The organism is Sorangium sp. So ce295 (genome assembly GCF_051527405.1).
Lineage (GTDB): Bacteria > Myxococcota_A > Polyangia > Polyangiales > Polyangiaceae > Sorangium > Sorangium cellulosum_B.
Genome location: NZ_CP150324.1, coordinates 7106583 through 7161203, shown reverse-complemented (window position 1 = coordinate 7161203; position 54621 = coordinate 7106583). Strand labels below are relative to the sequence as shown.

The window sequence follows — 54621 nt, the reverse complement described above, 5'->3', positions numbered from 1 at the left end:
AAGGCGCTCGCGCGCGTCGTCTGAGCGCGGGGCGCGCGGCTCACTTCGCGCGGGGCCCGCGGCTCACTTCGCCTCCTTGGGCGCCTCCTTCTTCTCGGCCGGCGCGGCGGGCTTGTCGCCCTTGGCCGCCTTGTCGCCCGCGGGCTTGGCCGCCTTGTCGGCCGTGGTCTTCCCGGCCTTGTCGTCCCCGGCCGCGTCCTTCGCCGCGTCGCCGACGCCGAGCAGCTCGATGTCGAAGACCAGCGTCGCCTTGGCCGGGATCTTCGGCGGGCTGCCCGCGTCGCCGTAGCCGAGGCGGGAGGGGATCGTGAGCTTGCGCTTGCCGCCCACCTTCATCCCGGCAACGCCCTGGTCCCAGCCCTTGATGACCTCCGACGCGCCGAGCGTGAACTCGAACGGCTCGCGGCCGACGGAGGAGTCGAACTCGGCGTTGTTCTTCAGCAGGCGCCCCGTGTAGTGGACGCGGACTTTGTCGCCGTCCTTCGCCTCCGGGCCGGTGCCCACGACGGTGTCTTCCTTGATGAGATCGGCGGGCTCCGGCTCGGCGGGCTTCACCGCCGGTATGGCGCTGCCCGGCGGCAGATCCGGCTCGGGGACCTTCTCCTCGCAGCCCGCGACCGGGCCGAGGAGGACAGCGCAGGAGATGGCGATGACGATGTGGAGGGGCTTCATGGCGCCACGTCTTACGCACCCGGCGCTGGGCGATCAACGGTCACCCGACGCGCCCGGGGGCTTCCCGGCCGTCCGGGTTTCCGTTGCAGCGCTCCGGCCCGCGCGGTTAGGGTGCGGCCACCTTGGCTCGCGCGTTCTCCGTCGCTGCCCTGGCGATCGCCGAGGGGGGCGCCAATGCCGTTGGCGCGGTGCGCTTCACCTGCGCCGAGGCGGAGCTCGAGGTCGAGCTGGTCCGGGTCGCCGGCTACGCCGAGGGGTTCGCCCTGGGCGCCGTGGCGGCGCCGGTCCGCTTCGGGGTGCCCTACACGGCGATCCGCGGCCTCTTCCGGCGCGGCAAGGCGCTCTGCGTCGCGCTCGATCCGTCCGCGTGCTCGCCGCACAACTGCTTCGTCCTCGCGCGCTTCGAGGGCGATCTGCCCGGCGTGCCCGGCGTGACCTCGCCGGCGGCGATGGAGGCGATGGAGAGCGCCTACCGCGCGCGCCTCAACGCCCGCATGGCGAGCTGGATCGCGCCGGCGCCGCTCGGCGTGCTCGCGGCCTCCCTGTCCCCCGACTATCTCGCGAGCGGCCCGCTCGGGACCGCGTCGCTCGCGTGCCTCGTCGCGCTCGCGACCTGGCTCGCGCTGCGCTTCGTCGCGCGGCTCGCGACCTGGGGAGGGCCGCCCTCGGACCGCCTGCGCGACGCGCTCGTGGCGGAGATGTCGAGCCGCATGGGCTTCGCGTCGGAGCGGCTCGCGGCCTCGTCCCCCGGCTCGCCGGCCGCGCCCGTGTTCGCGCCCCGCCCGACGCCGCTCGGCGAGCGGCCGGGGCGCGAACCAAGGCGCGGCGTCGAGGAGGGGATCGACGCGCTCCCGCTCCGGGCCCGCGTGCTCGTGCCCGCGGCGCTCGCGGTGATCGGCATCGTGGCGACGATGGCGTTTGTGCAGCGGTTCGCGGCCCCCCGCGATCAGCCGCCGGCCGAGCGGCAGGCGGCGCGCGGCGTCGGGCAGGCGACCCGCGGAGCCACCGCCGCGCTCCTCGCGGGCGAGGTCCGGGAGCGCGCCGAGCCGTCGTTCCCGCACTGCCTCTGCGATCGCGCCGACTCGCCGCTCTGGCGGGCGGGGGTGCCGATCCTCAGCCTGCTCGGATCGACGGGGCCGGACGACGGCGCCGGGGTGATCGCGCCGATTCTGCGGCGGGACCGCGCGGACGACGACGCGGAGAGCGAGGCCGGCGCGGGGCAGGGCGACGCCGCCGGGGAGCAGGGCGACGCCGGGGCGGAGCCGGGCGACGCGGGCCGGGACGGCGGCGTGGCGCGGCCGGCGCGCGGCCGCTACGACTTCGAGCTCGCGGTCGTGAACAACAGCGGCGCGCCCGTCAGCGACTTCCGCGTGCTGCTCACGTTCGCGCGGCGCGATCGCCGCGGCGAGCGCGCCGGCATCACCGAGCGCGGGCTGTTCTGGGAAGGCGCGCTCGGGCCGGGGCGCGCTGTGAAATGGCACGTCGAGGCGCCCGGGACGGAGGTGAAGATCGAGCCGGGCGTGACGGGCATGCTCGACGGCGAGACCGGGGTGGCGTCGCCCGACGCTTTCTTCCAGCTGACGCGCGCGCGCTACCGCGTCGTGCGCATCCACGCGGCGATGATGCTCGCCTGGCTCCGCGACCCGCGCGCCCGCGACGCGCTCGTGGCGCTCCTGCCCGCCGCGCCCGCGGAGGAGGCGATGCTCGGCCGGATCCGGCGCGCGACGGCCGATGTCATCCCGTGCTCGGCCGCGGTCGTCGAGGGGCGGCTGCGCGCGTGCCTCTTCAACGGCGGCGTGAATCCGGTGCGCGGCGTGACGCTGCGCGAGGTCGCTGCGGGCGAGGGCGGCGCGCCGCGCTCCTGGCCCGTCGCGGCGACCCTGCCGGTGCACGAGGGGGTGGAGGTCACGCTGCCCCTCGAGGGGAGCGCGGCGCCCGAGGAGCTCGAGGTGGTCCCGCAGGAGCGATGAGCCGATGATGGGGGGATGAAGAGAGGCTTCAGGGCCGCGCTCGCCCTGGTCGCCCCGCTCGCCGCCGCGCTGGCGCAGCTCGCGGGGGCCCGCGAGGCCGCCGCGTGGGCGCCGCTCGATCTCGAGGTCGTCCCCCGCTGGCGCGAGCTGCCGGCCCGCTACCACATCAACGGGGGGACGATCCCGGGGCCGCTCTCCAGCTTCGCCGCCGCCAGCATCGAGGCCGGCTTCGCGGCCTGGTCGAGCCCCGGATGCACGGCGTGGGAGGTCGAGCTCCTCGGCGACACGGGTGACGGCTACAACTTCGACGACGGCAAGAGCGTGTTCCTCTGGATCAGCGACGGCTGGCCTGGCGAGCTCGGGCAAGCCGACTCGGTGATCGCCGTCACGATGCCGATCTGGGATGCCGACGGTGTCATCGGCGAGGCCGACATGATCTTCAACGACGTCGGCTTCTGCTGGAACGACACGGGTGATGGAGGCTGCATCGATGTGCGATCGATCGCCACGCACGAAGAAGGGCACTTCCTCGGCCTGGGTCACACGAACGTGCGCGGCGCGACGATGCTGGGGTTCTACCCGGGCGGCACGTCGGCGCGCACGCTCGAGGAAGACGACATCGAAGGGGTCTGCGCCCTCTACCCGATCGCCGGGACGAGCGCCGCGAGCTCGGGCGGCGGCTCCGGCGCGGGCGCGACGGCGGCCTCGGGCGGATCGGGCGGATCGGGCGGCGCGGCGTCGGGGGGCGAGGACAGGCCGAAGAGCGGCCATGTGGACGAGGCCGAGGGCGACGCCGGTTGCTCCTGCTCGGGCGCTGGCCAGCCGCCGATCGCTCCCGGCGCCCTGCCGATGACGGCGCTCGGCGCGCTGCTGGCCATCTGGCGCCGGCGGCCGCGCCGGACCCCGCGCGAGCGGCAGCGATCGGGTGGGGTAGGAGAGCGCGCCCCCCGCGTTGTCGCGCGGACGGGTGCGCTTTACAACCCAGCGCAGCCGGGGCAAACGTCCCGCCATGCCCGAGCCGAGCACCGCAGCGTTCGAGGCGGAGGTCGCGCGTGCCCTCCGCTCCCTTGAGGCCGACAGCTCCGTTTCCGCCCTCGATCCGCTCGGCGATCCGGCCGGCGCGGCGCGCGCCCTCTCGGCGGAGGGCGGCGGCGCGCCGCTGATCCTCCGGGCGGCGCCCGAGCTTGGCGCGCTGCGGCGGGAGCAGGATACAGGCTTCGGCCCGGCGCCGCGGGACCCCGTATGGCTCCGGATCGAGCGCGGTGCGAGCGTCCTCCGGCTGGCGCCGCTGAGGCTCGCGGGCGCCCGCCACGCGCGGCCCGAGGCAGGCGGGGCCGGGGAGGGCACGGCCGAGCCTCGCGACGCGGTGGGCGTCCAGGTGATCTCGGAGCGGCGCCCATGCTGCGGCGCCGCCACGTGCACGCGCGAGCGGACCTACGTCGCCGCCTGGCTCGCGCTCGCCGCGCCCGTGCCCGCGCGCGCCACGGCGGCGCGGCGCCTGCTCGTCGCCGAGGCGCAGGATCTCGAGGCCGCGCCGGCGGAGGCGCTCGTCGAGGCGGTGGCGGCGCCGCTCGCGGCCGCGCTGGGCGTCCCGCTGGAGACGGCGCGGGGGACCGAGCCGCCCGGCGCCATCGCGCCGCGGCCCCTCCCGGAGCCTGCCCCGACTCCGCCGCCAGCGCTGCCGGCCGCCGCGCTGTCGCGGTTCGCGATCCGGAGCGAGGGCGAGCTCCTCGTCTTGCGGGATTACGCGAGCCACGGCCCGCGCGGCTCCGCGGCCCGCAACGCGCTCATCGGGGCCGCGCTGCTGCTCGCCGCGCTCGCGTTCTGGATCCAGGTCATGCGGAGCGTCTCCGCGGGGGAGAGCGGCATCGCCATCGGCGTAGGCAGCGCCGCCGCGCTGCTCTCGCTCGCGGGCTACGCTTTCCTGGGCGTCGCCAGGTTCTCGTCCCGTTACGCGGCGCGCTCCGCCCCGGTCGTGTCGTTCGGCCCGGGCCGCTTCGTCGTCGCCCCCTGGGTGAGCCGCACCGGCGCCATCGACCTGCGCCCCGAGGGCCGGCTGGGGGCGGCCATCTCCGCCGGGGAGGTCCGCGACATCCGCGTGCTCCCGCGCGGCGATCGGTTCGCGGTCGAGATCGAGACCGACCACGGGCCCATCGACGCCCTCCTCACCGAGCGCGAGGACGTCGCGCGCTACTGGCGGGACGTGATGGATCGCGCCGTCGCCTCGGTGCGCCACGCCGGCGGCCCCTCCGCCAAGCAGCGCCTCCGGGCGCGCGCCCAGGCGCAGCAGGCCCCGGCGGCGGGCTGAGCCGTCCCTGAGATCTGCGCCTGGCGAGAGGCGAACGACGAGGCTGCGCCTGCTGGCATGTGCCAATCGCGTGCCGGTGTGTGCCAGAGGGCTCGAGCGCGCGGAGCCCCGACCTGGCGTTTTTCGTCATGAGTTCGCGTGTGGATTCGTGCGGGGAATTCGTGTGGCGATGGGACGGCGCGCGGGTTGCTTGGGGCGGCAGTGAAACGTCGACTTCGATACGAAAGGATCTGCCCATGCCTTTACCCTTCCCGGTGCTCGTCCCTTGTAGCGCGTGCGGTTGCCACGCGCGCCCCGGCGAGGACGAGTGCCCGCACTGCGGCGCTGCCATGCGCACGGCGGACGGCGCTGTCCCGCGCACGACGATCGCCATGCTCATGGGCTTGACGGCCGCGTTGCTCCAGCCGCTTGCCTGCGGCGGCGACGTCATCGAGCACCGGGACCAAGGCACCTCCAGCAGCTCGAGCGGGGGGACCGGCGGTGACGTCAACATCGGAGGAGCTTACGGAGGCGGTCCATCGGTCAGCACGAGCACGACAGGGGGCTTCGGCGGCGATCTCGGCGTCGGTGGGGCTTACGGCGGCGGCCTGTCGGTCGGCGGCGCTGGCGGCACGGGCGGCGCGGGCGGGACAGGAGGTGACATCGGCGTCGGTGGGGCGTACGGCGGCGGCTCGTCGGTCGGCGGCACGGGCGGCGCGGGCGGCGCGGGCGGGACAGGAGGTGACATCGGCGTCGGTGGGGCTTACGGCGGCGGCTCGTCGGTCGGCGGCGCTGGCGGCACGGGGGAGTGAGCCGATGATCGAGCCGACCACGGTCCCCGTCCGCGCGCTCATGCCTGCGGACTTCCTGGAGGCGAAGCCGATCTACGCGGTCTGGGAGCTCACGATGAAGTGCGACCAGCCGTGTCAGCACTGCGGTTCGCGCGCCGGCGCCGCGCGTGACGCGGAGCTCTCGACGGAGGAGGTGCTCGAGGTCGCCGCGAGCCTCGCGCGGCTGGGCTGTCGCGAGGTCGCGCTCATCGGAGGCGAGGCGTACCTGCGCGAGGATCTTGCCGAGATCATCTCGTTCCTCGCGCGCAGCGGCATCCGCGTGATCATGCAGACGGGCGGGCGAGCCTTCACCTCCGAGCGGGCGAAGGCGCTCCGCGCCGCGGGGCTCACCGGGCTCGGGGTCTCGGTTGACGGGCCGGCGCACATCCATGACGAGCTGCGCGGCAACGTCGGCAGCCACGCGGCCGCAATCCGCGCGCTCGACAACGCCCGGGCCGCCGGCCTGATCACGACCGCCAACACCCAGATCAACCGCCTCAACGCGCACCTGCTGCGCGAGACGTGCGCCGAGCTGCGCTCGTACGGCATCCAGACCTGGCAGGTGCAGCTCACCGTGCCGATGGGGCGCGCGGCCGATCATCCCGAGTGGATCCTCGAGCCGTGGCGCGTGGTCGAGGTCGTCGACACGCTCGCCGCCATCCAGCGCGAGGCGCTCGAGACGCACGTGGCGGGCGTGCCATTCAACGTGTTCGCGAACAACAACATCGGCTATTTCGGCCCGCACGAGCAGCTCATGCGCTCGAGGCCCGGCGGCGGGGAGGCCCACTGGCGCGGCTGTCGCGGTGGCATCAACCTGGTAGGCATCGAGTCCGACGGCACCGTGAAGGCGTGTCCATCGCTCCCGACCACGCCTTATGCCGGCGGCAACGTGCGCGAGCTCGCTCTCGAGCAGCTCTGGGAGCGCTCGGAGGAGGTCCGGTTCGCCCGCGATCGCGACGCGAGCGAGCTCTGGGGGCACTGCGCCACGTGCTACTACGCAGACGCCTGCCGCGCGGGGTGCTCGTGGACCGCGCACTGCACGCTCGGCAAGCGTGGCAACAACCCGTTCTGCTACCACCGCGTGACGCAGCTCAAGAGGCGGGGCATCCGCGAGCGGCTCGTCATGAAGCAGCGCGCGCCGCACGTGCCGTACGACCATGGCGTCTTCGAGCTCGTCGAGGAGGCCTGGGACGCGCCGGCCCCACCGCCGCCCGAGCCGGTGGTACCGAGGAACGCGCGCCGGCGACTGGCGATGGTTCCAAGAACGTAGGCGCTCGCACGGCTCCACGGGTGCCGGTCGCCCTCAACCCTGGAAACCCTCAACTCCGGACGCCCTCCGGACGCCCTCAACCTCGGTCGATCGGACGCGGACGCCCTCAACCTCGGTCGGTCCCAACCTCGGTCGGACGTCCACCCTCGCCATCGCCCTCAACCCCGGACCCTCAACCCCGGTTGGATCGGACGCCCCAGCCTCGATCGGTTGGACGGGACGCCCTCCGGACGCCCCAACCTCGGTCGGTTGGACGCCCTCCGGACGGACGCCCTCACCCTGACGACCTCAACCCCGGTCGGTCCCAACCTCGGTCGGACGTCCCTCCACAACCTCGGTCGGATGTCCACCATCGCCCTCAACCCGGGACACCCTCAACCCGGGTCGGGTCGGACGCCCCGGACGCCCAACCTCGGTCGGTTGGATGGTCGGTTGGATGGGACGCCCTCAACCCCGTTGCGCGCCGGGCTCAATTCTCCTTGTACGCCGCTCTTTCTCATGTAATGAACTCGTTCAGTGAACGCGTTCACCCAAAGACCCGGCCGGCGCGACGCCCAGAAAGACGCGACGCGCGCCCGGATCCTCGAGGCCGCGCGCGACCACTTCGAGCGCCACGGCTTCGAGGCCGCCAACGTCCGTGCCATCGCCGCGGACGCGGGCGTGGCCGCCGGCACGGTCCTCCTCCACTTCGCCGACAAGCGCGACCTGCTCCACGCCGCGCTGTTCGATGACCTCGCCGCCACCGCGGCCGAGGCCGTCAGCGACGAGGAGCCCGGCTCCCTCGAGCAGCGGCTCCACCGGCTCGGGGCCGCCTTCTTCGCGTACTACGCCCGCCGGCCGGCCCTCTCGAAGACGCTGCTCCGCGACGCCCTGTTCGCCGACCCGCCCTGGCAGGCCCGCTTCACCGAGCAGGTCGCCGCCGTGCACGGCCGCGTCGTCGAGCTCTTCAACGCCGCCCGCGCGCAGGGGGAGGTCGCCGACGACGCCGACCCCGCGCTCTTCGGCGTCGCCTTCTTCTCCTTCTACTACTTCGCGCTGATCGCCTGGGCCCAGGGCGCGCATCCGTCGCCCATCGCTCTGCTCGATCGGCTCGTCGCTCAGCACCTCTGCGGCCTCCGCCCCGCAGCCAACGTCAGGAGGGCTCGATGACGTCATCCATCATGTTCCGCAGTCCAGAGGCGCGCGCGCGCATCGCGGCGTGGTTCGACAGGTTCCACGAGAAGCTCCCGGTCCCGACCCGATCGCGCGAGGTCTCCACCCGCTTCGGCGCCACGCACGTCCTCATCGCCGGCCCCGAGAACGCCCCGCCGCTCGTCTGCCTGCACGGCGCGCTCGCCAGCTCCGCGCACCTCATGCCCGAGCTCGGCCCGCTCCTCGCGCGCTACCGCGTCCACGTCGTCGACGTCATCGGCCAGTCCGTCAAGAGCGCCGACGTCCGCCTGCCGATCGACGGGCCCGCCTACGCGGAGTGGCTCACCGACGTCCTCGACGCGCTCGGCCTCGCCCGCACCCACCTCCTCGGTGTCAGCTGGGGCGGCTTCGCGGCCCTGCGCATGGCCCAGGTCGCGCCCGCCCGCATCGACCGGCTCGTCCTGATCGTGCCGGCGGCTCTGGTGTCGGGCTCCGCGTGGCAAGGCCTCACCCGCATCGCGATCCCGATGGCCCTCTACCGCGCCTTCCCCTCGGAAGAGCGCCTCGCGCGCCTCGTCTCCGGGCTGTTCTCCACGCACGACGACATGTGGTGCTCTTATTTCGGCGACGCCGTGCGCAGCTACCGGCTCGATTTCCGCCCGCCGCCGCTCGCCACCCCCGCGTCCCTCGCCGGGTTCACGCGGCCCGCGCTCGTGTTCGGCGCCGACGACGACGTGAGCTTCCCCGGCGCGAAGCTGCTCGCGCGCGCGAAGGAGCTCCTGCCGCGCGCCGAGACCGAGCTGCTCGAGGGGTGCCGCCACTCGCCCCCCACGGACGACGCCTTCCGCGCGCGGCTCTGCGGGCGGATCGCGCGCTTCCTCGGGAGCGACGCCGCGCGTGACGCCGCCGCCGCCGACGTCGCGCCGCCCCCCGCGCCGCCCGGGATCGCCGCGCCGGTCGCGTGACCCTCCGCCGCGCTCCCGCCGGCGAGCCCCTCCTCAGTGCCCCGACACGTCGTCGACCTGCGCGAACGCCTGGATGAGACGCTCGCGCGCCCGCGCCGACAGCGGCGGCGCCTCGATCGAGCGCACGTTCTCCAGGAGGTGCTCCACGCTGCTCGTCCCCGACAGGATCACGTGCGCCCCGGGCTCGTCCCTGCAGAAGCGGTACGCCGCGTCCGGGAGCGACGAGGCGCCCTCTCCTTCCAGGAGCCGGTCCAGCCCCTCGTCGCCGAGCTCGGGCGACACCTTGCCGCGCGCCGAAAGGTCCGCGAGCAGCTCCCGCAGCCGATCGGGCCGGCTCAGCGCCCGCCGGACCGCGAACATGATCAGCGTCCCGATGTCCTTCGCCCGCGTCAGCGGGAACACCCGCGCTCGCGCCGACTGGTTCAGAAGGTTGAACCCGACCATCACGACGTCCCACACATCGTCGCGGAGCGCCTGCTCGAGCGTCGCGTGCGTCGGATCGGCGGCGAACGCCTCCGTGATGCCGAGGAAGCGGATCTTGCCCTGCTCGCGCAGGCGCAGCAGCACGGGGACGATCCGCTCGCGCAGATCGGCGTACTGATCCGGCAGCACGCCGTGCAGATGGTAGATGTCGACGTGATCCGTGCCGAGCCGCTCAAGGCTCGCATGCAGCGACGACACCACGTCTTCCGGCCGCAGCGGCGCCTCGAGGCGCGTCGTCTTCTTCGTCGAGAGCACCACGCGGTCGCGCGGCACCTCGCGGAGCGCCTTGCCGATGAGCCCCTCGGTCCCGTACGCCTCCGCCGTGTCGATGAAGTTCACGCCGCGCTCGATGGCCGCACGGACGAGCCGGAGCGACTCGGCCTCCCCGATGCGCCCGGACCCGAGCCGGCTGTCGCCGCCCGCGCCCAGGCCGAGCACGCTGACCTCGAGGCCGGTCCGGCCCAGGATGATTCGATTCACGATCGTCCTCTCCCTCGATGAACGGTGATCGTCACGGCGCCCGCGCCGGGCGCGGGCTCACTCCTTCGGGGCGACCTTCCACGACGTGAACCGCCGCTCGACGCGCATGAGCAGGTGATTGAACGTCAGCCCGAGCGCCGTGATGGTCAAGATGCCGACATACATGCTCGGGATCTGGAAATTGTATTGCGCGTAGATGATCAGGTATCCGAGCCCCGCCTTGGCCCCGATCATCTCCGCCGCGACGAGGACGAGCAGCGAGTACGCGCCCGCCAGGCGGATACCCACGAAGATCGTCGGGACCGCGGCCGGCAGGATGACCTTGCGGAACAGCTGGAGCGGCGACAGCCCCATCGTGCGCGCCGACTTGACGAGCAGCGGATCGACCCCGCGCACCCCGCTGATCGTGTTGAGCAGGATCGGCCAGGTGCACGAGTAGATGACGAGCGCGATCTTCGAGGACTCCCCGATCCCGAGGAGCAGCAGGAACACGGGCAGGAGCGCGAGCGCCGCCGTGTTGCGCAGCACCTCGAGCAGCGGATTGAGCGCGTCCGCCACGCCCTTGTACCACCCGATCGCGAGCCCGAGCGGCACGCCCACCGAGATCGCCAGCGTGAAGCCGACGAGAGAGCGCGACAGGCTCGCCTTGATGTGGCTCAGGAGCTGCCCGTTCTGGAGCAGCTGCCACCCTGTCTCCAGCACCTCGGAGAGCGGCGGAAGGAACGCCCCCTCCACGAGGCCCACCCGCGGCGCCGTCTCCCACAGGGCGGCGACCGCGAGGAGGATCCCCGAGCGCGCGAGGGCGCGGCCGAGCCACCGCGCCGCGTCGCCCACGAGCTGCCCTTGCTGCGACTCCTCGGGCAGCGGAATCGATTGCTCCAAACTAGCCATTGACCGCCACCACGCCCGCCACGGGGCGGCTCTCCGCCGCACGCCTCTGCCGCTTGCTCCGCTCCTGCTCCTCGGACTTCAGCACCTCCTCGCGCAGCAGCGTCCAGATCTCGTGCCGCAGCCTGCCGAACTCCGGCGTCGACCGCGCGTCCTCGTAGCCCCGGATCTCCTCCGGGATATCGATGACCCGCTTCACCCGGCCGGGCCGGGACGTCATGATCGCGACCCGCTGCCCGAGGAACACCGCCTCGTCGATGCTGTGCGTGATGAACAGGATCGTCTTGCGCGACCTCTCCCAGATCCGGAGCAGCTCCGCCTGCAGCGATTCGCGCGTCTGCGCGTCCAGCGCCGCGAACGGCTCGTCCATCATCAGCACCTCCGGGTCGTAGGCGAGGCTCCTCGCGATGGCCACCCGCTGCTTCATGCCGCCCGACAGCTCGTGCGGATACCGATCCTCGAAGCCGGAGAGGCTGACCAGATCCAGGTAATCCTGGGCGATCTCCTTTCGCCGGCTCTCCGGGACGCCCTTGGCCTCGAGCCCGAACTCGACGTTCTCGCGCGCCGTCCGCCACGGGAAGAGCGCATACTGCTGGAACACGATCCCTCGATCGAGGGCCGGGCCCGTGATCGGCTTGCCGTCGAGCAGGAGCTTGCCGCTGCTCGGCTTCGACAGCCCGCCGAGCAGATCGATGAGCGTCGACTTGCCGCACCCGCTCGGCCCGACGAGGACCATCAGCTCGCCGGCCCTCACGTCGAGGTTGAGGTCCTCGATGGCCGTGAATCGCGCGCCCTCCTTGGCCCCCGCCGGCCCTTTGACGGCGAATGTCTTGCTCACATTGTGGAACTGGATCTTGTTGCTCATGGCTTCTCCTGCTCCCGAACCTCGACGAGGGCGCCCCTTCACGGACCGCCGTTGAGCACGCCCCGTACCAAGCGTGAGCCGGCTCTCTGGACGCAAATCCGCTATAACAGATGGCGCCCTGCTGCTGGAGCAGCAGGCGCTTGCTCACGGAGTGTTGCTACAGCAACAGTGGATCCGTCCTTACGAACCCAGCGCGCTCTGCAGACTGTCCGACGAAGACGAATGGCAGTTATTTCGACGTGCGCGAACGCCCCGGGTAAATTTCACCCCATGACCGCCGCCACCACGTCATGGGGAGAAGTCGACGCCGAGAAACTCGCGGGCAAGCGCGCACGCCTCTTCGAGCGAGCGCCGCTCGCGATCGTCCAGTACGGCAAGGAGCTCACGATCGAGGACTGGAACGGCGCGGCCGAGCGCCTGCTCGGCCACGCGCGGAAGGAGGCGCTCGGCCAGCGCGTGGACGAGCTCCTGCCGGCGTCCGGCAGCCCCGGCGCGTGGCGGCAGCTCCTCGCGGAGGACGGGGCGGCCCCCCGGGTGTGGAGCCACGTCAAGAAGGACGGCGCCGTGGTGAGCGTCGAGTGGCGCCACGAGCGCATCCTCGACGAGCATGGAGAGATCATCGGCGTCGGCGTGTTCGGGCAGGACGTGACGGAGCGGACCGAGCAGGATCGCCGCCACCATCAGAGAGAGGTGATCCTGCAGGCCATCACGCAGTCGCTCCCGATCATCGTCTGGGCCATCGACCGCGAGGGGATCTTCACGTGCCACGAGGGCAAGGCGCTCGAGGGCATCGGGCTCCAGCAGGGCGCGCACATCGGCAAGAACGTGTTCGACCTCTACGCGAGCAACCCGCACGGGTGCGAGGTGCTGCGGCGGGCGCTCGCGGGCGAAGCGAGCCATTCGGAGTCCCTGACGCACGGGGTGTTCTGGGACAACTGGGAGGTCCCCATGCGCGACGAGCAGGGCGAGGTGTCCTCGGTCGTCGGCTTCACGCTCGATATCAGCAAGCCAAAGAACACAGAGCAGGAGCTCCGGGCCAGGCTGGACCTCATCGAGCGGCAACAGCGGGTCATCCGCGACCTGTCGACTCCCATCATCCAGGTGTGGGACGGCGTGCTGACCCTGCCGATGATCGGCGTGCTCGACAGCGCCAGGACAGCGGAGGTGATGGATACCCTGCTCGACGCGATCGTCCGCACGGGCTCGCGCTTCGCCATCCTCGATCTCACCGGCGTCGAGCTGGTCGACACGAAGACCGCGAGCTACCTCCTCGATCTCGTCGCCGCGATCAGGCTGCTCGGCGCCGAGGGCATCGTCGCGGGCATCCGCTCGAACGTCGCCCAGACCATCGTCAGCCTCGGGCTCGATCTGGCCAACATCACCACCCTCGGGAACCTCCGGGCGGCCCTCCAGTACTGCATCCGTCAGATGGGCAAGGAGCGCGCGGCCGGCGCGGCGCACGCTTCGCTCCACGGCGCCGCGCCGCGGCCCCAGTGACAGCGCCGCGCGGACGACCGCTCCGGCGCGGCGCTCCCTCGGCTCCCCTGCGATCCCTCACCATCGCCGCGCTGGCTCACGGCTTCCGCGGCGTCGGCTTCGCCGTCTCCGCGGCCCCCATCGCCCTGGCCAGCGCGTCGACGACGACGCGGACCGCGGCGCGCGCGGGCGCGGCGTAGACCGCGAAGCTGGCGCGCTTCGAGGCGCCGTACTCCGGCAGCACGCGCCGCAGCGCGCCGCTCTCGAGCTGATCCTGGACGACGTAATCGGGGAGGTTCGCCAGGCCGACGCCGGCGACCGCGGCGTCGCGCAGCGTGATCGTGTCGCTGGAGCGGAACGTGCCGCTCACCGGGACGACGCGCTCGCCCTCGGGGCCCACGAGCGTCCACCGGGCGACAGGCTCGAGGTTGAGCGTGATGCAGTCGTGGTCGGCCAGGTCCTCGAGGCAGCGCGGCGTCCCGTGGCGCCGCAGGTACCGGGGGCTCGCGCAGAGCACGCGCAGGTCGTCGGCGAGCCGCCGCGCGACGAGGGAAGCAGGGGAGATCTCGGCGGCCAGGCGCACCGCCACGTCGATGCGCTCGGCCACCAGATCGACGATGCGGTCGGTGAGGTCGAGATCGATGCGGAGCTCCGGGTACCTCGCGCGACAGGCCAGCACCGCGGGCGCGACGCGGATCGAGCCGAGGACGGTGGGCGCCGAGATGCGCAGCGTCCCGCGCGGCGTCCCGTCGAGATCCGCGACCGCCCGCTGCGCCTCCTCGATGTCCGAGAGGATCCGGTCCGCGCGCTCTGCGTACAGAGTCCCTGCCTCCGTGAGGCTCACGCGGCGCGTGGTGCGCCGGAGGAGCTGCGCGCCGAGGCGCTCCTCCAGCCGCGCGATCTGCTTGCTGACCGACGACGACGTGAGCCCGAGCGCCCTCGCCGCCGCCGAGAAGCTCTGCCGCCGCGCCACCTCCAGGAACGCCCTCATCTCACCGAGGTGACCGCCCGCCGGCTCCATCCCATTCGTTCCTTCCGCGACGCAATCCTCGTCGGCGGGCCAGCATTATCATACGCGCGTCGAAGATCTAGTTTCCTGGAGCGCGAGGCGATCGCCTCGCCGCGAAGGAGGCATTCATGCTCACGCAGGCTCGCGGGCACACGGGCGTCGCGCTGCTGCTCTTCATCCTGGCCGCCACCCTGGTCGCAGATCGGCTCGCGGCGACGCCCCCGGCGCAGGGCGGGTCGACCTCGCCGAGCGCGCGGTACGACCTCGCGCAGATCGACCCGCGGGGGCGCGCGAACGGCGGACCGAGCGCGGCCGGCGCCCCGGCGGGGGCTCAGGCCACGCGATCGATGGCCCCCTCCACGCCCTCCTGCTTGGAGCAGTGCGCACAGCAGTAGAACGCCCCGCCGGCCTCGATGCCGTGCCCCACGATGCGGCAGGCGCAATGGGCGCACACGGGCGCGAGCTTGTGAATCGCGCACTCGAAGCAATCGAAGGTGTAGCTCGTGCCGCTCACCATGATTTGAAATGCCTTGTCGTAGCTGTTGCCGCAGCAGTCACACGTGTTCATGCAAACCTCTCGACGGTTAGGGGATGACGTTGCGCCGCGCGCCGAGCGCGGCCGGCCCTCGCGATCACCCCGGGCTCCTTGGGCGGCTGTCCCGGCGCCGGCGGGTCTTCGATCTCCGGAGAGGGTTCTCCGGGCGCTGGTGGAGGGGGCGGGGGGTCCCGACGCGCCGGCTCGCCAGGATCGGGGTCGCGCCGCGGGGGCTCGCGCGGCGCCGGATCCTGCACCGGCGGACCCCGTCCGGGATCGCCGACGGGCTCGGGGTTGGGCGTTCCTCGGGAGGGGGGCGCATTCACCGGCATGGACGGTTCTTTCCTCGCGCGTCCTTGGCTGACCTCGTGTTGACGCGGTGCAAATAAGGCTGCATGAACCGCGCCACGAGCGCCTCCGAGCGGAGCGGCTCGACAGCGCGACGTGCTGTGCCCGCGCGGTCCTGAACCGCGCTCGCCGCGGCCCTCCACGGCGCGCATTCCTGTCACAGTGAGGCGCGGCTGCATGGCTGGGGCCGGCGCGGCGAGCCGCCCACGCACCTTCACCTCGACGTGCGCTCGCACGGCGAGGCGCCGTCCTCAGCACGCCCGCGCGCCGGATCGGGCTCAGCAGGCGGCCGCGAGCGAGCCGGATGGGCCCGCCCGTCGACCGCCAGCGCTTCACTTCGGGAGGAACTGAAGGATCTGTCCGAGCGCCTTGGTGAGGCTCTCGGCTTCCAGCACGTCGGGCAGCACAAGCACGCCGAGCACGCTGAGGCCGATGCCCATCAGCGAGCCTCCGGCGATCACGCCCGCGCAGATGGCCTCGGTGTTCTCCGCGGCGAGCGCGTACCAGGGCCGCGCGGGCGGCGCGTCCGAGCGCCCGCCCGGCGCCGTCTCGCTGAGCCGTGTCTCCTGCTCGCGCTTCTTGCGCCAGAGCGCGGCGCGCCGCTCGAGCAGCCAGAAGAGGAACGAGCCGAGGAACATCGACCAGATATCGGTGAAGTTCAGGATGAACGCGAGCCCCAGGGCGACCGCGGAGAGGGGGAATCGGTTCTTCGTGACCTGCCTCGTGATCTCGACGAGGATCCCGACGATCGCCCCGACCACCACCGCGGACTTGGCCGTCGGGTGGAGGAAATCGAGCCCCTTCATCAGCACCTCGGCGACGGCCTTCCACGTGAGCGCGCTCGGGACCGGCAGCCGCTCCGTCCCGTAGCGGCCGATGTCGCCCTGGATGAGCACGAAGTACCAGACGGGCACCGAGAGCACGAGCCCCGCGACCGTCCCGAGCACGTGCCCCATCGCCTGGTGGCGCGGCTTGCCGCCGAGCATGTAGCCCGGCTTGATATCCATCAGCAGGTTCGCCGTGTTGCTCGCGACCTCGGCGGTGATCCCGGCCGTCATCAGGTTCGTCGTGATGTTCTTCGGCGCGAGCGCGCCGTAGGTGAGCTGCGTCAGCTTGCCGAGCGCCCCGGTCGGGGTGATCGCCGTGATGCCCGTCGAGTTGACCGCGATGAGCGAGAAGATGAAGACGAGCGGGATCGCGAGCGCCCCGAGCCACCAGGAGATCCCGAACCAGAGCTGCCCGAGCACCACGATCACCGCGCCGACGACGGGTATGCCGATGATCGACAGCTTCACCGGGAGCTCGATGTCCGCGAGCACGTCCGTCGCTCCGCCCTTCTTGGTGAGGCCCTTGAACGCGTCGATGATCACCTTGGGCTTGGAGAAGAAGGCGTAGAGAGAGGACGTCGTCATGCACGCGACGCCGCCCCACAGCGCCCAGAGGGTGATCGCCCCGAACCCGAAATGCCCGTTCTTCGGCAGGATGATCCCGCGCTCGATCAGCAGCGGGGCGAGGATCCAGTAGTTGAGGATGCCGCCGAGGAGGAGCGACACGCCGGTCCGGATGCCCATCAGGCCGCCCGTGGCGACGAAGATGATGCTCGTGTCGAACCGGATGGTGAGCTCGTTCAGGGGGGTGCCGCGGATGGCCGGCGAGAGGCCCCAGCGCTTGAGCAGATCGGCAAAGCCCCCGCCATAGAGGAGCTCGTCGTAGTAATGCGGGATGTTCTTGAGCGCGAAGAGCGCGCGCATCACCTTGTCGTCGCGGAGGAGCTCGAGCGCGGCGCTCAGGAGGCCGCCGCCGAGGAGGAGCTTCGCCTTGAAGAGGCCCTCCTTCTCGTCGCTCTCGTGCAGCGCGTCCATCACGACGCCGGCGGCCATCCCCTCGGGGAAGGGCTGCTGCTCGTCGTTGATGAAGCGCTTCTTCATCGGGAAGGCGAAGAGCACGCCCAGGATGGCGAGGACGAACATCCAGACCATCGCCTGGCCCATCGGGATGATCGTCGTCGTGACCATCGAGTAGGCCGCCAGGCTCGTGAAGAGCGGCGCGTTCATGTATCCGGCCGACGTCGCGATGGACTGCATCGCGTTGTTCTCGAGCACGGTCATGTCGCTGCCGAGGCCGAGCCTGGAGAGCACCTTGAAGAGCCCGAAGGCCAGGATCACGCTCGTGATCCCGACGCCGAGCGACCAGCCGGTGCGCGCGCCGATGTACAGGTTCGTGAGCGACAGGAAGGCGCCGAGGAGCATGCCCGTGATCGCCGAGCGCCACGTCAGCTGGGGCATGTCGCCGCGGTAGACGTTCTTCAGCCACCATGCGTCCTTCTCTTCGAGCGACATGGTGTGAACCTGCTCTGGCGTGAGCTGTTTGATGGCCATTGCGCGGCGACCTCCTCGCACCTTGTACCATGGTGGGCGACGCGCCGCGCATCTCTTCGGCGAGCGCCTACGGCGCAGATCTCGCCGATTTCCCGTTCACGCCATCGCCCCCGCGCCCCGCCGCCGATCCCGGCGAACCCATGCTGCGACGGAATTGCTGGCTCCGTGTCACGAGGCTCGCGCCCGCCGGCGCCGTTCGCGCGCGCGGCCGGAGGCTGCCTCGCCTCCGCGGAGCGCTCCTGTCTTCCTCAACGTCGCACCGGCCTCCGATACCCGCTCTCGGACCTCGCCGCGCAGTGAGCGCATTGGAAGCACGACCCCTCAACGCGCCTCGGGGTGGAGCAGGCGGACCATCGCCTCGGCGACGCCCGCGGCCGACGCGGGGTTTTGCCCCGTCACCAGGCGCTCGGCGACGACGACCTGCTCCTGCCACGGCGCTGCAGGCTGGAAGAGCGCGCCGCGCTCGACGAGCCGATCCTGGAGAAGGAACGGCACCACGGCGTCGAGCTTCACCGCGCGTTCCTCTTCGTTCGTGAACGCGCTCACCGGCTTGCCGGCGACGAGGTACTGTCCGGACGAGAGGCGCACGTTCACGAGCGCCGCGGGCCCGTGGCACACGGCGCCAACGACGCCGCCGCGCTCGTAAATGCTCGCGGCGATACGCGCGAACGCCTCGTTGTCGGGGAAGTCCCACATCGTGCCGTGCCCGCCGGCGAAGAAGATCGCGGCGTAGCGAGACGGGTCGACGCTGGCCGCCGGCATGCTGTCGTGGAGGCGCCCCGCGAGCGCGCCGCCGTCGAGGAACGGAGCGCTGGCCGGTTCGGGCTTGTCGATCCCGTCGAGCGGCACGCGGCCGCCGCGCGTCGAGGCGAAGTCGACGGCGATCCCCGCCTTCGTGAACTCCGCGTACGGGTGCGCGATCTCGGGCAGGTAGGCGCCGGTGCTCTCCCCGGTGGCGCCCTTCTTGTCATGGCTGGTCATGGCGATGAGCACTCGCTGGTTCATCTCGTTCTCCTTGGCTTGTGTTTGGGTCGGGTGAGCGCTGTCGGGCGTTGTGCCGCCCGCGCACCCGGATGAGACGGCGAACAGGGCGGCGAGCAGCGTGGTCAACGCCGCGCGGCGCCCGCTGTGACGATCCGGAGCGGTCATACCCAACACCTAGGCTCTCCGGCGCGAGCCTGGTAGACGACGACAGGGCGAAGCATTTGTACTAGGGTGTTGAGAATGGTCGCGCCTTCGCTCGCCGGCACGCTCCCGAACGTCGAGGCGTTCTGCCGCACCTACGAGACGGGGAGCTTCACCCGCGCGGCGCGCATGCTCGCCGTCACGCCGCAGGCGACGAGCCGGAGCGTCGCGCGCCTCGAGCGCAGGCTCGGCGTGACGCTCTTCCGGCGCACCACCCGGAGCCTCGCGCCGACCGACGAGGCGCGCCGCTATTACGAGCTGTGCACCCAGGCGCTCGCGCTCCTGTCCGCGGGGGAGCGCGAGCTCGCGGGCGAGCGCGCCTCCCCCGAAGGGCGCGTGCGCATCAGCGTCCCGACGACGTATGGCCACCACCGTTTGCTCCCGGCGCTCGGCGTGTTTCGCGAGCGCTACCCCGGCATACGGGTCGACATCCACGTGTCGAACCAGAACGTCGACTTCGTTCGGGAGGGGCACCACCTCGCGATCCGCATGGGAGCGATCGCCGACAGGACGCTCGTCGCCCGCAAGCTCGGCGACTTCGCGCTCGGCGTTTACGCGAGCAGCGGCTACCTGGCCCGCCACGGCGCGCCGCGCTCTCCCCCCGATCTCGCGAAGCACACGTGCATCGCGTTCCAGATGCCGCGCTCGGGTCGGGCGCTCTCGTGGGTCTTCCACCCCGGCCCGACCACGCTCGTCCCCGACGCCCACTACCGGTGCTCGGAGGACGTGCTCGGCATCATCGGCCTCGCGCGCGCCGGCGTCGGGCTCGTGCAGACGTACGACTTCCTCGTCGAGGACGACGTCGCGCGCGGCACGCTGGTACAAGTGCTCGTGCCGTTCCGCGGCGCGAGCCGGCCGTTCTCGCTGATTCACCCGAAAGGCACCGTCCTGTCGCCCGCCGCCCGCGCGCTCAAGGCGTTCGTCATCGAGCGCGAGGCGGCGCGCGTGAAGTGAGAGCACGAGCGCGGCTCGCTGCTTCACCGTCGCCCGCGCCAACCGGGATCGGGCTGTGTTAACCTCGGCTCGAGTCGGCGCCTGTCATCCGATCCGAGAGGACCTCTTCGTGACCACCACGACGTACGCCGTCACCGTCCCCGACTGCGGTCTTGCCGATGTGACCGTCGCTGCCCGCGGCGAGGGGCGGCCGATCCTGCTGCTGCACGGCGGCGCCGGGCCTCAGTCGGTGGACCGCTTCGCCCAGACCCTCGCCAAGCGCGAACGCGCCCGGGTGATCGCGCCCACCCACCCCGGCTTCCGCGGCACCCCCCGACCAGAATGGCTGGACAGCATTCCCGCCCTCGCCCGGCTCTACCGCGCCCTGCTCGATCAGCTCGACCTCACCGAGGTCACCGTCGTCGGCAACTCCATCGGCGGCTGGATCGCCGCCGAGCTCGCGCTGCTTGGCAGCCCCCGAATCCACGGCATCGTCCTCGTCGATGCCGTCGGCATCCACGTCGCCGATCAGCCCGTCGCCGACGTGTTCGGCCTGCCCAAGGGCCAGCTCGCCGAGCGTAGCTACCACGACCCCGCGCCCTTCCGCATCGACGTGTCCCGGCTGAGCGAGGCGCAGCGCGCCGCAATGGAGGCTTCGATCGCCAGCAACTTCGCCGCCCTGCGCATCTACGGCGGCAGCATGACGGACCCGACCCTGCGCTCCCGGCTGTCCGCCATCACCCTTCCCACCCTCATCGTCTGGGGCGACAGTGACCGCATCAGCACGCCCGACTATGGCCGCGCTTACGCGGCGGCCATCCCCGGCGCCCGCTTCGAGCTCCTCGCCGACACTGGCCACCTCCCGCAGATCGAGAATCCCGAAGCGTTGCTCACCCTGGTCTGGAGCTTCGCCGTCACCCACGCCACGAGGAAGCCGGCTGGCCACGGTTAAGCGCGCTTCGGTGACGCGGCCCGACCGTTCCACCGCCCAGGTTCTAGCGGCGCTGCCGCTGCTCGGCGATCGCCGCCGCGGCCTCCGCCTCGGCCTCCGCCTGGACGGCGACGTCGTCCGGCAGCGCCTGAACCGCAGGGAACCGCACGCCGAACACGCCGGCGCCCGCGGCGACCGGCGCCACGCGCTCGCTCGTGGTCCGCGCGTCGAGCTCGACGATCCGGTTCACCGTGCGCTGCATGGCGATGGCGACGAACAGCCAGGTGATCGGACCGGTCAGGAGCTGGATGTACGGGATGACGCTCGCCACACACGCCGCGATGACCAGGCCCCGCGGCACGCCGTCGGGCATGCCCCGCAGGCGGCACTGCAGGTTCACGCGATCACAGAGCCGGAGGCCGTTCCAGAAGATCCAGTAGTAGTTGAAGTACGGGGCGAAGTGCAGGCCGATGGCCTTCCCCACGGAGGGATCGTCGCGCTCTGCCTGCGGCAGCTGGGCGTGCATCGCGTTGAAGCGGATGAACGACACGATTCCGAACGTCACGACGTGCAGCAGCGCCGTGGCCCACACAGGAAACGCCTCGAGCTGATGCCGCGCGAGCGCGACCCGCTCGCCGGCGCCCAGCCCGGCCACGCCGCCGCGATACGTGTTGGAGGCAACAGGCTGCCGGCCGACGCGCTGCGCCAGCAGGGCGTGACGCATGGCCTCGTTCTGTCGGCGCAGGCGCTCGTTCTCGGCCTGAACGTCGTCGAGCTTGCCCGCGAGCGCGTCTCGATCGGAACGGAACACGGGGCAAGTATAGCGCCGCGCCCGGGCCCAGCAGGCCGAAGCGGAGGGCCGAGGGAGTGATCAGGCCCCATGGCCCGCACGAGGCACGAGATGGAGAGCCATCGCGCTCCCGGCGCAGGTCAGATGGGGTGTCAGTCGCTGTCTCGGCCGCTGCCTGAGAATCCGTCTTCCCGGCGCGCGAAGAGGACGTTGAACGTCGTGAGCGTCCCGTAACAGCCCGTGATGTACGCCTGGAGCTGGACCTTCTCCGCGTCGCTCAGCCCCTCGTGCCCGTTGATCTTCTGCTCCAGCACGCGCAGCTTGTCGCGGAGCATCACGATCTTGTGGAAGAACACGTCGAGCGGGATGCGCTTCTCGGCCGTGCCCTCCTTCCCGGGCCGGAGCACGATCTCCCCGCCTTCCCAGCGGCCGCCGATCTCCGCGCGGCCGACGCCGAGCTCCTCGGACAGCACCTCGCGCAGCACACGGCGGAACTCGTCGATATCCATGTCGATGTCGATCTCCCTTGGCAGCGGCGAACGGAAGGGCTGCGGCGCCGCGCTCGGCCGGCGCTCCGGCGACGGGGCGCGCTCGGGCGCCCGCGGCCTGACGCCAGTGCCGCGCGGCTGGCCCGCCGCCCGGGGTGGCGGTGGCGGCGGAGGCGCGCCCTTGGCACGGTAACGGGCGCACGTCGCTGTCGCCTTGATCGGCGGCGGGTACACCTCGAGGGCGCACTCGCCGACGCGGCCGCGCGCTGGATCGTCGTGCGCCCGGGTGAATGCCGCGCAGCTGCCGCACCGACCCGCGTAATCGTTCACTGCGGCGGGACTGTACCAGCTTTGCGGCTGTCGGGGAGCGCCTTGTCGACGCACCGAGGCGCCTGCCAGCGACGCCGCGATCCGGTCCCGGTGCCACGCTCGGTCCCGGTGCCGCGCTCGCCTGTCGCAGCGAGGGCGAGCCCGCCGCGGTTCGGCTACCATGTCTGGCCGTGCGCGCCCCGGCCCTGCTCCCCGCCCTCGTCTCCGCCGCCGCCCTCGCTGCCTGCGCCGCCGAGCCGCCGCCACGCGCGCCGGCGCCTCCAGCCGCCGCGCCGTCGCCGCCCGCCGCGGCGCCCTCGCCCGCTGCCGGGGCGGAGCCGGCGGCCGCGCGGCCGCCGCTCGAGTTCATCCACGACGACGTGCCGCGGGCGCGCGAGAAGGCCCGGACCGAGGGCAAGGCGCTGTTCGTCGATGCGTGGGCGCCGTGGTGCCACACCTGCCTGAGCATGAAGCACTACGTGCTGACCGATCCGTCGCTGCGCCCGTTCGCCGATCGGGTCGTGTTCGCGGACGTCGACACGGATCGACCGGAGAGCGCGCCGTTCCTGGAGCGGCACGAGGTGACCGTGTGGCCGACGTTCTTCGTCCTCGAGCCGGCGGGCGGCGAGGTGATCGGGCTCTGGCGGGGCGCCGCCTCGGTCGAGGAGCTGCGTGAGCTGATCCGCGAGGCGCTTCTTGCGATGGATTCCAAGGCTGCGTCGGCGCTGCCCGCGGACGATCCGAACCGCCTGCTTGTCGAGGCGAAGCGGGCCCACAGCGCGGGGGACCACGCCGCGGCGGTGTCCGCCTACCGGCGCGCCCTGGCCCGGGGCGGCGAGGCCTGGCCGCGGCGCAGCGAGGCGCTGCTCGGCCTCCTGGCGGCGCTCTACCGCAAGAAGGACGCCGCGGCGTGCGCGGAGCTCGGCAGCGCGCACGTCGGCGAGGTGAAGGGCGCGGCGCTGCCCGCCGATTTCGCGAGCGTCCTGCTCTCCTGCGCGGCGGCGCTCCCCGGCGGCAAGGCCCAGCGGGCCGCGCGCGAGGCGGCGGTCGCCCGGCTGCGGTCGATCGTCGCGAGCCCGCCCGCGGACGCGAGCGCGGACGACAGGGCCGACGCGTGGGGCCTGCTCGCCGAGGGGCTCGAGGCGCTCGGCGACGCGGGCGGGGCCCGCGCTGCGAGCGAGTCGAAGCTCGCCGTGCTGGAGCGGGCCGCGAAGGAGGCGAAGACGCCCGAGGCGGCCGCCGCGTACGACTACGGGCGCGCCATGGCGTATATCGCGCTCGGCCGCGGCGAGGAGGCGGTCGCGATGCTGAAGGAGCGCGAGGCGCAGATGCCCGGATCGTACGAGCCGCCCGCGCGGCTCGCGCAGGTGCTCCACGCGACGGGCCGCGACGCCGAGGCGCTCGCCGCGGTGGAGCGCGCCATCGGGCGCGCCTATGGCCCGCGCCGGCTGCGCTACCTGAAGCTCCGGGCCGAGATCCAGCAGCGGCTCGGGCGGGGCGCGGAGCAGATCGCCACGCTGCGCGAGGAGGTGGCCGGCTACGAGGCGCTGCCGAAGGGCCACGCCAGCCAGGCGGCCCTGGACGACGCGCGGCGGCGGCTCGCCGAGGCGGAGAAGGCCCAGCGCGGCGGCGGTGCGAAGAAGCGCTGACGGCGGCGCGCCGAGGCGGAGAAGGTCCAGCGCGGCGGCGGTGTGAAGAAGCGCCGCCCGTCGCTTCCGGCGCCCGCTACGTCTCGGTGCCTACGACAAGGCCCGTCACGCGGAGGCGGTCGCTCGCGTGCTCCTCCGGGAAGATCACGGTGATGTCCATGTCGATGGTGGAGGGCATGGAGGTGCTCCCCGAGGTTCGCACCGTCAGGCTCCCGGTCGCGCTGGTCGCGCTCACGGCGGCGTCAGCTGAGCCCTGGGCGTCCGGCGCGCAGCTGGCCGCCCCCTTGCGCATCAGGATGCGCGACACACGCCACTCCTCCGGGACCGTGACGATGTCGAACCCCACAGGCGACTGCCTGCTCGGCGCCTCGGCGTAGAGCACCACGCAGAGGTCCGCCTCTGGCCGGGCCCTGTAGACGGTGAGGTGATCGAGCCCGCCAGGCCAGTAAGAGGCGGTGTAGCGGCCGACCTCGGGCTCGATGCAGGAGGCGTTCGCCGAGACATCCACCCCGGCCTGCTGCGCAGCGCACGCATTGCAGTAGAACTGGTTGTCGCACCCGCAGACGCCCGGGCAGTCCTCCGGGCACCCCCCGGGCCGAGGGGTGCACCGGCCTGTGGTGTCGAACGTTCCGCACGAGTCGTCGGGGAAGTCGCAGAAGTCCTCCTTGCCGCAGATCCCGCCGCTTCGCCCGCCGCACGCGAGCGGTGTCGCGCCGCTCGAGGTCGAGCTGACGGAGCCCCCAGCACTGCCGGTGCTGCCGCCGTTGCCGGTGCTGCCGCTGTCACCGGTGCTGCCGCCGTTGCCGGTGCTGCCGCTGCCGCTGTCGCCGGTGCTGCCGCCGTTGCCGTTGCCGGTGCTGCCGCTGTCGCCGGTGCTGCCGCCGTTGCCGGTGCTGCCGCTGATGGACGGTATATCGACCGCGCCATCGCAGGCGGCGAGAAGAAGCCCGAAGAGAAGTGAGGATAGGCGCGCGTGGCTCATACGCGCAGTATGGCATGCGCGCCGGCCCGCCAAGAGCAGCCATGCCGTTCGCCGGAGCCGAGCGTGGTCCGCGAAGCTCCTGAAGGAGAACACGGCCAAGATTCCAGAAGACGCCAAGGTGGAATTCCAACCTTGGTGTCTTCTGGCGTTCTCACGGTTTCATCGACTTACCGTCCGCTTCACAGCGTCGGCAGCACGCCGCGGTCCCGGCCGAGCGGGAAGGCCGTCTCGAGGCGGGCGATGTCCTCGCTGCTGAGGCGCAGATCGCCCGCGGCCGCGTTGTCGAGCGCGTGGGCGGCGCTCGCGGCCTTGGGGATCACGAAGACCGGCTGGCGGCGGAGCAGGAAGCGCAGCGCGACCTGCCACGGCGTCGCGCGGTGGGCGGCGGCGACGGACGCGAGCACCCTGCCCGCCGCGCTGTCCGGCGCCGGGAACCGGCCCGAGCCGAACGGGCTGTAGGCGACGACCGCGATGCCGTGCCGCTCGCAGAGCGGCAGCACCCGGTGCTCGATCGACCGCTCGAGCAGGTGATAGAGCACCTGGTTGCAGGCGATCTCGCGCGCTCCGGCGATGGCGATCGCCTTCGACAGCTCCGCCTGGTCGAAGTTGCTGACGCCGAAATACCGGATCTTGCCCCGGTCCCTCAGGTCCTTGAAGGCGCGGAACGTCTCCTCGAGGGGGTGCGGCCCGGGCCAGTGGAGGAGGTAGAGGTCGAGCCGGTCGGTGCGGAGCTGCTCCAGGCTGCGCTCGCACGCCGCGATCGTGCCGGCGTAGCTCGCGTTGCTGGGCAGCACCTTGGAGACAAGGAACACCTCGTCGCGGCGGCCGGCGATCGCCTTGCCGACGAGCGCCTCGACAGCGCCCGAGCCGTACATCTCCGCCGTGTCGATGTGCGTCATGCCCGCGTCGATCCCCCGCCGGATGGCGTCGATGCAGGCCGCCTCATCGTCCATCTCCATCTGCCAGGTGCCCTGTCCGACGACCGGGATCTCGACGCCAGTAGAACCGAGTGCGCGTTGCTCCATGATGATGAACCTCCGCTTTTGTCAGCGGGGCGGCACGCGCCGCCCCCGCCCCGCCGGCAGAGCCGGGCGGGGCCCCACCCCCACGCGGTCCGTGCTGGCCTCCCTTCACGGAGAGCCGCATGGACACAGAGTTTTCTACCTGATCAGCGTTCCAGAGGCGCCCCTCCGCCCCGGGTGGGATCGCTGAATTACCACGAAAAGCAACCCCGAGCGCCTTTACCGGGCTGAGCCCGGCGGTTCGCGACGTCGGTCGCTGGCGCCTTGTCCATAGAAAATTCCTTGCTTGAGGACGTCGCAGACAGACGATGAGCCGCTGTGTAGATTGCGCTGCCCGCGGGCTCCGAGGAGGTGGATCGATGCGTTGCAAGCTGATGGGATCGTTCGTACTGGCCGCCGTGATGTCGTTCGCTGGCGTGAGCCGCGCGCACATCGACCTCACGTCCCCCGCGCCGAGGCACGCGGACGACCAGCAGAAGGTGGCGCCTTGCGGTGCTCGCGGCGATGCGCGGGGCGAGACGGTCACCGTGTTCGAGCCGGGGGAGACCATCACGGTGACGTGGAACGAGACGATCGATCACCCTGGGCATTTCCGGATCATGTTCGACGACGACGGCTTCGACGATTTCCCGGAGCCGGCGAACGAGAACGATCTCTGCGAGCCGGGGGTGGACAAGGGCTGCCTGCTCGACGGCATCGCCGACAAGAAAGGAGGGTCGTATTCGGCGGAGGTCACGCTCCCGGACGTGGAGTGTGACAACTGCACGCTTCAGCTCATCCAGGTCATGACGGACAGGAGGCCTGCCACCCTGTACTACCGTTGTGCGGATCTGGTGCTCAAGTCCTCCGACCCTGGCGCCGCGACGAGCGCCGCGAGCTCTGGCGCCGGCACGGGCGGCGGCGCGACGGGCGCGGGCGGGGACGCGGCGACGAGCGCGAGCAGCAGCGCCGCGGCGGGCGCAGGCGGAGACGCGACGACGGGCGCGGGCACGGGCGGGGGCGCGACGACAGGGGCGGGCGCGGGCACGGGCGGGGGCGCAACGACGGGCGCTGGCGTTGACGAGGGATCTGGCGCGGCGGAGGACGACGGCGGGTGCAACTTCGGCGGCGCGGCGGGCGGGGCTCCGATCTCGGCGGGGCTCGGCGCGCTCGCCGCCCTCGCGCTCGCGGCGCGCGGGCGGGGGCGAGGCCGGCTGGCGCCGCGGCAGGACGCTGCCGGTCGCGGGTCGCGGCGCTCGTGATCGCGGGGCCGGCGCGCCGTCAGGAGCGGCGCGTCGGCCCTTCGGAGAACCTGGCGATCTCGATGATCTCCGCGGCGCGGTCGCTGGCCGGCGGGGCGAGCCAGGGGCCGTCGAACCGCGTGACCAGCGCGGTCACGTTGTCGCGGCCTCCGGCGGCGAGCGCGGCGTCGATCAGGGCGCTGGCGGCCGCCGCGGGGTCGGGGTGGGCGTCGAGCGCGGCGGCGATGTGCCGATCATCGACGAGGTCGCTCAGCCCGTCGGTGCAGAGCAGCAGGGTGTCCTCGCGGCGGAGCTCGACGGCGGAGAGCGCGATCCTGAGGTGTTCGCGGAGCCCGAGCGCCTGGAGCATCACGCCCCTGTGCTCGAAGGTGGCGGCCTCTTCGGGCCGCAGCTTGCCGCTGTCGAGCAGCGACTGGAGGAGGGTCTGGTCGCGGGTGAGCTGGGTGAGGACGCCGCTGCGGAGGAGGTAGGCGCGGCTGTCGCCGACCTGCGCGAGCAGGAGGCGCTCATCGCAGAGCGCGGCCACGGTCACCGTGGTGCCGCTGTTCCGGTGCTGTGAGCTCCGGCGGGCGTTGTCGCGGACGGCGCGCCCGGCCTCGCCGATCGCCTCGAGGAGGCTCCGCTCGAGGGCGTCGCTCGATCGGGGCGCGGAGCGGGTGAGGATGGCGTGGACGATGCGCGCCGCGAGCCGGCTCGCCGCGTCGGGGGACGACGCGCCGCCGGAGCCGTCGTAGACGCCGAGCGACAGGGCGAGCGGCGGCGCGACGGACGCCTGGGCGGCCGCGGGCCCGTGGGCGAGCCCGCGCGCGAGATCGCTGATCAGGAAGGTATCCTCGTTGTGCTCGCGGCTGAGGCCCACGTCGGTCCGGGCCGCCACGGCGATCGCCGCGGCGTGTTCGACGGGGGACTTGCGGTACACGGGCATGCGCGCATCGTACCGCGGGGGCGCTGCCTGAGGGAGGGCGCTCGACGCGCGGCGCGCCTCGTGCCTGAAATGAAGAGAGACCGCATGAGGCTGCTTCCCAACCCCGAGCGCGCGTGGGAGCGCGCCGCGCACGTCCAGACCCTCGCGCGCGCCGAGATCGAGCGGCGGATCCCGCCGTTCACGGGCGAAGCGGAGGTGCTCTCCGGCGGGCACGCCAACGTGAACGTGCGCCTCGGCGCCGAGCGCGTGCTGCGGGTGTACCGCCGAGACGCGGCGGCGGCGCCGAAGGAGGCCAGCCTGCTCGCGCGGGGCTGGAGGTCGTTCCGCGTCCCGGCGGTCCTGTCGGCGGGTGACGATTTCCTCGTCCTCGAGCACGTCCCGCACGTTCCGCTCCAGGACACCGCGACGTGCGGCGCTGCGGTCGGGCGCGCGCTCGCGGAGATTCACGGCGTCAGCTACGACAGCGCGGGTTTCCTGGGGCCGGAGCTCGCCGTCTCCGTGCCGTTCGCCGACTGCATCGGCGCGCTGCGGGGTCATGTGGACGCGGTCCTCGACAGGCTGGCTCCTGCCCTGCGCGGCGAGCTGAGCGAGCGCGTGCGCGCGTTCCTCGACGCGAACACGGAGGCGCTGCGCGCGCTGGCGTCGGCGCCCGTGCTCCTCCACGGCGATTTCAAGGCGTCGAACCTGCACTGGCTGTCGTCGGGCGAGCTCCTCGTGCTCGACTGGGAGTTCGCGTACGCGGGCCCGAGCCTGATGGACGTCGGCCAGCTCCTGCGCTGGAGCCCGGGGCCCGAGTTCGTCGCGGCGTTCGCGGGCGCTTACCGCGAGAGCGCGCCGCTTCCCGAGGGGTTCGAGCGCTGGGCCGCGGCGTTCGACCTGTTCAACCTGGTGGGGCTCCTCGACGGGGCGGAGCCAGAGACGCGCCGGGCGGCCGATGTCTGTGGCCGCATCTCGGAAGTCGTCGAGCGTTGATCAGGGCTGTTCGCTCGATGCGAGAGAACATGTGGAACGGACGACTCCAGCGTGACGCGTCCAGGCACGGGCCACGAGGGCTGAGCCAGCAGCCCTCGTCGGCGAGCGTTGCCTATCCTCTCTGAATCACCCCCTTCTGTCGGGCAGACCGCTGCGGTAACTATGGATCGTGCAGCTTCGCCCCGGCGTCCGTGTTGACCGCTACACCTTGATGGAACCCCTCGGCCGGGGAGGGCAGGGGGCCGTGTGGAAGGTCCACGATCCGCTCGACGGGAGCGTGCGTGCCCTCAAGCTGTTCTTCTTGAGCGGCCTCGAGGGAGGAGCCGCCGAACGCGCCCGGCGCGAGGCAAGAGCCGTCGCCGGCGCCGTCCATCCGACCCTGGTTCCCTGCCGCGCCCTCTTCGAAGCGCCTGCGGACGGGGTCGTGGGCCTGGTCTTCGACTTCGTGCAAGGCCAGTCGCTCGCGGACGCGGCGACGCGTATGTCGCTCGCTCAGCGCGGCGCCGTGCTGGCTCAGATCGCGGCCGCGCTGGCCCATGTGCATGGTCTTGGCCTCTTGCATCGCGATCTGAAGCCCGCCAACGTGCTCATCACCGACGCGTTCTGGGGCGCCGCGGATGCGCCCGGCAGCGTGCGGCTCATCGACTTCGGGATCGCCGCGCCCGTCGGGAACCCTAGGCCGCTGACGGCCACGGGCGCGGTCATCGGCACCGTCGCGTACATGGCGCCCGAGCTGCTCGCGCCTGGGCGCTGGCTCCCGCTGCGCGAGGGGTTTACCCGCGACGTGTTCGCGTTCGGCGTTCTCGCGTGCGAGCTGCTCGGCGGAGCGCACCCGACTGGGCTCTCCGTCGATGCGTCGGTGGAGGCGTTCATTGACGCCTATGTCGCCGCGGAGGAAGGACATCGCCCCTGGCCGCCCCAGGTGCCGGACGCCTTCTGGGCCGAGGTGATCCGCGCGTGCCTCGAGATCCAGCCGCGGCGGCGGCCAAGTCATGGCGCTGCGCTCTTGGAGCGGATCGAGACCGCGGCGCGGGCGAGCCAGAGGCAGCTGGGCGTCGCGTTGCCGCGCGCGAGCGCGACGGACCCGCATCTCGGCCCGACCGAGCTCCAAGTGCAAGCAGGACGAACCTCCTGGCCCGGACCGCGCGCGAGCCACCCGCCCCGCACCACGCCGATGCCGTCACCGCCATCCGCGGCGCTGCGGCCCTCCCTCCCGACGCTCTCACCGGTTGACGGCTCGCGGCAGCCTTCGGCGACGTCCGTCCCCGCGCGGAGCACGCACTCCGTGCGCGCGGAGCCGCCCTCCACGCCTGGCAAGCCGGGTCGAACGGCGCTCCTCCTGGCGGTGGGGTTGGCGCTCGGGGCCGCGGCCTCTGCGGGCGCATCGATGCTCGCGGGTCGACCGGAGTCCGACGCCGGCGAGGTGGCGCAGATGACGCTGCCCGCCGCGCCGGGCGTGGTGTCCGTGCGGCCCGATCCGCTCCTGGTTGCGCCGCCGAAGCAGCCCGAGGTGACGCCGTGCTGCAACAAGCAGGGAGACTGCTTTTCCAAGGGCATGACCTGTCTGCCGGCCCCGTGCGAGGACGTCCCCTTGCCGGATCGTTCGTGGTTGCTGCGGCTCACGGGGGTTGCCCGGCGGCCGGACGGCGAAACGAGGTTCACCGAGGACATGTCCAGGACTCACCCGGCCGCACAAGCATGTGTGCGCCGCCAGTCCACCGGCGAAGAGATCTGCATCCCGTTCACGCAGGACCCCGCAGCGCGAGGTGAGCCCGAACGACTGCAGATCACGACGGCCGAGCTGGTGCGTGGCGAGGTCGTGATCCGGGTGACGGAGGCAAGCGTGCCGCTCTCGGAGGGGCGCGTCGCGGCCAACTACGACTGGCTCAAGAGCAGCGTGCTGTGCCAGGGCTTGCTGCTCTTCGTGGGCGAGAAGGCCAGCGCTTCGGTGCGGGTCGCCGTCGCGTTGGACGCAGAATGAGGACGGGGCGCGGCAGGCTTGCGAGGGAGCCGCTCCGAGGGGGCCGATGATGAGGGCGCGATGACCACCCGGCCGCCGCGCGATGCGCCCACCGACGAGCACCGGCCCCCGACTGGCACACGCCGCGATCGAGGAACGCCAGCGCTGCTCGCCGCCTTTCCTGCCAATATCGCCGTGCCTCTCCCGTCCCCCGGGGTTTACGTCGGACGGGCATGGCTTGCGGCGGCGGGCCTCAACGACACGAAGGTCTCGTCCAACCACCTTCGCCTGACGCGGGCGGGAGGGCGCCCGCAGATCGAGGATGTGGGCTCGCGCAACGGGACATGGCTCGACGGCCATCGGCTCCCAGCGGATGAGCCGGTGCCCATCGAGGATGGGGCCATCTTGCGCGTGGGCGAAACCCTGCTTGTTTATCGCGAGGCGTACGCGGGGCCAGCCGAACCGGAGCCGGCCGTTGGCGGTCTTGCGGGGCCGTGGGGGCTCCGCGCAGCTCGCGCGGAGCTAGACCGGCTGGCCACGCGGCCCGTGCGCAACGTCCTCATCACAGGGGAGAGCGGTACGGGCAAGGAGATGCTTGCCGACGCGGTCGTGCGGGCGCTCAGGCGTTCGAATGGTCCTTTCACGCGCGTCAACGTGGCGGGCATCGCCGCGAGCGTGTTCGAGGGGCAGCTCTTCGGCTGGGAGCGCGGGGCGTTCTCGGGGAGCGGCGCGAGTAACCCTGGGGTGCTGCGAGCGAGCGCTGGAGGAGCGGTGTTCCTCGACGAGATCGGCGAGCTGCCGGTCGAGCTGCAACCCAAGCTGCTGCGTGTCCTCGAGAACCAGGAGGTGCTCGCAGTCGGCGCGAAGGAACCGGTGCACGTGGATATCGCCGTCATCGCGGCGACCAACCGTCCGCTCGAGGAGGCCGTCCAGCAGGGCAGGTTCCGCCTCGACCTGCTGGCGCGGTTTCCGGTGCGCATCTCGCTGCCGCCGCTCCGGGAGCGACCGGAGGATGTGTTCGCGATCCTGCTGGCGCTCTGGGAGCGCGCGTACGGCCCTCTGCAGCTCGGTCGCGTGAGGGTGGACGTGGAGGCGGTGGAGCTCATGATGCTCCACGACTGGCCCGCGAACGTGCGGGGCGTGAACCAGCTGGTCGCGGCGGCAGATCCGGCGGTGGGGCTCAAGCTCTCGATCGTGGAGCAGGTGCTCGGTGTACGCGCATCGACGGCCGCGCCGCCACCGACGACGCGGGAGGCGATCCAGGAGGCGCTCGACGCCTGCGGCGGTAACCAGAGCCAGGCGGCGAAGCGTCTCGGGCTGTCCCGGGCTCAGCTGCTCCGGCGGCTCAAGGCCATTCAATACGAGGCCGGCGAGCGGCCAGCGCGAAAGCGGTAAGCGGCGAGCTGGTCCCGAGAGCGGACGTACGCCGATGCATCGCCGTCGCGCGCGCGGGCACCATCGAAGGCGTCGCGCACGCCCTGGAGCTCCGGTGAGGCCCATTGCGCTGAACGAGCTGGGTGACGCTCATGCTCATGACCTCCTGCTGGGCGCCGCTCTGGAGCACCCGGCATGCCGAGGGCGCGCTGTGCGTTTCGAAGCGCGCAGCCTGCTCCTGCGACGCGAGCGCCCCAGCCCGTCGACTTCCCTCGCACCTGATCGCGATCACCCGCGCGGCCGCGCACCCTGAACGCGATCACCTCGCGGCGCTGGAGCCTGGCTTCGGCAACACGCGCCATCGGGCGTCGTCCTTGCTCCGTTCACGTGGCCGCGCGTGCATGGGCTTTCCGCGAGACGCTGGCCGGCGACTTGCACCTTCGGCCGAAAGCACATGACGACGCCCACCTCGAACGCTTCCACGTCCTCTTCTGTCTCGAGCCGTTGGCAGGTTGTGCTCGCGGCGATCGCGCTCGCCGTCTGGTCGCTCCTGATCGCCGCGCCGGCCGCGCTGCTCTTCTTGGTCCTTTGGGCCGCTGTCCTGGTCGTCGCTGCCGCAGGCCTCCTCGACGCGACCGGGGGAATGGATCCGCAGGGCTTCGCCGCCGCTGTCGATCTGACCGGCAAAGTGATGGTCTTCGCATCCGGGGCGGCCTTTGCAGGCAAGCTCGTCGAATTCAGGCAACGCCGTTCGAACGCTGTCGCGATGTCGTCGGCGACGCATGTTCCGTGGCTCTTCTGGCAATCCTTCGTCGGCCTGGGTTGCGCGTTGCTGATCGTTGATCTCGTCCTGTTGCCGCTCGCGTATGCGGGGGTCGTCGAGGTGCCGAGCTCCATTCGCGGCGCAGGCGTCGTCGGAGGGGCAGCGACGCTCGTTATCCTCACGTCCTGGGCGCTCTTCAACGCATGGTGGAGAGCGATGCGCGCGCTCTGGGCTGGCGCGCGTAGCTCGTCGTTCTTCGCAGGCATCCTGACGGCGTGCGGCCTCATCGCCGGTTTGAGCGCTTATGCTCTCGGGAGTGCTGTCGTGGTCCCTCTGCTCTTCCCCGCTGCGTGAAGGCGCATTGCCGGAATTCGCCCCCTTATCAGGCCTGCGGGCCAGCGGCGACGTCGTGGCGCTCTATGGGTGTCGAGCCCCTCGACGGCGACCGCAGCGCTCGAACCACCTCGGATCCGGGCGCGTGCTGCGCGAGGCGCTCGCCGATCTGGCGGCGATGCCGGAGGACGCCTGGGAGAGGAGCGTCGCCACGCCTCTCCTGGTACATTTCCAGCTCGGGCTCGATGAGCAGGCGACGAGCGAGGAGGACGACGTGAGCGCAGAGATCCGGGCGTGGTTCGAGGATTACCAGCAAAAGCTGCGCAACGAGGGGCGCGACGAGGGGCTGAAGGAAGGGGGGCGCAACCTCCTGCTGCGGCAGCTCCGGGCCCGCTTCGGTGAGCTGCCCGCTGCCGTCGTCGCTCGCATCGACGCAGCCGACGTGGCTGAGCTCGAGCGGTGGGGCGAGCGGGTGCTCGGTGCGCGGACGCTCGACGAGGTGCTCGGCGTCCCGAGCTGAAGGGCCGAGGAGGGCCCGCCGCGCCTGGCCGCCGGCAGCGCGGCCGCCCAGGGACGGCAGCGATGCGCCGGCGTCCCGGCGTCGCCGACCACCCCGTCGCTTTCTGCGCAGAAGACGCCCGCTCAGGGCAGGCCGGCAGGCGTCAGGACGACACCTTCACCCAGGCAGGCCGCTCGCTGATCCGCTTCCACCACGCCGCGACGTTCGGCCGATCGGTGATGAGCTCCCCGAGCTTCGACACAACGAGACACTGGAGGTACGGCATCCACGAGATGTCGGCCAGCGAGTAGCTCGATCCCGCGAGGTACTCGTGGCCGGCCAGCGCCTTCTCGACCACGTCGAGCGCCTTCGAGACCTCGGCCTTGGACGCATCGACGATCGCCTCGTCGCCCGGCTTGCCCTGCATCGGCAGGAAGACCCGCTGGAGGACGATCTTGACCGCCGGGGTGCCGAAGTACGATTGCTCCACGCTGAGCCACTGATCCATGAGCGCCCTGGCCCTGAGCTCGGTCGGCGTCAGCGAAGCTCCCGGAAGCTTGTGATCGAGGTAACGCATGATCGCCCTCGACTCGTAGAGCGTGAAGTCCTCGTCCTCGAGCACGGGGATCACGCCGAACGGGTGGCGCGCGAGGTGCTCGGGCTGCTTGTGCGCGCCCTTCGTCAGGTCGACGAGCACGAACTGCGCCTCCTGGCCCTTCTCGGCGAGCACCGTCAGGACCTTGCGCGTACACGTGCTCATGGGATGTCCGTAGATCTTCATCGCGTCTCCTTAGACCTGTGTTCCGTCGCGAGGCGCCGACCGGCGGCTGCCTCCATGGCGCGCTAGCCTAAACGGATTTCTCCGACCGCGATCGCCCAGATGACGCGGGCCGACCGCGGCGCGCGATCAGCCCTCGCGCCGCCGATCCTCCTGCCACTCGGCGTCGCGGGCCGCGGCGAAGACAGGGAGGCGCGCGATCCATCGCTCGCCGGCGTTCGGGCGCTCGAGCGCGATGCGCAGGGCCGCGATCAGCTCGAGCGGCGCGGCGTCGAGGCCCTGCTCCTTCGCAGCCCATCCCAGGCCGGCGAGGACGGCGTTGGCGACCTCGTATCCAGGGCGGTGCATCGGCGCCGTGGGCACGGACGCGGGCGCGGCGAAGTGGCGCTCGCACGCGGCGGCGTCGAGGGAGCCCCAGGCCGCGCACACGATCGGGCGGACGGCGTGGATCGAGCAGGCGCCGCGCTCGTCGAGCAGCGGGCAGGGGACGCCGGCCTCGGCGCGTTCCAGGCGGGAGAGCCCGCGCGTCGCCGCGTCGGCGGCGCGGACGCGCTCCTCCAGCGCGGCGAGCTCCGCCTGGCTCCGCGTGGCGCGCAGGTGGGCCGCGATGCGGAGCACCTCCGGCGCCAGCACGAGCACCTTGCTGACGCAGCAGGTCGCGCAGCCGGCCCTGCAGGCGATGGGCCGATCGGGCGGCTCGGCGGCGACCGACGCCCCCTGCAGCGCCTCGGCCCGCGCGAGCGCCGAGGCCGCGGCCGACACCGCGCCGGCCTCGGTGCGCGCGGCGAGCGACAGCGCGAGCGCGGCGCGCTCCCCGTCGGCGATCCCCTCGAGGACGGCGGGGGTGTACCGCGTCGCGGGGGCGAGCGGCAGGGAGCGCTTCCGCCGCGTCATCGCGGCGCTACGCCGTCTCCGGGAGCCGCCAGTCGATCTCGTCGCTGCCGCGGGCGCGGAGGGCGCTGTTGATGGTCGAGAACGGCTTGCTGCCGAAGAAGCCGTTCCTCGCCGACAGCGGCGAGGGATGCGCCGTCTTGATGACCGTGTGGCGCTTCGCGTCGATGAGCTTCGCCTTCTTCTGCGCGTAGCCGCCCCAGAGCACGAACACCACCCCGTCGGGCCTGTCGTTGACCTTCTTGATGACCGCGTCGGTGAACGACTCCCAGCCCTGGTTCTTGTGGGAGTTCGGCGTGTGCGCCCGGACGGTGAGCACGGTGTTCAGCAGCAGCACCCCCTGGGTCGCCCACGTGGTGAGGCAGCCGTGCCTCGGGATCGTGAAGCCCGGCAGATCCGAGACCGCCTCCTTGTACATGTTGGCCAGCGACGGCGGCGGCGTGATGCCCGGGCGCACGGAGAAGCAGAGCCCGTGGGCCTGCCCGTCGTCGTGGTACGGGTCCTGGCCGAGGAGCAGCACGCGCACGCTCTCGTACGGCGTGAGCTTGAACGCGGCGAAGACGTCCTCCTCCGCCGGAAACACCTGGTGCGCCTTCCGCTCGTCCTCGACGAAGCGCGCCAGCTTCTTGAAGTACGGCTGCTCGAGCTCTCCGGCGAGCACGCGCTCCCACGAGGCAGGTAGATCGATCTTCATCCCTCGTTCAGACCCCTTCCTTCGGACAGAACTCGCTCATTCGGCACTCCCCGCACTTCGGCTTCCTGGCGACGCAGGTGTAGCGGCCGTGCAGCACCAGCGCAGGGCCGAAGAACGTCCATTGGTCCTTCGGCACGATCTTCATCAGATCCTCCTCGATCTGCTCGGGCTTCTCGCGCTTCGAGAGGCCGATGCGCCCGCTGAGGCGGGCGACGTGGGTGTCGACGATGATCCCCGAGGGGATGTCGAACGCCGTGTTGAGCACGACGTTCGCCGTCTTCCTGGCCACGCCCGGGAGCGTGGTGAGCTCGGCCATGGTCGCGGGCACCTCGCCGCCGAAGCGCGCGACGAGCTCCTTGCACGCGGCCTGCACCGTCTTCGTCTTCTGGCGGTAGAAGCCGGTCGGCTTGAGCTCTTCCTCGAGCTCCGCCGTGGGCGCGTCGGCGTACGCCTGCGCCGTCGGGTACTTCGGGAAGAGCGTGGCGGTCACCCGGTTGACGCGCTCGTCCGTGCACTGCGCGGCCAGGATGGTCGCGACGAGCAGATCGAGCGGCGTCTTCCAGTCGAGCTCGTAACGCGCGTCGGGGTACTCCTGGCGCAGCTGCTCGAGGAGGAGGGGGATGCGGTCTCGGGCGTTCATGGGGGTCGTCGCAGCGTAACCCAGCCCCGGGCCGCCCGTCAGCGGGGCTTGGCCCCTCAGCGACGCCGGGCGACGGGCCCCGGGCGTCTCCGGCCGAAGTAGATCTCGAGCAGCTCGCGCCCCACGAGGTTCGCCTTGGTGCGCCACGCGATGTCGTTGGCCAGCATCACGGAGACCGCGATCTCGGGGCGATCCGACGGCGCGAACGAGGCGAACCACGAGAACATCCGCGACGGGCTGCCGCCGACCAGCGTGCCGGTCTTGGCGGCGACGGGCATGGTGCCGAGGGCGCGGGTGCCGTCGGGCTTGCGGAACGCCTTGGCGCAGGTGCCCCGCCGCGTCGTGACCTCGAGCATCGACCGGAGGGTGCGCGCGACGTCGGCCCGGAGCCCGCGGCCGTCGGTGCTCCGTGGCCCGAGCGCGCCCGCGTCTCGGCGGTCCTGCGCGTCGTGCGCGCCTGGCGGCGCGAGCAGCGAGAGGCGGACGCGCTCGCCGTCGTTGGCGATCGTCTGCATGGCGAACAGCGCGCCGAGCGGGCTGAGCCGCCCGCTCCAGAAGCCCGCGGCGGCGCGGGCGAGGCCGAGCCCGTCGGCCGGGATGTGGGCGGCGCTCGGCGCGACGGGGATGTCGATGGGGACCTCGCCGTCGAAGCCGAGATCGCGGGCCTTGTTGCGCAGGTCGTCGGCCGTGAGGTGCCGGCCAGCGAGGCGGGCGAAGACGCCGTTGATGCTGCGGCCGAGCGCCTCGCCGAAGACGGTGCACGTGGCGCCGCGGCCCTCCAGATCGGCCGCGGTGATCGCGCTCATGCCGCCCGTGTAGCAGACGGGCGTCGCGATGTTCACCTTGCGGCCCTCGAGCAGCGCCGCCGCGGTGACGATCTTGAAGAGGCTCGCGCTCGGGGCGAGCGGGGTGGCGACGTAGTCCCGGTCTCCGCGGCTCGCCCACACGAGGATGCGGCCGGTGCGGACGTGGGAGGCGACGATGGCGCCCTCGGGGGCGCCGGAGCGGGCCAGGAGGCGCTCGGCGGCGCGCTGGAGCTCGGGATCGAGCGTGAGGCGCACCTGCTTGCCCGACGCGCCGACCGTGGCGTGGACCGCGCCGGCCTCGACGTGGAGCTTTCGGACGCCCGGCGGGGCCGGAGATGCCGTCGCCGGCGCGATCCCGATGGCGATCGCGGCGGCGAGCGCGAGGAAGAGACGCGATCGCACCCCGCGGAGATGCCAGCGGGCGCGCGGGAGGGCCAAGTTCCGCGCGGCGTTCGCGACGGGCACCTCGTCGCCCGAGGAGGAGGGGGGAGCGGTTCATGAGGAGCAGCGCGCGCTCCCCGGCTTTGCCCTGGAGCGGCTCAGCGTTCTTGTTCCAGGGCGATCCGATGACCATCGGGATCGATGACCGTCACGGGCGAGCTGCCCTCGGAGCGGATGGCGCCGACCACCGCGCCCAGCGCTCGGAGCGACTCCAGGATCCGATCGAGGTCGGAGACGACGAGCCCCAGGCGGAGACCGGACGTCGGCCTGTCCGAGAGCGGATAGAGCTCGAGGATCATTCCACCCACGTTGCACGAGTAGTGCTTCGGTCCGTTGCCGTGCTGCTCTGGTGACAAGCGCAGGCCAAGGCCCTCGTAGAACCGCCGCGAGCGCTCGAGGTCCGCGCACCGGAGGACCACGTAGGCAACACGGTGCACGCTCATTGGAGGGGAGCCGCGCGCGCTGACCGAGGTCAGCGCTGTCCTTCCGGCACGATGGTCTCACCGCGCGCCAGCATCGCCACCAGCGTTTCGATCTTCTTCGCGCGCCCGGCGGGCGTCTTGATGCTGTTCATGCGAAACGCCAGCGCGAAGAGGTTCTGGCGCCCGAGGGTCTGGAACGTCTTGCGCGCCCGTGGGTTCGCCTCGATGGCCGCGCGAAGATCGTCGGGAAGGGTGGCTTCGGTGGCGCTGCGGATGGGGGCGTAGGCGGCCTCCCAGCGGCCATCTGCCTTCGCGGCGTCGACCTGCCGCTGGCCGTGCGGGGTCATGCGGCCGGCCGCCGTCAGCCGCGCGATGTGATCCGTGTTGATCTGGCTCCAGACGCTCCTCGCCTTACGAGGGGTGTACCGCTGCAGAAACGAGACCTCGTCGAAGGACTTCCGGATGCCGTCGATCCACCCCCAGCACAGGGCCACGTCCAGCGCCTGCGCGTAGGTCACCGTCGGCATGCCGGAGTCCTTCTTGTGAATCTTCAGCCACAGCTCGGTCTCGCGGGCGTGGTTCGCGGCCATCCAGGCTTCGAACGCCGCCTCGGTGGGAAAGCTCTTGATCTTGTCTGGGTTGGGAATGATCGGCGCCATGAAAAAGGTCCCGGTTAAAGCCTATCGATCAAGGAGGAAAGGGAGCCGGTGTGCCGGGGTAACTACACGTATCAGAGCTTCTTCTTGACAGGGATATTATCGCACGTTGGCCATGGCGACCGAGTGGCGCCCGTGTCGCCGACTTGCCGTTCCGTTGGCCCATCAGCTCCAGCCGTGGGTTAGTCGGCCTCGTCGCCGAACTCGAAGCGTGCTTTCGGCCCCTCTACAGTCGCGAGCCACCCATCGCGCGCGGCGAGCTGTAGTAATCCGAAGATGTCGGCAGCAGAAGGAATTCGCGCTTGTCCGCGCGCCGCTTGCAACGACCCATCAGGCCGGCGCCAGATGAACCGATATCCGTTCTCGTCAGGCGAATCATCGTCGTACGCATAGGTGCACCACTGGAAGCAGAGCCGCCAGCTCCCTTCCTCGCCCAAGTACACCTCGTGATGAACAGTTATGGTGCTATTCACTCTTTCCTTCTCTCTGGAAACTCACGTCAGTAAGTCGGTTTGCCGATGATTTCCTCCGCGGCGTCGGTTAGGTTGTCGTAGTGCAAGAGTAACTCGGAGCTCTCTTTCTGCTTCCTGCGCTGCACCCTGTACGTTCTCTCGTTAAAGTCAGTGCGCCGCCCTGCAATGACGACGTAGTGAACACGAGTCTTGTCGAGCTGAGTGAACTCTGCGGGCAGGGCCGCGTCGGCGCGCCGGCACCGATCAAAGCTCTCGGACAGCGAACCGTATCGCGCTTCAAGCCAGGTATTCCAGTCTGCGACCTGCGCAAGCCCCTTCCGAAAGGCTGCGCCAAGGTCACCATTCTCAAGGGTGATTTCTCCGTGCGGAGCTTCGAGCTCCACAAATGCGAAGTGCCAGCCGCTTGAGTTTTGTCCGACAAGTAGATAGTCGGCCTTGTACGAATTCCCAAGCTGAAACTCCGGAAAAAGATGCGCCTCGTGATGGCCGAATCTGAAATATGCCTTCAGCAGCGAGGCGACGATGAAGTACGCGCGCCTGTCGCGGATGAAGTTCAAAATCTTACGCTCCGATACGTCCGGTGTGTCAAGGAGCTTTCGGAACGATTCGAGCGCGGCCCTGAGACGCGACTCCTCTCGTAGCTCAACAATGTCCAGGTAGTTGTTTGGGAACAGAGACAAGAAGTGGCGGACAGCTTTGGGATAGTCGTGAAAGCGGCTCTCTGTTACCGTAAGCTTGCCGAGCTTGCCGACGATCTCGCTCTTGCGCAGGGCCTCCCATTGAGCGATCTCCTCCTGAGTTAGCTGCGAGTAATCTTTGTCGTGGAGCTTCATTGAGATGTCGGTGGAAGCAGTATATCACTTCATCGAGCAGTATGTGAGAAGTACAGGCAGGCTCGCTAGCGCATGGGGGCACACGCGCGGCGCTCACACCCCGGACATCGGCGCGCTCCTGTGCTCGGACGGCTAACGATTTGCCGGTCTGCTGCGGGGCGCAGCGCCGCCGGCAGCAGCGGCTCGTTGGGTGGCCTCATGGCTCAATCCTCGGGCGGATGCCAACCCGCGATGACCCAGCCCCGCCGGGCTTCCACGAGCTCGGCGCGGTTCAGGCGAACCGCAGCGATCGTAGCTCGGCCAGTGGGCGTCTTGCCGATGATCAGAGATCCCTCCATGTTCCAGCCGAAATGATCCAGCCAGAGCTGCTGACGTGGGTTGAAGAGACGCACGACTTCTCCGGTGTGCGGATCGGGAGCCGCGATTCGATTGCCTTTATGATCGTTGCACATCGAGCATGCGAGCCAGAGATTTTCCCTGGCAGTAGGTCCGCCCAGCGACTCAGGGATAATGTGTCGATCTCCATCGGCGTGCCGATAATACGCGCCGAGGTCAGGCAATAGCCGCAGCGATGGCGCGCCTCACCGGCGACCTGCTCACGCAGCGCCCTCCCGATGTAGCTACGGCTCATGTCCTTGATGAAGCCCCGAGACGTCATGGCCTCGCTGCTTGAGCAGCGCGGCAGATCGGGAGCGAACCAGCATGATCCGCGTGTACTCCTTCATGAGCGTCGCGAGCGCCTCGATGTCCGACGCGGAGAGCCCTTCGCTCTGGCGCTTGATGTGCAGATCCTCGAGGTCCGCAGCCTTCTCCGGGGCGAGGCTCTGCCTGGCGGCCCGCCAGAGGTCCTCGTCACCTAGCAGGTGCAGCGCGTCGATGGCCTCCGCCATGTCGACCGCCAGCTCGTCGGGTTCGTCAGGGAGGGAGGTTGCCACCGCGTCGACGAGCTCGGCCTCAACGGTTCGTTGCGTCTTCTGCGCGCGGCGAGCCAGGCGCTCGTACAGCGGCTCGGGCAGGTTCACGGTAACGGCTTGAACGGCCATATCCTAGTTTACGATGGGCCGTCGAGGCCAGCAAGCTCGGCGGTGCAAGGCACAGCGCGACGCGCAGCCGGCCGTTCTCCTCTGCCGTGCCATGATCGGTATCCTCGTCGGCCCAACACTGAGCCCGTGATGGCGAGGGAGACCCCCGCGCGGCTCGGGCTCTCGCTGGAAGCTCCGGAATGCCGAGCGCGCGGGCCCACGGAAGGGATGGCCTGGTCCGACGGCTCCGCGTGCGGGAGGCTCGCCGCCGCGGCGGTCGTCGCCGAGCGCCGGGTCTGGTAGGGTGCGCGCAGAGGTGCCTGTGCTCAAGCTGCCGAAAGATCTCGTCGCCGATCCGCGCCATGACGCGGTGTCCGAGCTCCTCACCAAGCACGCGGGTCTCTTGTGGGAGAGCGGCCGGAACCAGGTGGCGACGCTCCCGATGACCGACGCCCTGGCCGCGGAGCTCCGCGGCGCGCTCGCGGCCGAGCACGCCTGCCACGGCCTCGAGCTCATCGCCGACAAGCTCGCCAGGGAGCAGAAGGGGCTCGACGCCGCGGCCAGGAGGGCCCCGGAGAGCCCGCAGAACGCCCGCGCGTCCCGCATCCTCTTTCTCGCGAGCGACGGCAGCACACGCTTCTATCGCGACTGCGACGCGCTCCTCTCCCGCTACCCGCAGCGCCTCCTGGCCTGCCGGCTCGAGATCACCGGCGAGGCGCTGGGCGAGAAGCTCACGGGGAGCGCAAGGATGATCCGGAGCGTGCTTGTCCTCGACAAGAGGGTTGTCGCCAGAGCCCTGCTCGCCCTGCTCCCGCCGGGCTGACGCCCGGCGGCGCCACGGCGCGCTCCAGCGCAGCGCGCCCTCCGTCCACGCGGCGCTCGCGTGCAGGCAGCACCGGCGTCCTCCAGGGGCAAGCCTCTGCGCCTGGAGGTCCTGGCCTCCAGGCCACAGCCTCCACTCCATCGCCTGGAGCATTTTGGCAGGACTGCCGGCGAGCTCCCGCACCGGCGCTCGCTCCACGAGCGCCCCCTCAAGATCGCCCGAAATCCGCGCCCGCCGAACCGGCACGCTGCGTGCTCAGCGTGCTCAGGAGGAAGGACAGGCAGTCGAACAATCAAACCCCGACCGGAGAGAACCCATCATGAAATCTACCGCATTCATCCTCAGCAGCCTCGTTGTCCCCTTCGCCCTCGTCGGTTGCGTCTCGGACTCCGAACCTCACGACGAGGGGCTCATGGACGTCGAGGAGGCCGCCGCCTTCCCCGAGGCAGCCCGCGCCCCGGCGGAGGTGCAGCCGTCCGAAGGCATCGGCGCGCAGAACACGGCGCCGGCCGCGGACGCCCTCGCCCAGCAGACGCTGATCCCCGCCGGCAAGTCCGGCGCAGAGATCGCGGTCAGCTCCGGGGGCGGCGCGCAGTCTCTCGTCCTCCTCCAGCTCCCGATCGTCAATTTGCTTATTAACCCCGGATTCGAGAACGCGCAGGCCGGGATCCCGTCGGGCTTCATCGATCATGGCAGCGCCAACGCGTCATGGTTCGCCGGCTGGGGCACCGCGGCGGACTCCTGGCCTGCCACGAGCAATGACCTGAACTACGGCGCCATCGCGACATGGCTCAAGACCGACGTCGTGCACACCGCCAACAAGCGCAGCCTCCTCGTGTCCGCGACGACGACCAACGGCGGCATCGCCCAGCAGTACTGGACATCCGCCAGCCCGCCGCCGAACAACGCCTACCTGCGGTTCAGCGTCTGGGTCTATACCGTGACGGGGCAGGTGACCATAGGGCTCGGCAGCGGCGGGACGGGTTACACCACCAGGACCTCGACCCAGACCGGAAAGTGGGAGTACCTCCAGACCTGCGGCACGTCGTTCAACAACGAGGTCTATATCTACACGATCGGCGGGCCGGCCGTATACTACGTGGACGACGCCAACGTGTCGGCGACGCCTTCGCCCCTCCTTGATCAGTATTGCTCGCCCGGCGCGGTCGTCTTCTGATCCAATCCGCCGCCGCTCGGCGCGCAAGTCGGGAGAACCCGCACCGGGCACACCGAACATGGGCTCCGCACCCCATCGCTCAGTCGGTGCAGCACGGCGCCCCGCCGGGGGCGCCGCAGGTCGCCGGATCGTCGCTGCACGGCAGCCCCCAGGCCACGGTGGCGCCGAGGACGACCTCCACCTGCGCCGTGTGCTTCGTCGAGCCGTCGTCGTTGCGCGCCTCCGCCGCGAGGAGCACGTGAGTCCCCTCCTTGAGCACGGAGTCCGGCTGCCACTGCCTTCCGGGGAGGAACGCAATGAGCCCGAATGCGTGCGGGAACTCCCCGGGGAGGAGCTCGATCATCCCCTCCTGCGGCACGCCCGGCGGGAACAGGTCCCCCGTGGCAGGGTCCTTGACGCTGTACCGCACGCGGACCCTCTCCCCGCAATCGCTGCAGCCGACGGCGAACCACAGATGATATCCCCCCTGGGGCCCGGTGATCACCGGGAGCGTGGCGCCATCCTCGATGCTCTCGAAGCAGGTCTCGCCGGTGCCTATCTCGAACACGGCGGGGTCGTCCGGCAGGCGGCATCCGCCGCCGCCGCCGGCCCCCGTGGAGCCTCCGCCGCCGCCTTCCCCCGGGGAGCTGCCGCCTTCGCCTGCGGAGCTTCCGCCGCCTTCGCCTGTGGAGCCGCCAGCGCCCGATCCATTCGAGCTGCCGCCGCCCTCGCCGTTCGAGGTGCTGTCGACGCTCCCCTCGCTGGTGGAGCTGCCGCCGCCGCCCTTGCCGGCGGAGCTGCCGCCCATCGAGTCCGCCTCGACGCTCGAGCTGCAGTGGAGACACAGCAGCGCGATGGTGAACACGGGAGTCGCTTGCCAGCGGGTCAATGTGCGAAGGAAAGATCTCATGGGGAGCACCTGGAACACGCGAGGGCGCTGCAAAGGGGAGAGCCGGAGCGCTCCCTCCTTCAGGCGCGATGTCCCGGAGGGCCGCGACGGGCTCGACGCGAGCGTCGGCCCTGGCAGACGTGGCAGCAACCGTTCCATCGCGCGCTCCGCGCAATCCGGGCGCTTTCCCGAGCGCGCTCGCCAGCGCGCTGCGCCACGTGTGCCAGGCGCAGACAGCTCTGGCACAGGGACCGGGCCCCAACGGCCCGACCGGCGCGGCGTGCGCGCTGGAGAGGGGCATCGACGGCGCGCCCGGCCGCGGCGCGCGTCTTCGAGACCCACGCCGTGCCTCGGCGCGCTATGGTGTTGTCTCCCGGCCGGGGGCCGGGGGTTCCTTGCCGCCCATGCCGACGACCCGCCTGTTGCACAGCGCCGAGATCCCCCAGGCCGACAACCTCGCGAACGTGCGGCGCGTGCTGGAGGCGCTCTCGGGCGGGGTGACCGAGAAGGAGCGGATCTCCGAGCAGACGGGCATCTCCTTGCGGCACGTCGGCTATGCGCTCGCCGCTGCCCGCGTCCTCGGCTGGCTCGGCGACGACGGCGCCTCGATCACGCCCGCGGCACGCGAGCTGCTCGCCACCTCGTCCGGCTCTGCCGACGAGCGGACGCACCTGCGGCGCGCGATCTTCGCGTGCCAGGTCGTGAAGGAGGTCGCGCCGGATCTCTTCGAGCCCGCGGCGCCGACGCGGGAGGCGCTCGCGCGGCGCATCTTCCGCTTCACCGCGGGCATCGGGAAGGAGACGGCGCGCCGGCGCGCGCAGACCCTGCTCGCCTGGCGGAGCCAGGTGCTGGAGCGGCAGCTCCCGCTCTTTCCGAAGCGCCCGAGGAAGCGCGGCGCCGCGGCCGCAGCGAGCGCTGGCGAGGAGACGGGGCCGGGCGAGGAGACGGGGCCGGGCGAGGAGACAGCGCCGCGCCGCTGACGGGCGCCTGGCGCGGTGGGGGTACCTCGAAGCTCGGTCGCTCGCCTCGGAGCTACCGCGCCGCCGGCGGCTTGCGCGCGGGGCGCGCCGCCCGCAGCGCGTCGGCGCTCAGCGGACGGCGGGTGTCCTTGCCCTGGCCCCGGTGCGGCGCCGGCTTGCCCCCGTTCCGCCCTCCCTACGCGCCCCTCGATCTTTTCCAGGAGAGAGAGCCCGGCAGGAGGATCCCGCTATTCCGGGTCGGGGAAGGTGCATAACCTGGGATCCTCGCCGCGCGGCGCCCAGCGAGACCGCGCTGGAACGCACGCCGGGAAGGACGAACGCATGAACCCTTATGCACCTCCGACCGCATCCACCGAGCCTCACGCCGCGAGCGTCGAGCAGATCAGCCCGGAGCGGCGCCTCGAGATCCAGAAGAGGCTGAGTCGCTTCAGCACCTTGAGCTTCCTCTTCGGGTTGCCGGGGATCGTGCTGCAATCGGTAGGTCGCGCGACGGACAACGCTGCCATCTCGCTCCTCGGCGTCGCCCTGTTCATCACCGCCCTCGTGTATTACGCGAAGATGCGCGGCCGGAGCGGCGCGTGGGGTATCGTGGGGCTGGGCACCTGCATCGGCCTGGCGCTCCTCTACTTCCTGCCGAAGCACTGCCTGAACTGCGAGGCGAAGCACTCGTACCGAACGAAGGGTTGCGATCGCTGCGGCGCGCCGCTCGGCTCTTGATCGCCGGCGCTCGCCGGCGTGCCGCGGATCGCGGCGCCGCGGCAGGCGGACCGCGGGCCTCGATCTCGGGCCCCGCGCGGCGCTGCAAGGGGTAGGATGCCGCCCATGAACCGCGTTTCCAGGATGATGACGGTCACGGCGATCGCCCTCGCGGCGGTCGCAGCCGGCTACGGGCTCCTGAGCTCGCGCGCTTCCGACCCGAAGACGCTGGTGGGCCGCGTCTGGATCGAGCGGCTTCCGAGGGGCGACACGGACCTTGTCGAGCTCGTCGTGCTGCTCGCCGACGAGCCGATCGGCATCTTCCGGCGTTCGTCTCAGTACGAGGGCTCGTTTGCCCTGTTTCGTTACGAGCTCCGCGGCAACGACAAGGTGCAGCTGCTCTTCCCGCAGGACAAATCGAGGCACGAGGTCGCCTTCGATGCGCGGCCGTGCGACGTGAAGGGCTTCGACTACTGCCTCGATCTGAGCGGCGCTCCGCGGGGCGCGGCGAAGTACTACAGCCGGAAGGACTGGGAGATAGAGGGGAGCGACCTGCCGGCGCTGGAGAGCGCGCTGCGAGCGCTCGGCGATGAGCTGCTCCGTTCCGCGCCGGAGCCGTGAACGGAGCAGGCCGGCCACCGCTCTCCGCGTCGCGCGCTCTCCTCGGAGCTACCGCGCTGCGGGCGGCTTGTGCGCGGGGCGCGCCGCGCGCAGCTCGTCGGCGCTGACCTTGCCGTCGCGGTTCGCGTCCGCGGCCTTCACCCGCTCCCAGCGCTTGTCACCCACCTCGTCCCTGGTGAGGAAGCCGTCGCCGTTCTTGTCCTTCTTGGCGAAGCGCGCCTTGTGCTTCGCCGCCCGGTCCTTCATGCGCAGCTCGGCGTGCGCCTTGAGCTCCTCGGCCGACAGGGAGCCGTCGTTGTTCGTGTCGGCCTTGCCGAGCCGCTTCTGCGCCTTCTCGGGGAGCTCAGCGACGGTCAGCTTGCCGTCGCCGTTCTTGTCGAAGCGCTTGATGAGGCGGGCGGGGTCCTTCGGGCCGTGCTGGCGGCGGGCGTCCTTGCCCTGGCCCTGGTGCGGCGCCGGCTTGCCCCCCGTGCCGCCCGCGTCGTTCGCCGCGTAGGCCGCTCCGCCGCCGGCGAGGACGGCCGCGGCAAGGAAGCTGCCGAGGACGAGGCGACGGAGCGCGGTGTGGGTCTTGTGGGAGAAGAGGGCGAGGGTCATTGGGTCGTGCTCCTTGGTGCAAGGGCCAGCGTGTTCTTGCCGGCTTCTGTTCGTGAGACGTGCCCCGGGCCGCCCTCCCTACGCGCCCCTCGATCTTTTTTCAGCGGGCGCGGCCTTGGCCCACGGCACCTCGCTCGGCGCCGGCCCGCCACCGCCCGCCCGCGGGCAGGGGCCGCGCGCGGCCGCCGGTGTGAGCCTCCGCGCATCACATCGAGGTCGCAGCGTCGGCTCCGGTCGACGGACGCTGAGATCCACGTCCAGCGGGGGTATAAAGGAAGCAGAGACGACGATGATCTTGTACCGACCCGTGGGCCTCGCCGAGCTCCGGCTCATCGCAGAGGCCGGCTATCGAGCGTTCCCGCCGCGCCTGTCGCATCAGCCGATCTTCTATCCGGTGCTGACGGAGGAGTACGCGCGCAAGATCGCCCGCGACTGGAACACCGCCGATGAGACCTCCGGGTTCGCGGGGTGGGTGACGCGGTTCGAGGTCGAGGACGATTTTGCCCGCAGGTATCCTGTGCAGATCGCAGGCGGCCGCTCCCACGAGGAGCTCTGGGTGCCCGCCGAGGAGCTGGAGGAGTTCAACCGGCATCTCGTCGGGACCATCGAGGTCACCGAGGTCTATTGCGGGCCGAAGTTTCAGGGAGACATCGATCCTGCGACCCGCCTCCCCCTCGGCTGGCTCCGCAACCCGCCCACGAAGGTCAGCTGAGGCCATGGAGCTCTCGACCCTCGCAGCGAACCCCCCTCCCCGCGAGATGGAGTTGCGCCTGGAGCAGCACCGGCAGGAGCTGACAGGCCACTGTTACCGGATGCTCGGCTCCGCGTTCGACGCGGACGACGCCGTGCAGGAGACGATGGTGCGGGCGTGGCGGAGCTTCGATCAGCTCGAGGGCAGCGCCGCGATGCGATCGTGGCTCTACCGCATCGCCACCAACGTGTGCCTCGACATGCTGCGGGGCCGGTCAAGGCGGGCTCGACCGATGGATCTCGGCCCGGCGGGCTCGGCCGAGAACCCGGTCCTCGACACGCTGGCGGAGGCGACGTGGGTGCTGCCGATCCCGGACGGTCGGGTGCTGGCGGCGTCCTGCGACCCGGCGGAGCTCGTCTCGTCGCGGCAGACCATCCGGCTCGCGTTCGTGGCCGCGCTCCAGCGGCTCCCGCCCCGGCAGCGCGCGGCGCTGCTGCTGAAGGAGGTCCTGTCCTGGGAGGCCGCGGAGATCGCGGAGCTGCTCGGGATGACCGTCGCCTCGGTCAACAGCGCGCTGCAGCGCGCCCGGGCGACGATGGGCCAGGAGGAGAAGAGCGACCTCCATGAGCCGATGAACGAGGCGCAGCGGTCCTTGCTCGGCCGCTACGTCGCGGCCTTCGAGCGGCAGGACGTCGACGCGCTGGTCTCGCTGCTGCGCGAGGACGCGACCTGGTCGATGCCGCCCTACCGGCTGTGGCTGCGGGGGCGTCCCTCGGTGCACGCCTGGCTCCTCAAGGTGGGCGAGGGGTGCAGAGGCTCGCGGCTCCTGCCGGTGGCGGCGAACGGATCCTTCGCGCTGGGGCAGTACCGGCCGAGCGGCCCTGGCGGCGCCTTCGTCCCGTGGGCGATCCAGGTCATCGACGTGTCCGCCGGGGAGATCGTCGGGGTGTGCTCGTTCCTCGACGCCGAGCGGCTCTTCCCGCTCTTTGGCCTGCCCCTGCGGCCCGAGCCGTAGCTCCAACAACCAGCCACGTCCTGTTCCCGGTGGACGCGGGCGGCCTACTCGCCGGGGCAGGCGATGAACAGCGTGGCCCCCTGCTGGGCTTCACCCCTGCCGACGAACCGGATCTTGCGGCGCTCGTCTGCCGGGCAGCTGGCGACGATGGCCGGGTCGCCGCGGCCGTTCGCCGGGTCGACGTAGCACCACCCGTGTACCGGCTCGCCGCCCGTCTCGACATTGTCGCTCACGTCGTCCCTGCACGCCTCGCCCTCTGCGCCTGCGAGCTGCTCGATCTCGCACACGCAATCCCAGCCGGCGGCCGCTGCGATCGGATCGGCGAGCACCTCTTCCTTCGCCGCCGCGTGCTCCTCCGTGACGTCGGCGCGCGCCGGGATGTCAGCGCAGCTGCACGCGCCCTGCGAGTTGCGCGCCTCGAGGATCAGACAGGCGACCCCCCCTCCAGCCTCGGGCGTCAGCGTGCGCTGCAGGCACCGGCTGTCGAGCCCCGTCTTCAGACGCTCGATGACAGCGCCGATCGCCGGCCGGTAGCCGAAGTCGGCTGCGTTGTGGTCCGTGAGCTGGCGCGGGCACACCGAGCCGACGATGCCCTGGGGGCCGAGCTCCCGGATGAGCTGCAGCTCGCGGAGGCTCGGATAGGCCTTCACCTTGATCTGCGTCGTCGACCTGGGCCCCGGATCCTCCTGGTCGTTCCCCGCTTCCGGCTCGCACAGCGGGTTGTCGCTCGGCTGACCTCCCACCGCTCTGCAGTCGCAGCTCTGAGCCTGCCCATCGCAGCTCTTCACCGCGTCCCTGGGGAGATCGAAGATGCAAGCGTACTGGAGGTCCCCCGTGCTCTCCGCCGGGATCGTGTACTCGCGGCCGTTGATGGCGTTCCAGCCGGTCTCCTGCGGCGGGACGATCGTGTCGCCGGTGATCGGGTTCGTGCCCGAGCGAGGCTTCATCGACTCGACCATGAAGGGATCCTTCGGCCGCTGGTACTTCGCGGGATCGCCGAGGATGAGCTCCCAGGTGCTGCTGTAGGCGCCGTCGAGCAGCGGAGCGCTGAGCTCGTCGGCGTTCTTGAGCCCACCGACCGGCTCGCCGTCCTGGTTGAGGCCGTTCAGCAGGTCGGGATGGCCTTGCGCGTTCTGGCGCGCGATGTCCTGCCATGGCACGCCGACGATGCCGGCGAAGAAGACGAGCCCGGGATCGCGGATGCCGTGGTCGAGGTCGTCCGGGTTCAAATCGCTGAAGATTGGGTTCGGGACCAGCTCGCCCCTGCGGTTCGGGATCTGCGCCTCGGTGAAGGCGCGCCGGTAGCGGTCGATCGGATAGAGGAAGTCGAAACCGAACCGGCGCTTCTGGTCCCAGCAGCGAGAGTTGACCGGGTCCTCCGCGGCGGTCAGCCTGGCCGCGTCGCCGTCCGGGCCTGTGCACGCCGGGTCCTCGGTGCAGCCCGTCTGATCCTGGCGGCACGACCTGCAGCACGTGTTGCCCGGGTCCTGGGCGCACTCGGCGCGCGGCCGCCACATCCGGAAGCCCGGCGCGGTCTCTGCGACGAGGTAGTCCATGCCCTCCTCGCGGATCGAGCAGTCGTTCTCGTCGGTGAGCATGAGGATCGCGAGGAGGGAGCTCGGCCGCAGGAAGTCGGCGCGCTGCTTCTTGACGACGGCATCCTCGCCGGTGACGACGATGTACTCGGTGGCCGGGTCGACGCTGATCGTCTCGTAGGGCTCCGGGTCGACGAGGAAGCGGTACACGCTCTCGAGCTGCGCCTCGAAGCCGCAGCCGGTCTGCCCCGTGCCCCTGACCATCGCGGTGAGCTGCCCGACCAGCGACGTGTCGTTGAGGTCGGCGTTCGAATCGACGCTGATGTCCGCCTCGCCGTCGTTCGGACCCGGCCTCTCCGGCTCGCCATCGAGCTTCTGATCCGGATCCCAGGCCAGGAAGCCCCGGTCGAGGTAGGTCGGGATGTCGTTTTCGGTGGAGCTCTCGTCGCTGCGCGCGAGGAGGTGCGCCATGTCCACGTTCGAGGTGCTCGTCGTCCCCTGGCAGGCGCCCGACCCGTGGCCGCCGAGGCTCGAGCTGATGATGCCGATGTGGAGGTCCTTGACCGGCGCGAACTCACGCTTGTAGGCCTGCGGACAGGGGTCGTTCGGCGAGCCGACCGTGGTCGGGGGCATCGCGCCGGTCTCGTGGATGCAGCGCGGGTTGACGAGACCGTGGACGAGGTCGGGGATCGCGGTGGCGAGGACGTCCTGCTTGTCGGCCATCGAGCCCGAGTTGTCGATCGCCAGGAGGAGATCGATCTTGTCGACCGAGCCCTGCACCAGCCGCTCGGGGTGCAACGTCGCCGGTCCTGGCTCCGCCATGCCCCCTGCACCGCCCGCCCCTGGGCTCTGCCCACCGTTGCCCTGCTCCGCGCGGATATTCTGCGCGCAGCCGCCAGGCGCAACCGTGGCAACGGCCCAGAGCCAGATCGCCGCTGCTGCAGCCCTGTTCCTGCCCCTCATGGCGCAGAGCCTCTGGCGGCGTGCTTGGTGAGTCAAGCGCTCCGAGCTCCGGGCGCTCGTGCGCCGCCGCCGAGCGCGGCCCAGGAAAAAAACTTCCGGACGACCGATGAGTCGGGCGCCGCCGCGGCGTCCTAGGGATCGAATCGGCCGCGCCGCGCCGCCATGACGCCGGGGCGCGAGGACCGATCTGTCCAGAGCGAGCCAGGAGGAGACGATGGAGACGAGCGCCTCGATGTCGGAGCAGCACGTGGAGCCGGTGGTTGTGTCGAACAAGAAGGTCTGGGCCGGGCGGATCCTCAGCGGCCTCTCGGTGGCGTTCCTGCTCTTCGACAGCATCGGGAAGCTGATGATGGTGCCCCAGGTGCTGGAGGGGTCCGAGCAGCTCGGTTATCCCGTGAGCTCGGTCCGCGGCATCGGGCTCGTCCTGCTGGCGAGCGTCGTCACCTACATGATCCCGCGCACCTCCGTGCTCGGCGCGATCCTGCTGACGGGCTTCCTGGGCGGCGCCGTCGCCACGCACGTGCGCGTCGACAACCCGCTGTTCAGCCACGTCCTGTTCCCTGTGTACGTCGCCGCGATGATCTGGGGCGGGCTGCTCCTGCGCGACGAGCGGCTGCGCGCGCTGCTCCCGCTCCGGAAGTAGCGGGGCGGAAGCAGCGGGATCGAGAAATGATCGCGCGACCGATGAGTCAGAGCGGGTCGCGCAGTCTGTGATGGAGGAGCGCCCGCCGTGCCGGGCGAGCACCCAAGGAGAGACGACGATGCGATTCTTGATGCTGTATCGGCCTGACAAAAGCCAGGAGCTCTGCGCACCCGATCCGGAGCACATGGCGCAGATGGGGAAGCTCATCGACGAGATGACGCGGGAGGGCGTGCTCCTCGGCACCGACGCGCTCCTCCCCACCGCGATGGGCGCGCGCGTCCGGAGAGCAGGCGCCGAGCTCACCGTGAGCGATGGGGCGCTCCCGGACATGAAGGATCCGATGGTCGGCTACGCGCTGATCCGGGCAGCCTCGAAGGAGGAGGCGATCGCGGGGGCGAAGCGCTTCCTCCAGGTCGCCGGGGATGGTCACTGCGAGGTGCTACCGCTGATGGATGGGCCTCCGCCCTCCTGAGCGCGCAAGCTGCGACGATTGGGCTGTCATCAGAATTATACACTGTGACGGCTTTCTGAGGCCTCCGGTTTGAGTTTCATCTCTCCCGGGAGGGTCTCGAGAGGGAAGGTGGCGAAGAGCCAGCCTGCCGCGCGACACCCGAAGAAGAAGCCGAGCATCGAGGCGCTCATGGCCGAGCGCGACATCGTGCGCGCCACGATCGCGGGCATCCCGCGTCGGGATAGAAGCGACGTGGCTGCGCTGAGGGCGTGGCTCCAGGACAGAATCAATCGGCAGATGCGGGACGTTCCACCTTAGCTGAACTGACCAGCAGAGCCGCGTCAGCTCGTCGCTACGGTGTCCTCGCGCACCTGACCCCTCCGGAATCGCTACAGTTGTCTGCGTCGACTTCCTTGCGGTAAGACGAGAGCAGATACGACGCATCGCGCCGCCAGGAGCCTCCCCGAATCATCTTGTATGGGAGGCCGCTTACTTGGGCACAATCGTTACACGGGGACTTGTAATTGTAGTCGTACCAGTCCAGAACCCACTCCTGCAGGCTCCCGGCCAGGTCCGCGTGTCCCCATTTCCCATCTCCCTTCGGCGATCGCGACCCAACGCTCTGGATATCGCTGAGCGCGCACTCGCCTGACGCAGACCCGTCCCCCATGCAGTTATATGCCGCATAGGTGCCATCTATCGTGGACGAGCCCGGCGGAGTCGCCCACGGATATACCCGCTGCTCATCTCCGCCCGCCGCCGCGTAGTTCCACTCTGCTTCCGTCGCCAGACGGCCCCCATCCCACGCGCAGAACGCGAACGCCACGGACCAGCTCAGGCAGTTCATCGGCAGATGCTCATGATCACCGATCTCGTCCGTCCACGTCGAGAAGTTCGCATTGCACCTTACGGCTGCCGTTAACTCCGGCGCGCCAGCAGGCAGGTGGCTCGCGAATTCAACCGCATCCCACCCGCTCCCCTCGATGAGTGGGTGTGCCCCCGCTCCTGGTGCGGGCTTACTTCCGGGATACGCCTCGACGAACCTGCGGAACCGCCCCACCGTCACCTCGAACCGATCCAGCAAAAACCCGCTCACCATCGCTGGAAACGCTGGATCGTTGCCCCGGTTGAAGGTCCCCCCGGGCACCATCGCGGTCGCGCAGCAGCTCTCATTGCCACGCGGCCCGCACGTCTCGGGCAGCCCGACGCAGCTCGGTGACACGCACTTCCCTGCGTCGCACACGGGCGCTGCCGCACGACAAGGATCCGTGTCCTCCCAATCCCCGTACTCATGGCACCACTGCGGCTGGTTATTCAAGCAGCGCACCTCCCCCGGGCCGCACCTCCCGATGCACTTCCCCCCCACGCAGGTCTGCTTGACGCACGAATCGCCGCTCCTCCACCGCCCATCGACACAGCGCTGCGGCGTGTTCTCCGAGCACTTCTCCTCGTCGGCAGAGCACTCGACGTCGCCTCCGCCACCTCCGGTCCCCGCAGTGCCTCCTGTTCCGATGCTGTCGCCTCCGCCGCCAAAGGCGCCCGCGCTGCCGCTGTCCTGTACCGAACCGCCGTCGCCCACGCTAACGCCAGTCCCATGTCCGCCGGCGCCTCCGGTGCTGCCGACGCCCGCGCCTCCGCCGGTGCCGCCACCTCCGGTTCCGTCCAGCAGGTAGTAGCTGTCCTCCAGCCCCGCCAGCGCAGCGCATCCGCCAGCGGCGGAAGCCGCAAGCCCGATGACAGCCATCGCCACCCTCGAGCCAGTCACCTTCGCGCCCGCCATGGCGGCAGAGCGTCGTCCTTCGGCGCTCCCGGTGTCAAGAAAGCCACGATGCGCCCATCGCGGACGCAACGCGCGCCTTCCGCTGGAAGTGCCCTGCTCGCCGCGTCCCGATACAATTGGCCTGTCCGAGTGGCCCAAACGCCGGTTTCCGGCCGACGGGCCGTCTGCCCTAATTAGGGCAC

56 protein-coding genes and 1 pseudogene (1 of these 57 cut by a window edge) are annotated in these 54621 nt (G+C 71.1%); 28 read left to right on the top strand and 29 right to left on the bottom strand.

Annotation, left to right across the window (positions count from 1 at the left end; genetic code table 11):
• A protein-coding gene (locus WMF11_RS27160; RefSeq protein WP_437972774.1) for a pyridoxal-phosphate-dependent aminotransferase family protein crosses the window boundary here: on the top strand, window positions 1–24 show its end. Its footprint begins 1092 nt before the window's first position; the window shows 24 of its 1116 coding nt (coding positions 1093–1116); its start codon lies beyond the left edge, outside the window; it ends in the stop codon at window positions 22–24.
• Between the two features lie 39 nt (window positions 25–63).
• On the opposite strand, the gene WMF11_RS27155 is transcribed toward WMF11_RS27160, so the two are convergent.
• Window positions 64–672 carry an FKBP-type peptidyl-prolyl cis-trans isomerase gene (locus tag WMF11_RS27155; protein WP_437972773.1) on the bottom strand — a complete coding sequence of 203 codons (609 nt, stop codon included), beginning with the start codon at window positions 670–672 and terminating at the stop codon, window positions 64–66.
• Between the two features lie 122 nt (window positions 673–794).
• On the opposite strand from WMF11_RS27155, the gene WMF11_RS27150 reads away from it, so the two are divergent.
• From WMF11_RS27150 to WMF11_RS27120, 7 genes are all read left to right on the top strand, one after another.
• Entirely contained in the window at window positions 795–2642 is a 1848-nt protein-coding gene (locus WMF11_RS27150) for a hypothetical protein (RefSeq protein ID WP_437972772.1), read from the top strand.
• A 15-nt stretch (window positions 2643–2657) separates the two neighbouring features.
• On the top strand, window positions 2658–3713 hold the full coding sequence (locus WMF11_RS27145) for a matrixin family metalloprotease (RefSeq protein WP_437972771.1): 1056 nt from the start codon (window positions 2658–2660) through the stop codon (window positions 3711–3713).
• Window positions 3652–4950, top strand: a complete 1299-nt coding sequence (locus WMF11_RS27140) for a hypothetical protein (RefSeq protein WP_437972770.1) — start codon at window positions 3652–3654, stop codon at window positions 4948–4950. Before WMF11_RS27145 ends, WMF11_RS27140 begins: the two co-directional genes overlap by 62 nt.
• 236 nt (window positions 4951–5186) lie before the next feature.
• A complete protein-coding gene (locus WMF11_RS27135) occupies window positions 5187–5741 on the top strand; it encodes a hypothetical protein (RefSeq protein WP_437972769.1) in 555 nt (184 codons plus the stop codon).
• Between the two features lie 4 nt (window positions 5742–5745).
• Entirely contained in the window at window positions 5746–7029 is a 1284-nt protein-coding gene (locus tag WMF11_RS27130) for a radical SAM protein (RefSeq protein WP_437902192.1), read from the top strand.
• Between the two features lie 516 nt (window positions 7030–7545).
• Window positions 7546–8178: a TetR/AcrR family transcriptional regulator gene (locus WMF11_RS27125; protein WP_437972768.1), complete on the top strand. Its 633-nt coding sequence runs from the start codon at window positions 7546–7548 to the stop codon at window positions 8176–8178.
• The gene (locus WMF11_RS27120) at window positions 8175–9125 is read left to right on the top strand and encodes an alpha/beta fold hydrolase (RefSeq protein ID WP_437902190.1); all 951 of its coding nucleotides are present in this window, start codon (window positions 8175–8177) and stop codon (window positions 9123–9125) included. Before WMF11_RS27125 ends, WMF11_RS27120 begins: the two co-directional genes overlap by 4 nt.
• 33 nt (window positions 9126–9158) lie before the next feature.
• Here the strand turns inward: WMF11_RS27120 and WMF11_RS27115 are convergent, their stop codons facing one another.
• The 3 genes from WMF11_RS27115 to WMF11_RS27105 are packed head-to-tail and all read right to left on the bottom strand — an operon-like array spanning window position 9159 to window position 11841.
• Window positions 9159–10088, bottom strand: coding sequence for an aldo/keto reductase (locus tag WMF11_RS27115; RefSeq protein WP_437972767.1), 930 nt, complete (start codon window positions 10086–10088; stop codon window positions 9159–9161).
• Between the two features lie 57 nt (window positions 10089–10145).
• Window positions 10146–10979 carry an ABC transporter permease gene (locus WMF11_RS27110; RefSeq protein ID WP_437972766.1) on the bottom strand — a complete coding sequence of 278 codons (834 nt, stop codon included), beginning with the start codon at window positions 10977–10979 and terminating at the stop codon, window positions 10146–10148.
• Window positions 10972–11841, bottom strand: a complete 870-nt coding sequence (locus WMF11_RS27105) for an ABC transporter ATP-binding protein (RefSeq protein WP_437972765.1) — start codon at window positions 11839–11841, stop codon at window positions 10972–10974. The genes WMF11_RS27110 and WMF11_RS27105 overlap by 8 nt, the downstream gene beginning before the upstream one ends.
• A gap of 270 nt (window positions 11842–12111) precedes the next feature.
• Between WMF11_RS27105 and WMF11_RS27100 the strand changes: the two genes are divergently transcribed.
• Window positions 12112–13338: a PAS domain S-box protein gene (locus tag WMF11_RS27100; RefSeq protein WP_437902186.1), complete on the top strand. Its 1227-nt coding sequence runs from the start codon at window positions 12112–12114 to the stop codon at window positions 13336–13338.
• A 76-nt stretch (window positions 13339–13414) separates the two neighbouring features.
• Here WMF11_RS27100 and WMF11_RS27095 read toward each other — a convergent pair whose 3' ends face one another.
• The 4 genes from WMF11_RS27095 to WMF11_RS27080 form a co-directional block, all read right to left on the bottom strand.
• On the bottom strand, window positions 13415–14338 hold the full coding sequence (locus WMF11_RS27095; protein ID WP_437972764.1) for a LysR substrate-binding domain-containing protein: 924 nt from the start codon (window positions 14336–14338) through the stop codon (window positions 13415–13417).
• Window positions 14339–14657: 319 nt separating this feature from the next.
• Entirely contained in the window at window positions 14658–14894 is a 237-nt protein-coding gene (locus WMF11_RS27090) for a hypothetical protein (protein WP_437292665.1), read from the bottom strand.
• Window positions 14895–15541: 647 nt separating this feature from the next.
• The gene (locus WMF11_RS27085) at window positions 15542–17587 is read right to left on the bottom strand and encodes an OPT family oligopeptide transporter (protein ID WP_437972763.1); all 2046 of its coding nucleotides are present in this window, start codon (window positions 17585–17587) and stop codon (window positions 15542–15544) included.
• A gap of 321 nt (window positions 17588–17908) precedes the next feature.
• Entirely contained in the window at window positions 17909–18592 is a 684-nt protein-coding gene (locus WMF11_RS27080; protein WP_437540951.1) for a type 1 glutamine amidotransferase domain-containing protein, read from the bottom strand.
• A 219-nt stretch (window positions 18593–18811) separates the two neighbouring features.
• Between WMF11_RS27080 and WMF11_RS27075 the strand changes: the two genes are divergently transcribed.
• Window positions 18812–19726 (top strand): LysR substrate-binding domain-containing protein, encoded by a 915-nt coding sequence (locus WMF11_RS27075; RefSeq protein WP_437972762.1) that lies wholly within the window; start codon window positions 18812–18814, stop codon window positions 19724–19726.
• Between the two features lie 109 nt (window positions 19727–19835).
• Window positions 19836–20657, top strand: coding sequence for an alpha/beta fold hydrolase (locus WMF11_RS27070; RefSeq protein ID WP_437902182.1), 822 nt, complete (start codon window positions 19836–19838; stop codon window positions 20655–20657).
• A 43-nt stretch (window positions 20658–20700) separates the two neighbouring features.
• Here WMF11_RS27070 and WMF11_RS27065 read toward each other — a convergent pair whose 3' ends face one another.
• Window positions 20701–21447 (bottom strand): hypothetical protein, encoded by a 747-nt coding sequence (locus WMF11_RS27065; protein WP_437902181.1) that lies wholly within the window; start codon window positions 21445–21447, stop codon window positions 20701–20703.
• 131 nt (window positions 21448–21578) lie between these two features.
• Window positions 21579–22244, bottom strand: a complete 666-nt coding sequence (locus WMF11_RS27060) for a hypothetical protein (protein WP_437972761.1) — start codon at window positions 22242–22244, stop codon at window positions 21579–21581.
• A 170-nt stretch (window positions 22245–22414) separates the two neighbouring features.
• On the opposite strand from WMF11_RS27060, the gene WMF11_RS27055 reads away from it, so the two are divergent.
• On the top strand, window positions 22415–23872 hold the full coding sequence (locus tag WMF11_RS27055; RefSeq protein WP_437972760.1) for a thioredoxin family protein: 1458 nt from the start codon (window positions 22415–22417) through the stop codon (window positions 23870–23872).
• A 76-nt stretch (window positions 23873–23948) separates the two neighbouring features.
• On the opposite strand, the gene WMF11_RS27050 is transcribed toward WMF11_RS27055, so the two are convergent.
• Window positions 23949–24854 carry a hypothetical protein gene (locus tag WMF11_RS27050; protein WP_437902178.1) on the bottom strand — a complete coding sequence of 302 codons (906 nt, stop codon included), beginning with the start codon at window positions 24852–24854 and terminating at the stop codon, window positions 23949–23951.
• Between the two features lie 179 nt (window positions 24855–25033).
• Entirely contained in the window at window positions 25034–25879 is an 846-nt protein-coding gene (locus tag WMF11_RS27045) for an aldo/keto reductase (protein ID WP_437902177.1), read from the bottom strand.
• Window positions 25880–26235: 356 nt separating this feature from the next.
• On the opposite strand from WMF11_RS27045, the gene WMF11_RS27040 reads away from it, so the two are divergent.
• Window positions 26236–27117, top strand: coding sequence for an SCE4755 family polysaccharide monooxygenase-like protein (locus WMF11_RS27040; protein ID WP_437972759.1), 882 nt, complete (start codon window positions 26236–26238; stop codon window positions 27115–27117).
• 19 nt (window positions 27118–27136) lie between these two features.
• Here WMF11_RS27040 and WMF11_RS27035 read toward each other — a convergent pair whose 3' ends face one another.
• Window positions 27137–28042: a PP2C family protein-serine/threonine phosphatase gene (locus tag WMF11_RS27035; protein WP_437972758.1), complete on the bottom strand. Its 906-nt coding sequence runs from the start codon at window positions 28040–28042 to the stop codon at window positions 27137–27139.
• An 84-nt stretch (window positions 28043–28126) separates the two neighbouring features.
• Here WMF11_RS27035 and WMF11_RS27030 point away from each other — a divergent pair, with 84 nt between their 5' ends.
• From WMF11_RS27030 to WMF11_RS27010, 5 genes are all read left to right on the top strand, one after another.
• Complete coding sequence (locus WMF11_RS27030; protein WP_437972757.1) at window positions 28127–29014, top strand: phosphotransferase family protein; 888 nt, start codon at window positions 28127–28129, stop codon at window positions 29012–29014.
• A 169-nt stretch (window positions 29015–29183) separates the two neighbouring features.
• Window positions 29184–30995: a protein kinase domain-containing protein gene (locus tag WMF11_RS27025; protein ID WP_437972756.1), complete on the top strand. Its 1812-nt coding sequence runs from the start codon at window positions 29184–29186 to the stop codon at window positions 30993–30995.
• Window positions 30996–31055: 60 nt separating this feature from the next.
• The gene (locus WMF11_RS27020; protein ID WP_437972755.1) at window positions 31056–32369 is read left to right on the top strand and encodes a sigma 54-interacting transcriptional regulator; all 1314 of its coding nucleotides are present in this window, start codon (window positions 31056–31058) and stop codon (window positions 32367–32369) included.
• A gap of 433 nt (window positions 32370–32802) precedes the next feature.
• Window positions 32803–33465: a hypothetical protein gene (locus WMF11_RS27015; RefSeq protein ID WP_437972754.1), complete on the top strand. Its 663-nt coding sequence runs from the start codon at window positions 32803–32805 to the stop codon at window positions 33463–33465.
• Window positions 33466–33589: 124 nt separating this feature from the next.
• Entirely contained in the window at window positions 33590–33964 is a 375-nt protein-coding gene (locus tag WMF11_RS27010) for a DUF4351 domain-containing protein (RefSeq protein WP_437972753.1), read from the top strand.
• Window positions 33965–34106: 142 nt separating this feature from the next.
• On the opposite strand, the gene WMF11_RS27005 is transcribed toward WMF11_RS27010, so the two are convergent.
• From WMF11_RS27005 to WMF11_RS26950, 12 genes and pseudogenes are all read right to left on the bottom strand, one after another.
• Window positions 34107–34724, bottom strand: a complete 618-nt coding sequence (locus WMF11_RS27005) for a glutathione S-transferase family protein (RefSeq protein WP_437902169.1) — start codon at window positions 34722–34724, stop codon at window positions 34107–34109.
• Window positions 34725–34850: 126 nt separating this feature from the next.
• A complete protein-coding gene (locus WMF11_RS27000; RefSeq protein WP_437972752.1) occupies window positions 34851–35615 on the bottom strand; it encodes a YkgJ family cysteine cluster protein in 765 nt (254 codons plus the stop codon).
• Window positions 35616–35622: 7 nt separating this feature from the next.
• Window positions 35623–36306: a uracil-DNA glycosylase gene (gene ung / locus WMF11_RS26995; RefSeq protein WP_437707309.1), complete on the bottom strand. Its 684-nt coding sequence runs from the start codon at window positions 36304–36306 to the stop codon at window positions 35623–35625.
• Window positions 36307–36313: 7 nt separating this feature from the next.
• The gene (nth, locus tag WMF11_RS26990; protein ID WP_437902167.1) at window positions 36314–36946 is read right to left on the bottom strand and encodes an endonuclease III; all 633 of its coding nucleotides are present in this window, start codon (window positions 36944–36946) and stop codon (window positions 36314–36316) included.
• A gap of 56 nt (window positions 36947–37002) precedes the next feature.
• Complete coding sequence (locus tag WMF11_RS26985; protein WP_437972751.1) at window positions 37003–38154, bottom strand: penicillin-binding transpeptidase domain-containing protein; 1152 nt, start codon at window positions 38152–38154, stop codon at window positions 37003–37005.
• 137 nt (window positions 38155–38291) lie between these two features.
• Complete coding sequence (locus tag WMF11_RS26980) at window positions 38292–38636, bottom strand: VOC family protein (protein WP_437972750.1); 345 nt, start codon at window positions 38634–38636, stop codon at window positions 38292–38294.
• A 29-nt stretch (window positions 38637–38665) separates the two neighbouring features.
• The gene (locus WMF11_RS26975) at window positions 38666–39274 is read right to left on the bottom strand and encodes a YdeI/OmpD-associated family protein (RefSeq protein ID WP_437972749.1); all 609 of its coding nucleotides are present in this window, start codon (window positions 39272–39274) and stop codon (window positions 38666–38668) included.
• 179 nt (window positions 39275–39453) lie between these two features.
• Window positions 39454–39744, bottom strand: coding sequence for a hypothetical protein (locus tag WMF11_RS26970; protein WP_437972748.1), 291 nt, complete (start codon window positions 39742–39744; stop codon window positions 39454–39456).
• A 26-nt stretch (window positions 39745–39770) separates the two neighbouring features.
• Window positions 39771–40577, bottom strand: a complete 807-nt coding sequence (locus tag WMF11_RS26965) for a Shedu anti-phage system protein SduA domain-containing protein (protein ID WP_437972747.1) — start codon at window positions 40575–40577, stop codon at window positions 39771–39773.
• A gap of 203 nt (window positions 40578–40780) precedes the next feature.
• Window positions 40781–41029: an HNH endonuclease gene (locus WMF11_RS26960; RefSeq protein WP_437979421.1), complete on the bottom strand. Its 249-nt coding sequence runs from the start codon at window positions 41027–41029 to the stop codon at window positions 40781–40783.
• Between the two features lie 9 nt (window positions 41030–41038).
• Window positions 41039–41137: pseudogene (locus tag WMF11_RS26955) on the bottom strand (hypothetical protein); the annotation flags it as partial.
• 60 nt (window positions 41138–41197) lie between these two features.
• Window positions 41198–41599 (bottom strand): hypothetical protein, encoded by a 402-nt coding sequence (locus WMF11_RS26950; protein WP_437972746.1) that lies wholly within the window; start codon window positions 41597–41599, stop codon window positions 41198–41200.
• Between the two features lie 150 nt (window positions 41600–41749).
• Here WMF11_RS26950 and WMF11_RS26945 point away from each other — a divergent pair, with 150 nt between their 5' ends.
• The 3 genes from WMF11_RS26945 to WMF11_RS26935 all read left to right on the top strand — a co-directional run bounded on the left by WMF11_RS26945 (window position 41750) and on the right by WMF11_RS26935 (window position 43599).
• Window positions 41750–41902 (top strand): hypothetical protein, encoded by a 153-nt coding sequence (locus WMF11_RS26945; RefSeq protein ID WP_437972745.1) that lies wholly within the window; start codon window positions 41750–41752, stop codon window positions 41900–41902.
• A 13-nt stretch (window positions 41903–41915) separates the two neighbouring features.
• Complete coding sequence (locus WMF11_RS26940; protein WP_437972744.1) at window positions 41916–42422, top strand: hypothetical protein; 507 nt, start codon at window positions 41916–41918, stop codon at window positions 42420–42422.
• A gap of 319 nt (window positions 42423–42741) precedes the next feature.
• Window positions 42742–43599: a hypothetical protein gene (locus tag WMF11_RS26935; RefSeq protein ID WP_437972743.1), complete on the top strand. Its 858-nt coding sequence runs from the start codon at window positions 42742–42744 to the stop codon at window positions 43597–43599.
• 79 nt (window positions 43600–43678) lie between these two features.
• Here the strand turns inward: WMF11_RS26935 and WMF11_RS26930 are convergent, their stop codons facing one another.
• Complete coding sequence (locus WMF11_RS26930) at window positions 43679–44488, bottom strand: hypothetical protein (protein WP_437972742.1); 810 nt, start codon at window positions 44486–44488, stop codon at window positions 43679–43681.
• A 383-nt stretch (window positions 44489–44871) separates the two neighbouring features.
• Between WMF11_RS26930 and WMF11_RS26925 the strand changes: the two genes are divergently transcribed.
• From WMF11_RS26925 to WMF11_RS26915, 3 genes are all read left to right on the top strand, one after another.
• Window positions 44872–45447: a hypothetical protein gene (locus tag WMF11_RS26925; protein ID WP_437972741.1), complete on the top strand. Its 576-nt coding sequence runs from the start codon at window positions 44872–44874 to the stop codon at window positions 45445–45447.
• Window positions 45448–45768: 321 nt separating this feature from the next.
• Window positions 45769–46164 (top strand): hypothetical protein, encoded by a 396-nt coding sequence (locus WMF11_RS26920; protein ID WP_437972740.1) that lies wholly within the window; start codon window positions 45769–45771, stop codon window positions 46162–46164.
• Window positions 46165–46269: 105 nt separating this feature from the next.
• Complete coding sequence (locus tag WMF11_RS26915) at window positions 46270–46764, top strand: hypothetical protein (RefSeq protein ID WP_437902154.1); 495 nt, start codon at window positions 46270–46272, stop codon at window positions 46762–46764.
• A 48-nt stretch (window positions 46765–46812) separates the two neighbouring features.
• On the opposite strand, the gene WMF11_RS26910 is transcribed toward WMF11_RS26915, so the two are convergent.
• Window positions 46813–47361 (bottom strand): EF-hand domain-containing protein, encoded by a 549-nt coding sequence (locus WMF11_RS26910; RefSeq protein WP_437972739.1) that lies wholly within the window; start codon window positions 47359–47361, stop codon window positions 46813–46815.
• Between the two features lie 289 nt (window positions 47362–47650).
• Between WMF11_RS26910 and WMF11_RS26905 the strand changes: the two genes are divergently transcribed.
• Both WMF11_RS26905 and WMF11_RS26900 read left to right on the top strand, forming a co-directional pair.
• Window positions 47651–48073 carry an ADP-ribosylation/crystallin J1 gene (locus tag WMF11_RS26905; protein ID WP_437540894.1) on the top strand — a complete coding sequence of 141 codons (423 nt, stop codon included), beginning with the start codon at window positions 47651–47653 and terminating at the stop codon, window positions 48071–48073.
• Window positions 48074–48077: 4 nt separating this feature from the next.
• On the top strand, window positions 48078–49067 hold the full coding sequence (locus tag WMF11_RS26900) for a sigma-70 family RNA polymerase sigma factor (protein ID WP_437972738.1): 990 nt from the start codon (window positions 48078–48080) through the stop codon (window positions 49065–49067).
• Between the two features lie 44 nt (window positions 49068–49111).
• On the opposite strand, the gene WMF11_RS26895 is transcribed toward WMF11_RS26900, so the two are convergent.
• Window positions 49112–51565: a hypothetical protein gene (locus WMF11_RS26895; protein ID WP_437972737.1), complete on the bottom strand. Its 2454-nt coding sequence runs from the start codon at window positions 51563–51565 to the stop codon at window positions 49112–49114.
• Between the two features lie 214 nt (window positions 51566–51779).
• Between WMF11_RS26895 and WMF11_RS26890 the strand changes: the two genes are divergently transcribed.
• Entirely contained in the window at window positions 51780–52208 is a 429-nt protein-coding gene (locus tag WMF11_RS26890) for a DoxX family protein (protein ID WP_437972736.1), read from the top strand.
• A gap of 118 nt (window positions 52209–52326) precedes the next feature.
• Entirely contained in the window at window positions 52327–52680 is a 354-nt protein-coding gene (locus tag WMF11_RS26885) for a YciI family protein (RefSeq protein ID WP_437520323.1), read from the top strand.
• 331 nt (window positions 52681–53011) lie between these two features.
• Here WMF11_RS26885 and WMF11_RS26880 read toward each other — a convergent pair whose 3' ends face one another.
• Window positions 53012–53809, bottom strand: a complete 798-nt coding sequence (locus WMF11_RS26880) for a formylglycine-generating enzyme family protein (protein ID WP_437972735.1) — start codon at window positions 53807–53809, stop codon at window positions 53012–53014.
• Window positions 53810–54621: the final 812 nt, after the last annotated feature.

What these genes read in the sequence shown, in the direction of transcription:
- WMF11_RS26935 (WP_437972743.1), top strand. Translation starts at nt 42,742, where the DNA reads ATGAAATCTACCGCATTCATCCTCAGCAGCCTCGTTGTCCCCTTCGCC.
- WMF11_RS26900 (WP_437972738.1), top strand. Translation starts at nt 48,078, where the DNA reads ATGGAGCTCTCGACCCTCGCAGCGAACCCCCCTCCCCGCGAGATGGAG.
- WMF11_RS27040 (WP_437972759.1), top strand. Translation starts at nt 26,236, where the DNA reads ATGCGTTGCAAGCTGATGGGATCGTTCGTACTGGCCGCCGTGATGTCG.
- WMF11_RS26910 (WP_437972739.1), bottom strand. Translation starts at nt 47,361, where the DNA reads ATGACCCTCGCCCTCTTCTCCCACAAGACCCACACCGCGCTCCGTCGC.
- WMF11_RS26930 (WP_437972742.1), bottom strand. Translation starts at nt 44,488, where the DNA reads ATGAGATCTTTCCTTCGCACATTGACCCGCTGGCAAGCGACTCCCGTG.
- WMF11_RS26965 (WP_437972747.1), bottom strand. Translation starts at nt 40,577, where the DNA reads ATGAAGCTCCACGACAAAGATTACTCGCAGCTAACTCAGGAGGAGATC.
- WMF11_RS27005 (WP_437902169.1), bottom strand. Translation starts at nt 34,724, where the DNA reads ATGAAGATCTACGGACATCCCATGAGCACGTGTACGCGCAAGGTCCTG.
- WMF11_RS27045 (WP_437902177.1), bottom strand. Translation starts at nt 25,879, where the DNA reads ATGGAGCAACGCGCACTCGGTTCTACTGGCGTCGAGATCCCGGTCGTC.
- WMF11_RS27015 (WP_437972754.1), top strand. Translation starts at nt 32,803, where the DNA reads ATGACGACGCCCACCTCGAACGCTTCCACGTCCTCTTCTGTCTCGAGC.
- WMF11_RS27090 (WP_437292665.1), bottom strand. Translation starts at nt 14,894, where the DNA reads ATGAACACGTGTGACTGCTGCGGCAACAGCTACGACAAGGCATTTCAA.
- WMF11_RS27075 (WP_437972762.1), top strand. Translation starts at nt 18,812, where the DNA reads ATGGTCGCGCCTTCGCTCGCCGGCACGCTCCCGAACGTCGAGGCGTTC.
- WMF11_RS27105 (WP_437972765.1), bottom strand. Translation starts at nt 11,841, where the DNA reads ATGAGCAACAAGATCCAGTTCCACAATGTGAGCAAGACATTCGCCGTC.
- WMF11_RS27080 (WP_437540951.1), bottom strand. Translation starts at nt 18,592, where the DNA reads ATGAACCAGCGAGTGCTCATCGCCATGACCAGCCATGACAAGAAGGGC.
- WMF11_RS26905 (WP_437540894.1), top strand. Translation starts at nt 47,651, where the DNA reads ATGATCTTGTACCGACCCGTGGGCCTCGCCGAGCTCCGGCTCATCGCA.
- WMF11_RS27085 (WP_437972763.1), bottom strand. Translation starts at nt 17,587, where the DNA reads ATGGCCATCAAACAGCTCACGCCAGAGCAGGTTCACACCATGTCGCTC.
- WMF11_RS26920 (WP_437972740.1), top strand. Translation starts at nt 45,769, where the DNA reads ATGAACCCTTATGCACCTCCGACCGCATCCACCGAGCCTCACGCCGCG.
- WMF11_RS27030 (WP_437972757.1), top strand. Translation starts at nt 28,127, where the DNA reads ATGAGGCTGCTTCCCAACCCCGAGCGCGCGTGGGAGCGCGCCGCGCAC.
- ung (WP_437707309.1), bottom strand. Translation starts at nt 36,306, where the DNA reads ATGAAGATCGATCTACCTGCCTCGTGGGAGCGCGTGCTCGCCGGAGAG.
- WMF11_RS26895 (WP_437972737.1), bottom strand. Translation starts at nt 51,565, where the DNA reads ATGAGGGGCAGGAACAGGGCTGCAGCAGCGGCGATCTGGCTCTGGGCC.
- WMF11_RS27135 (WP_437972769.1), top strand. Translation starts at nt 5,187, where the DNA reads ATGCCTTTACCCTTCCCGGTGCTCGTCCCTTGTAGCGCGTGCGGTTGC.
- WMF11_RS27050 (WP_437902178.1), bottom strand. Translation starts at nt 24,854, where the DNA reads ATGAGCCACGCGCGCCTATCCTCACTTCTCTTCGGGCTTCTTCTCGCC.
- WMF11_RS26925 (WP_437972741.1), top strand. Translation starts at nt 44,872, where the DNA reads ATGCCGACGACCCGCCTGTTGCACAGCGCCGAGATCCCCCAGGCCGAC.
- WMF11_RS27110 (WP_437972766.1), bottom strand. Translation starts at nt 10,979, where the DNA reads ATGGCTAGTTTGGAGCAATCGATTCCGCTGCCCGAGGAGTCGCAGCAA.
- WMF11_RS26960 (WP_437979421.1), bottom strand. Translation starts at nt 41,029, where the DNA reads ATGTGCAACGATCATAAAGGCAATCGAATCGCGGCTCCCGATCCGCAC.
- WMF11_RS26890 (WP_437972736.1), top strand. Translation starts at nt 51,780, where the DNA reads ATGGAGACGAGCGCCTCGATGTCGGAGCAGCACGTGGAGCCGGTGGTT.
- WMF11_RS27155 (WP_437972773.1), bottom strand. Translation starts at nt 672, where the DNA reads ATGAAGCCCCTCCACATCGTCATCGCCATCTCCTGCGCTGTCCTCCTC.
- WMF11_RS26975 (WP_437972749.1), bottom strand. Translation starts at nt 39,274, where the DNA reads ATGGCGCCGATCATTCCCAACCCAGACAAGATCAAGAGCTTTCCCACC.
- WMF11_RS27145 (WP_437972771.1), top strand. Translation starts at nt 2,658, where the DNA reads ATGAAGAGAGGCTTCAGGGCCGCGCTCGCCCTGGTCGCCCCGCTCGCC.
- nth (WP_437902167.1), bottom strand. Translation starts at nt 36,946, where the DNA reads ATGAACGCCCGAGACCGCATCCCCCTCCTCCTCGAGCAGCTGCGCCAG.
- WMF11_RS26945 (WP_437972745.1), top strand. Translation starts at nt 41,750, where the DNA reads ATGGCGAGGGAGACCCCCGCGCGGCTCGGGCTCTCGCTGGAAGCTCCG.
- WMF11_RS26980 (WP_437972750.1), bottom strand. Translation starts at nt 38,636, where the DNA reads ATGAGCGTGCACCGTGTTGCCTACGTGGTCCTCCGGTGCGCGGACCTC.
- WMF11_RS27020 (WP_437972755.1), top strand. Translation starts at nt 31,056, where the DNA reads ATGACCACCCGGCCGCCGCGCGATGCGCCCACCGACGAGCACCGGCCC.
- WMF11_RS27100 (WP_437902186.1), top strand. Translation starts at nt 12,112, where the DNA reads ATGACCGCCGCCACCACGTCATGGGGAGAAGTCGACGCCGAGAAACTC.
- WMF11_RS26915 (WP_437902154.1), top strand. Translation starts at nt 46,270, where the DNA reads ATGAACCGCGTTTCCAGGATGATGACGGTCACGGCGATCGCCCTCGCG.
- WMF11_RS27000 (WP_437972752.1), bottom strand. Translation starts at nt 35,615, where the DNA reads ATGACGCGGCGGAAGCGCTCCCTGCCGCTCGCCCCCGCGACGCGGTAC.
- WMF11_RS27130 (WP_437902192.1), top strand. Translation starts at nt 5,746, where the DNA reads ATGATCGAGCCGACCACGGTCCCCGTCCGCGCGCTCATGCCTGCGGAC.
- WMF11_RS27120 (WP_437902190.1), top strand. Translation starts at nt 8,175, where the DNA reads ATGACGTCATCCATCATGTTCCGCAGTCCAGAGGCGCGCGCGCGCATC.
- WMF11_RS27035 (WP_437972758.1), bottom strand. Translation starts at nt 28,042, where the DNA reads ATGCCCGTGTACCGCAAGTCCCCCGTCGAACACGCCGCGGCGATCGCC.
- WMF11_RS27095 (WP_437972764.1), bottom strand. Translation starts at nt 14,338, where the DNA reads ATGGAGCCGGCGGGCGGTCACCTCGGTGAGATGAGGGCGTTCCTGGAG.
- WMF11_RS26885 (WP_437520323.1), top strand. Translation starts at nt 52,327, where the DNA reads ATGCGATTCTTGATGCTGTATCGGCCTGACAAAAGCCAGGAGCTCTGC.
- WMF11_RS26880 (WP_437972735.1), bottom strand. Translation starts at nt 53,809, where the DNA reads ATGGTGCCCGGGGGGACCTTCAACCGGGGCAACGATCCAGCGTTTCCA.
- WMF11_RS27140 (WP_437972770.1), top strand. Translation starts at nt 3,652, where the DNA reads ATGCCCGAGCCGAGCACCGCAGCGTTCGAGGCGGAGGTCGCGCGTGCC.